The organism is Janthinobacterium sp. BJB401 (assembly GCF_013372745.1).
GTDB lineage: Bacteria > Pseudomonadota > Gammaproteobacteria > Burkholderiales > Burkholderiaceae_D > Janthinobacterium > Janthinobacterium rivuli.
On sequence record NZ_JABXFH010000048.1, the window covers coordinates 1 to 45,694 of the forward strand.

At 63.1% G+C, this 45,694-nt stretch carries 41 protein-coding genes and 1 tRNA gene; 27 read left to right on the forward strand and 15 right to left on the reverse strand.

What is annotated here, in order from left to right; all coding sequences use genetic code 11:
- Positions 1–33 precede the first annotated feature (33 nt).
- The 6 genes from HWE17_RS23440 to HWE17_RS23465 all read left to right on the forward strand — a co-directional run bounded on the left by HWE17_RS23440 (position 34) and on the right by HWE17_RS23465 (position 8,492).
- Complete coding sequence (locus HWE17_RS23440) at positions 34–1,536, forward strand: CoA-acylating methylmalonate-semialdehyde dehydrogenase (protein WP_099400725.1); 1,503 nt, start codon at positions 34–36, stop codon at positions 1,534–1,536.
- A 46-nt stretch (positions 1,537–1,582) separates the two neighbouring features.
- Positions 1,583–2,950, forward strand: a complete 1,368-nt coding sequence (locus HWE17_RS23445) for an NAD(P)-dependent oxidoreductase (RefSeq protein WP_176390431.1) — start codon at positions 1,583–1,585, stop codon at positions 2,948–2,950.
- On the forward strand, positions 2,950–4,230 hold the full coding sequence (gene preA / locus HWE17_RS23450) for an NAD-dependent dihydropyrimidine dehydrogenase subunit PreA (protein ID WP_217916867.1): 1,281 nt from the start codon (positions 2,950–2,952) through the stop codon (positions 4,228–4,230). Before HWE17_RS23445 ends, preA begins: the two co-directional genes overlap by 1 nt.
- A 122-nt stretch (positions 4,231–4,352) precedes the next feature.
- Entirely contained in the window at positions 4,353–5,837 is a 1,485-nt protein-coding gene (locus tag HWE17_RS23455; RefSeq protein ID WP_176390432.1) for an NCS1 family nucleobase:cation symporter-1, read from the forward strand.
- 17 nt (positions 5,838–5,854) lie between these two features.
- Positions 5,855–7,246, forward strand: coding sequence for a dihydropyrimidinase (gene hydA, locus HWE17_RS23460; RefSeq protein ID WP_176390433.1), 1,392 nt, complete (start codon positions 5,855–5,857; stop codon positions 7,244–7,246).
- A 10-nt stretch (positions 7,247–7,256) separates the two neighbouring features.
- The gene (locus HWE17_RS23465) at positions 7,257–8,492 is read left to right on the forward strand and encodes a Zn-dependent hydrolase (protein WP_176390434.1); all 1,236 of its coding nucleotides are present in this window, start codon (positions 7,257–7,259) and stop codon (positions 8,490–8,492) included.
- Between the two features lie 12 nt (positions 8,493–8,504).
- On the opposite strand, the gene HWE17_RS23470 is transcribed toward HWE17_RS23465, so the two are convergent.
- A complete protein-coding gene (locus HWE17_RS23470; protein ID WP_176390435.1) occupies positions 8,505–10,259 on the reverse strand; it encodes an allantoate amidohydrolase in 1,755 nt (584 codons plus the stop codon).
- Positions 10,260–10,332: 73 nt separating this feature from the next.
- Positions 10,333–11,271 (reverse strand): LysR family transcriptional regulator, encoded by a 939-nt coding sequence (locus HWE17_RS23475; protein ID WP_035825036.1) that lies wholly within the window; start codon positions 11,269–11,271, stop codon positions 10,333–10,335.
- 131 nt (positions 11,272–11,402) lie between these two features.
- Here HWE17_RS23475 and HWE17_RS23480 point away from each other — a divergent pair, with 131 nt between their 5' ends.
- The 10 genes from HWE17_RS23480 to HWE17_RS23525 all read left to right on the forward strand — a co-directional run bounded on the left by HWE17_RS23480 (position 11,403) and on the right by HWE17_RS23525 (position 23,375).
- Positions 11,403–12,635, forward strand: coding sequence for a urate hydroxylase PuuD (locus HWE17_RS23480; RefSeq protein WP_176390436.1), 1,233 nt, complete (start codon positions 11,403–11,405; stop codon positions 12,633–12,635).
- On the forward strand, positions 12,632–13,864 hold the full coding sequence (locus HWE17_RS23485; RefSeq protein WP_176390437.1) for a M20/M25/M40 family metallo-hydrolase: 1,233 nt from the start codon (positions 12,632–12,634) through the stop codon (positions 13,862–13,864). Before HWE17_RS23480 ends, HWE17_RS23485 begins: the two co-directional genes overlap by 4 nt.
- Before the next feature lie 63 nt (positions 13,865–13,927).
- Complete coding sequence (locus HWE17_RS23490; RefSeq protein WP_176390438.1) at positions 13,928–15,289, forward strand: amidase; 1,362 nt, start codon at positions 13,928–13,930, stop codon at positions 15,287–15,289.
- Positions 15,290–15,378: 89 nt separating this feature from the next.
- The gene (locus tag HWE17_RS23495; protein ID WP_176390439.1) at positions 15,379–16,710 is read left to right on the forward strand and encodes a paraquat-inducible protein A; all 1,332 of its coding nucleotides are present in this window, start codon (positions 15,379–15,381) and stop codon (positions 16,708–16,710) included.
- Complete coding sequence (locus tag HWE17_RS23500) at positions 16,703–18,334, forward strand: intermembrane transport protein PqiB (protein ID WP_099379341.1); 1,632 nt, start codon at positions 16,703–16,705, stop codon at positions 18,332–18,334. Before HWE17_RS23495 ends, HWE17_RS23500 begins: the two co-directional genes overlap by 8 nt.
- Positions 18,331–18,927, forward strand: coding sequence for a membrane integrity-associated transporter subunit PqiC (locus tag HWE17_RS23505; protein ID WP_255206368.1), 597 nt, complete (start codon positions 18,331–18,333; stop codon positions 18,925–18,927). Before HWE17_RS23500 ends, HWE17_RS23505 begins: the two co-directional genes overlap by 4 nt.
- Before the next feature lie 53 nt (positions 18,928–18,980).
- Positions 18,981–19,385, forward strand: a complete 405-nt coding sequence (locus HWE17_RS23510; RefSeq protein WP_099379342.1) for a DUF2946 domain-containing protein — start codon at positions 18,981–18,983, stop codon at positions 19,383–19,385.
- 77 nt (positions 19,386–19,462) lie between these two features.
- A complete protein-coding gene (locus HWE17_RS23515) occupies positions 19,463–21,586 on the forward strand; it encodes a TonB-dependent receptor (protein WP_255206369.1) in 2,124 nt (707 codons plus the stop codon).
- Positions 21,587–21,594: 8 nt separating this feature from the next.
- Complete coding sequence (locus HWE17_RS23520) at positions 21,595–22,935, forward strand: PepSY domain-containing protein (RefSeq protein ID WP_176390440.1); 1,341 nt, start codon at positions 21,595–21,597, stop codon at positions 22,933–22,935.
- A gap of 56 nt (positions 22,936–22,991) precedes the next feature.
- Positions 22,992–23,375, forward strand: coding sequence for a hypothetical protein (locus HWE17_RS23525; protein ID WP_176390441.1), 384 nt, complete (start codon positions 22,992–22,994; stop codon positions 23,373–23,375).
- Between the two features lie 6 nt (positions 23,376–23,381).
- On the opposite strand, the gene HWE17_RS23530 is transcribed toward HWE17_RS23525, so the two are convergent.
- Positions 23,382–24,296 carry a LysR family transcriptional regulator gene (locus HWE17_RS23530; protein ID WP_099401064.1) on the reverse strand — a complete coding sequence of 305 codons (915 nt, stop codon included), beginning with the start codon at positions 24,294–24,296 and terminating at the stop codon, positions 23,382–23,384.
- Between the two features lie 102 nt (positions 24,297–24,398).
- On the opposite strand from HWE17_RS23530, the gene HWE17_RS23535 reads away from it, so the two are divergent.
- From HWE17_RS23535 to HWE17_RS23550, 4 genes are all read left to right on the forward strand, one after another.
- The gene (locus tag HWE17_RS23535) at positions 24,399–25,508 is read left to right on the forward strand and encodes a muconate/chloromuconate family cycloisomerase (RefSeq protein WP_176390442.1); all 1,110 of its coding nucleotides are present in this window, start codon (positions 24,399–24,401) and stop codon (positions 25,506–25,508) included.
- A gap of 19 nt (positions 25,509–25,527) precedes the next feature.
- Positions 25,528–25,818 carry a muconolactone Delta-isomerase gene (catC, locus tag HWE17_RS23540; protein ID WP_035825063.1) on the forward strand — a complete coding sequence of 97 codons (291 nt, stop codon included), beginning with the start codon at positions 25,528–25,530 and terminating at the stop codon, positions 25,816–25,818.
- A gap of 11 nt (positions 25,819–25,829) precedes the next feature.
- Positions 25,830–26,627: a 3-oxoadipate enol-lactonase gene (gene pcaD, locus HWE17_RS23545; RefSeq protein WP_176390443.1), complete on the forward strand. Its 798-nt coding sequence runs from the start codon at positions 25,830–25,832 to the stop codon at positions 26,625–26,627.
- A 131-nt stretch (positions 26,628–26,758) separates the two neighbouring features.
- On the forward strand, positions 26,759–28,156 hold the full coding sequence (locus HWE17_RS23550; protein WP_176390444.1) for a sodium:solute symporter family protein: 1,398 nt from the start codon (positions 26,759–26,761) through the stop codon (positions 28,154–28,156).
- 2 nt (positions 28,157–28,158) lie between these two features.
- On the opposite strand, the gene HWE17_RS23555 is transcribed toward HWE17_RS23550, so the two are convergent.
- The 10 genes from HWE17_RS23555 to HWE17_RS23600 all read right to left on the reverse strand — a co-directional run bounded on the left by HWE17_RS23555 (position 28,159) and on the right by HWE17_RS23600 (position 39,204).
- On the reverse strand, positions 28,159–29,082 hold the full coding sequence (locus HWE17_RS23555) for a Na/Pi cotransporter family protein (RefSeq protein WP_176390445.1): 924 nt from the start codon (positions 29,080–29,082) through the stop codon (positions 28,159–28,161).
- Between the two features lie 34 nt (positions 29,083–29,116).
- Positions 29,117–30,511, reverse strand: a complete 1,395-nt coding sequence (locus HWE17_RS23560) for a GntP family permease (RefSeq protein WP_176390446.1) — start codon at positions 30,509–30,511, stop codon at positions 29,117–29,119.
- Positions 30,512–30,723: 212 nt separating this feature from the next.
- Positions 30,724–31,083, reverse strand: coding sequence for a hypothetical protein (locus HWE17_RS23565; protein WP_176390447.1), 360 nt, complete (start codon positions 31,081–31,083; stop codon positions 30,724–30,726).
- Between the two features lie 271 nt (positions 31,084–31,354).
- Complete coding sequence (locus HWE17_RS23570; RefSeq protein WP_176390448.1) at positions 31,355–32,275, reverse strand: fatty acid desaturase family protein; 921 nt, start codon at positions 32,273–32,275, stop codon at positions 31,355–31,357.
- Between the two features lie 10 nt (positions 32,276–32,285).
- Positions 32,286–33,404: a hypothetical protein gene (locus HWE17_RS23575; RefSeq protein ID WP_176390449.1), complete on the reverse strand. Its 1,119-nt coding sequence runs from the start codon at positions 33,402–33,404 to the stop codon at positions 32,286–32,288.
- On the reverse strand, positions 33,401–34,060 hold the full coding sequence (locus HWE17_RS23580) for a hypothetical protein (RefSeq protein WP_341353818.1): 660 nt from the start codon (positions 34,058–34,060) through the stop codon (positions 33,401–33,403). The genes HWE17_RS23575 and HWE17_RS23580 overlap by 4 nt, the downstream gene beginning before the upstream one ends.
- Positions 34,061–34,115: 55 nt before the next feature.
- Positions 34,116–35,108 (reverse strand): hypothetical protein, encoded by a 993-nt coding sequence (locus HWE17_RS23585; RefSeq protein WP_176390451.1) that lies wholly within the window; start codon positions 35,106–35,108, stop codon positions 34,116–34,118.
- A gap of 17 nt (positions 35,109–35,125) precedes the next feature.
- Positions 35,126–36,148 (reverse strand): glycosyltransferase family 2 protein, encoded by a 1,023-nt coding sequence (locus HWE17_RS23590; RefSeq protein ID WP_255206370.1) that lies wholly within the window; start codon positions 36,146–36,148, stop codon positions 35,126–35,128.
- Between the two features lie 831 nt (positions 36,149–36,979).
- A tRNA-Pro gene (locus HWE17_RS23595) sits at positions 36,980–37,056 on the reverse strand.
- Positions 37,057–37,110: 54 nt separating this feature from the next.
- Positions 37,111–39,204: an AsmA family protein gene (locus HWE17_RS23600; protein ID WP_176390453.1), complete on the reverse strand. Its 2,094-nt coding sequence runs from the start codon at positions 39,202–39,204 to the stop codon at positions 37,111–37,113.
- 121 nt (positions 39,205–39,325) lie between these two features.
- On the opposite strand from HWE17_RS23600, the gene HWE17_RS23605 reads away from it, so the two are divergent.
- Positions 39,326–39,679 carry a helix-turn-helix transcriptional regulator gene (locus HWE17_RS23605; protein WP_176390454.1) on the forward strand — a complete coding sequence of 118 codons (354 nt, stop codon included), beginning with the start codon at positions 39,326–39,328 and terminating at the stop codon, positions 39,677–39,679.
- Between the two features lie 13 nt (positions 39,680–39,692).
- Positions 39,693–40,115 carry an arsenate reductase (glutaredoxin) gene (gene arsC / locus HWE17_RS23610; RefSeq protein WP_176390455.1) on the forward strand — a complete coding sequence of 141 codons (423 nt, stop codon included), beginning with the start codon at positions 39,693–39,695 and terminating at the stop codon, positions 40,113–40,115.
- A gap of 49 nt (positions 40,116–40,164) precedes the next feature.
- Here the strand turns inward: arsC and ispB are convergent, their stop codons facing one another.
- Positions 40,165–41,154, reverse strand: coding sequence for an octaprenyl diphosphate synthase (ispB, locus tag HWE17_RS23615; protein WP_035825085.1), 990 nt, complete (start codon positions 41,152–41,154; stop codon positions 40,165–40,167).
- Between the two features lie 304 nt (positions 41,155–41,458).
- Here ispB and rplU point away from each other — a divergent pair, with 304 nt between their 5' ends.
- The 5 genes from rplU (at position 41,459) to proB (ending at position 44,888) form a co-directional block, all read left to right on the forward strand.
- Positions 41,459–41,770, forward strand: coding sequence for a 50S ribosomal protein L21 (gene rplU, locus HWE17_RS23620; protein WP_034754730.1), 312 nt, complete (start codon positions 41,459–41,461; stop codon positions 41,768–41,770).
- Positions 41,771–41,823: 53 nt separating this feature from the next.
- Positions 41,824–42,096, forward strand: coding sequence for a 50S ribosomal protein L27 (rpmA, locus tag HWE17_RS23625; RefSeq protein ID WP_010395157.1), 273 nt, complete (start codon positions 41,824–41,826; stop codon positions 42,094–42,096).
- 113 nt (positions 42,097–42,209) lie between these two features.
- Positions 42,210–43,319 carry a GTPase ObgE gene (obgE, locus tag HWE17_RS23630; RefSeq protein ID WP_034754647.1) on the forward strand — a complete coding sequence of 370 codons (1,110 nt, stop codon included), beginning with the start codon at positions 42,210–42,212 and terminating at the stop codon, positions 43,317–43,319.
- Positions 43,320–43,331: 12 nt separating this feature from the next.
- A complete protein-coding gene (locus tag HWE17_RS23635) occupies positions 43,332–43,742 on the forward strand; it encodes a hypothetical protein (protein ID WP_035825091.1) in 411 nt (136 codons plus the stop codon).
- 27 nt (positions 43,743–43,769) lie between these two features.
- Positions 43,770–44,888, forward strand: coding sequence for a glutamate 5-kinase (gene proB / locus HWE17_RS23640; RefSeq protein ID WP_035825093.1), 1,119 nt, complete (start codon positions 43,770–43,772; stop codon positions 44,886–44,888).
- A gap of 125 nt (positions 44,889–45,013) precedes the next feature.
- Here proB and nth read toward each other — a convergent pair whose 3' ends face one another.
- Positions 45,014–45,661 (reverse strand): endonuclease III, encoded by a 648-nt coding sequence (nth, locus tag HWE17_RS23645; RefSeq protein ID WP_035825095.1) that lies wholly within the window; start codon positions 45,659–45,661, stop codon positions 45,014–45,016.
- Between the last annotated feature and the right edge of the window lie 33 nt (positions 45,662–45,694).

Consider the following 45,694-nt stretch of genomic DNA (forward strand, 5'->3'; position numbering starts at 1 on the left):
GGTTAATTCGGGTTTAACAATAGAAAGTGCATCATGAACGATCTCGATACGATTACCCACTTCATCAACGGCGCCAAAGTCGACACCCACAGTGGCCGCTACGGCGACGTCTACAACCCCGCCCTGGGCGAGCCCGTGGCCCGCGTGGCGCTGGGCACCGTGGAAGACGTGGATGCGGCCGTGCAGGCCGCCGCCGCCGCCTTTCCTTCCTGGTCGGCCACGCCGCCGCTGACGCGTGCCCGTGTCCTGTTCCGTTACCTGCAGCTGTGCCAGCAGCACACGGACGAATTTGCCGCCATGCTCACGCGCGAACATGGCAAGACCTTTGCCGATGCCCAGGGCGAAGTGGCGCGCGGCATCGAGATGGTGGAGTTTGCCGTCGGCATTCCGCAGTTGTTAAAGGGCGAGTTCACGGACCAGATTTCGCGCGGCATCGACGCCTGGTCCATGCGCCAGGCGCTCGGTGTGGTGGCCGGCATCACGCCTTTCAACTTCCCCGTGATGGTGCCGATGTGGATGTTCCCCGTCGCTATCGCCTGCGGCAATACCTTTGTATTAAAGCCGTCCGAGCGCGATCCGTCGGCGTCCCTGCTGCACGCCAAACTGCTCAAAGATGCGGGCTTGCCCGACGGCGTCTTCAACGTGGTGCAGGGAGATAAAGTGACGGTCGACGCCTTGCTCGACCACCCCGTTGTGCAGGCGATCAGCTTTGTCGGCTCCACGCCGATCGCCGAATACATCTATGCGCGCGGCAGCGCCAGCGGCAAGCGCGTGCAAGCGCTGGGCGGCGCGAAGAATCACATGGTGGTGATGCCCGATGCGGACATGGACATGACGGTCGACGCGCTGATTGGCGCTGCCTACGGTTCGGCGGGCGAGCGCTGCATGGCCATCTCGGTGGTGGTGGCCGTGGGCGACGCGGGTGACAAGTTGATCGATGCACTGGCAACGCGCACGGCCGCACTGAAAGTGCGCGACGGCATGGAAGATGGTGCGGAAATGGGACCGGTCGTGTCCTTGGCCGCCAAACAGCGCATTGAAAAACTCATCGCCTCCGGCGTGGAGCAGGGCGCGACCTTGGTCGTCGATGGCCGCAACCATGTGGTGCCGGGCCGCGAGAACGGCTTCTTTGTCGGCGGCACCTTGTTCGACCACGTCACGCGCGACATGAGCATCTACAAGGAAGAGATTTTCGGCCCCGTGCTGTGCGTGCTCCGGTGTCCTGACGTGGTGCATGCGGTGGAGCTGATCAACGCCAACGAGTATGGCAACGGCGTGGCCATCTACACGCGTGACGGCGGTGTGGCGCGCGAATTCGTGCGCCAGATTCAGGTCGGCATGGTGGGCGTCAACATCCCCTTGCCCGTGCCGATGGCCTTCAACAGTTTCGGAGGCTGGAAGCGCAGCATGTTCGGCGACCACCACGCGTATGGTCCCGAAGGCGTGCGGTTCTACACGCGCCACAAGGCCGTGATGCAGCGCTGGCCGAACACGGCAAGCGCTGGTGTGGAATTTGCTTTTCCCCAGATGAAGTAAGGGTTTCAAATCACAAGCCGGCCGCACATAACAAGAGGAATACGCGATGATCGAGTCTTTGAACTATTTGCCGCATCCCGCCCTGCCCAACGAGGAACTGGCGGGCCATTTCACGGACCTGGCGCCGCCGCTCACGGCGCGCCAGGCGGCCATCGAAAGCGCCCGCTGCCTGTACTGCTACGACGCGCCGTGCAGCCGCATCTGTCCGTCGGAAATCGACGTGGCCAGCTTCATCCGCAACATCCACGACAAGAACATCAACGGCGCCGCCGCCGGTATCCTGAAACAGAATATCCTGGGCGGCAGTTGCGCCAGAGTCTGCCCGACGGAAATCCTCTGCGAAGACGTCTGCGTGCGCAACCACGACGCGGAAGGCCAGCCCGTCAAGATTGGCCTCTTGCAGCGCTATGCCGTCGACCACATGCACTTCACCCGCCATCCGTTCCAGCGGGCTGCAAGCACAGGCAAGACGATTGCCATCGTCGGCGCGGGTCCCGCCGGCCTGTCGTGCGCGCATCGCCTGGCCATGCTGGGCCACGATGTGGTGATCTTTGAAAAGGAAGGCAAGGCAGGTGGCCTGAATGAATACGGCATCGCCAAGTACAAGCTGACGGACGATTTCGCGCAAAAGGAAATCGACTTCCTGCTGGACATCGGCGGCATCGAGATCCGATGTCGCCAGGTGCTGGGCGAGAACCTGCAGCTGCGCGACTTGCACGCGCAGTACGACGCCGTGTTCCTCGGCCTGGGCCTGGGTGCCAGCCGCAAGCTGGGCTTGACGGGCGAGGATGCGCCGGGACTCCTGGCTGCCGTCGATTACATCAGCGCGCTGCGCCAGGCGGACGACCTGGCCGCGCTGCCCGTGCCGAAACGTGCCATCGTAATCGGCGCCGGCAATACGGCCATCGACATGGCCGTGCAAATCCAAAGGCTCGGCGCCGAGGAAGTCACCCTCGTCTACCGGCGCGGCTTCGACGCCATGACGGCCACCCACCATGAACAGGAGATCGCCAAGGCCAACCAGGTACGCATGCTGACGTGGGCCCAGCCGCAGCAGGTGCTGCTCGACGCGGCTGGCAAGGTGGCGGGCATGCGCTTCGAGAAAACTAGCATGCAGGGAACGCGCCTGGCTGGCACGGGCGAAACGTTCGACGTGGCGGCCGGCGCCATCTTCAAGGCCATCGGCCAGAGCCTCGACACGGAGGTGCTGCATGACCCGATGGCGTCATTGCTGAAACGCGAAGGCGACAAGATCGCCGTCGATGGAGGTTTTCGCACGGTGCTGCCGGGGATCTACGCGGGCGGCGATTGCGTGGCGCCGGGGCAGGACTTGACGGTGCAAGCCGTCCAGCATGGCAAGCTGGCCGCACTGGCCATCCATTCCGATTTGTTCAATAAAGTGGAGGCTGCATAATGGCTGATCTCAGCATCGAATTTTGCGGCATCAAGGCGCCGAATCCCTTCTGGCTGGCGTCCGCACCGCCGACGGACAAGGCCTACAACGTGGTGCGCGCGTTCGAGGCGGGGTGGGGCGGCGTCGTGTGGAAAACCCTGGGTGAAGACCCGGCCGCCGTCAACGTCTCGTCGCGCTATTCCGCCCTGTATGGCAAGAACCGCGAAGTGGTGGGCTTCAACAACATTGAACTGATTACCGACCGCTCGCTTGAGATCAATCTGCGCGAAATCACGCAGGTGAAAAAGGACTGGCCCGACCGCGCCATGATCGTCTCCCTGATGCTGCCGTGCGAAGAGCACTACTGGGCCGACATTCTGCCCAAGGTCGAGGCGACGGGAGCGGATGGCATCGAGCTCAATTTCGGTTGCCCGCACGGCATGCCGGAGCGGGGCATGGGCGCGGCCGTGGGCCAGGTGCCCGAGTACGTGCAGATGGTCACCGCCTGGTGCAAGAAGCACAGTAGATTACCCGTCATCGTCAAGCTCACGCCCAACATCACGGACGTGCGCATGCCGGCGCGCGCGGCCAAGGCGGGCGGCGCGGACGCCGTCTCGCTGATCAACACCATCAACTCGATCACCTCGCTGGACCTGGACCGCATGGTGGCCTTGCCCATCGTCGGCGGCGCCAGCACGCACGGCGGCTATTGCGGGTCTGCCGTCAAACCGATCGCCCTGAACATGGTGGCGGAAATCGCCCGCGATCCGCAGACGCGCGGTTTGCCCATTTCCGGCATCGGCGGCATCGGCAACTGGCGCGACGCGGCCGAATTCCTCGCCCTGGGCGCCGGCTGCGTGCAGGTGTGCACGGCCGCCATGCTGCATGGCTTTCGCATCGTCGACGAGATGAAGGATGGCCTGTCGCGCTGGATGGACGAGAAGGGCTATGCACGCATCAGCGATTTTTCCGGCAAGGCTGTGGCCAACACGACGGACTGGAAATACCTGGACATGAATTACCAGGTCATCGCGCAGATCAACCAGGACGACTGCATCAAATGCGGCAAGTGCTATGTAGCTTGCGAAGACACCTCGCACCAGTCGATTGCGCAACTGATCGACGCGGCCGGCACGCGCACCTATGAAGTGATCAAGGAGGAATGCGTGGGCTGCAACCTGTGCGAAATCACCTGTCCGGTGCAGGGCTGCATCACGATGGTGCCGCAGACGACAGGCAAGCCGTACATGAACTGGACGCAGGATCCGCGCAACCCTCGGGCATTGGCGGAGTCGGCATAGGGCACGGTTATTGCGTGCGTTTTATTTGTAAACAGCGGCCGGCCTTTGCGGTAAGCTAGATTGACTTAAAGGTCGCGCCGTTTCTATAAAACCGATCCCCTCCCAACCGATGGAGCATACCTGTGAACCACGACTATTCAGGCAACACGCAACTCTGGAATGAAGACCTGGCGCCCACCACGGCGGCGCAGCGCACCTGGCGCTGGTATCACTTTGCCGCGCTGTGGGTCGGCATGGTGATGTGCATTCCCGCCTACACCCTGTCGGCCAGCCTGATCGACAGCGGCATGTCCGGTTACCAGGCCGTGCTCACGGTATTTCTCGCCAACGCCATCGTGCTCCTGCCCATGCTGCTGATCGGCCATGCGGGCACCAAGTACGGCATCCCGTATGCCGTGCTGGCGCGCGCCTCGTTCGGCACCATGGGCGCGCGCTTGCCGGCCCTGATGCGCGCCATCGTCGCCTGCGGCTGGTACGGCATCCAGACCTGGTTTGGCGGGCAGATGATCTACACCCTGATGGGCGTGCTGGTGGGCCATGAACTGGGCGGCGAGAAGATCGCGGGCCTGGGCATCAATGGCAGCCAGCTGCTGTGCTTTTTGGCATTCTGGGCCATCCAGTTCTATTACATCCTGCATGGCATGGAATCGATCCGCAAGCTCGAAACCTATACGGCGCCGCTGAAAATCCTCATCTGCTTCGTGCTGCTGTACTGGGTGCACAGCAAGGCGGGCGGCGTGGCCAGCCTGCTGGATCAGCCATCGCAATTCATCCCCGGCGGTAAAAAGGCGGGCCAGTTCTGGAGCGTCTTCTGGCCATCGCTGACGGCCATGGTGGGTTTCTGGGCCACGCTGGCATTGAACATCCCCGACTTCACGCGCTTCGCCAAGACGCAGCGCGACCAGGTGATCGGCCAGTCGATCGGCTTGCCGGTGCCGATGGGCCTCCTGGCCATGCTGGCCGTGATCGTCACGGCAGGCTCCGTCGTCATGTACGGCAAGGCCATCTGGGATCCCGTCGACCTGGCCAGCCGCATGACGGGCGCCGCCGTGCTGATCGCCCTGATCATCCTGCTGATCGATACGGTCAGCGTCAACCTGGCCGCCAACCTGGTGGGCCCGGCGTACGACTTTTCCTCGCTGGCGCCGAAGCAGATTTCATACAAGATGGGCGGCTACATCACGGCTTTCATCGCCATCGTCATGATGCCGTGGAAGGTGCTCGAGTCGACGCAGGGCTATATCTTCACGTGGCTGATCGGCTACTCGGCCCTGCTGGGACCCATCGCGGGCATCCTCATCGTCGACTATTATTTTGTGCGCAAGACGCAGCTGGACGTCAAACAGCTGTACCGCGACGACGGCGTCTACTCGTATGGCAATGGCTGGAACATGGCGGCGCTGATCGCCTTTGTCATCGCCGTGCTGCCGAACATCCCGGGCTTTTTGAATGCGGCCTTTCCCGCGGCGTTTCCCGATGTGGCCGAAGGCTTCAAAACCATCTACACCTACGCCTGGTTCGTGGGCGTGGCCATCGCCGCCGTCGTGTACGGCGTCATGATGAAGGGCAAGGCCGTGGCGCACGTGCAGCAGGCGCCGCAGTCGTAATCAATCAAGGAGACAAGATGACTACACTGATACGTGGCGGTACCGTCGTCAACGCCGACCGCGCGTTTCGCGCCGATGTGCTGATCGAGGGCGACATCATCGCCGCCGTCGGCGAGAACCTGCCGGTTCCGGCTGGCGCCACGGTGATCGACGCGGGCGGCCTGTACGTGATGCCGGGCGGGATAGACACGCACACGCACATGAATCTGCCCTTCATGGGCACCGTGACGTCCGACGATTTTTTCACGGGCACGGCGGCGGGACTGGCGGGCGGCACCACCACCATCATGGACTTCGTCATTCCGGCACCGAAGCAGTCGCTGATCGAGGCGTATCACCAGTGGCGTGCGTGGTCGGCCAAGGCGGCCGGCGACTACACCTTTCACGTGGCGATCACCTGGTGGAGCGAGCAGGTGCATGAAGAAATGGGCATCCTCGTGCGCGAGCATGGCGTGAACAGCTTCAAGCACTTCATGGCCTACAAAAACGCCATCATGGCCGACGATGAAACACTGGTAAAAAGCTTTACCCGTTCCCTGGAGCTGGGCGCGCTGCCCACCGTGCACGCGGAAAACGGCGAGCTGGTTTTTCAATTGCAGCAAGCCTTGCTGAAGAAGGGGATTACCGGACCGCAGGCGCACCCGCTGTCGCGCCCACCGGCCGTGGAAGCGGAGGCGGCCAACCGCGCCATCGCCATTGCCAACGTCCTCAATACTCCCGTGTACATTGTGCACGTCTCGTGCGCGGAATCGCTCGACGCCATCACGCGGGCGCGCGCCAACGGCCAGCGCGTGTATGGCGAAGCGCTGGCGGGCCACCTGGTAATCGACGACAGCGTCTACCAGAGCGATGATTTTGATTTCGTCGCCGGCCACGTCATGAGCCCGCCGTTTCGCGGCAAGCACCATCAATCGGCCTTGTGGCACGGCCTGCAAAGCGGCAACCTGCACACGACGGCCACCGACCACTGCACCTTCTGTGCCGAGCAGAAGGCGGCCGGCAAGGACGACTTCACGCGCATCCCGAACGGCTGCGGCGGCGTCGAGGAACGCATGGCCGTCGTATGGGACGCGGGTGTCAATTCCGGCATGCTGACACCGTCCGAATTCGTCAAGGTGTCGTCCACGAATGCGGCGCAGATCTTCAATATGTATCCGCGCAAGGGCGTCATCGCCGTCGGCAGCGATGCCGACATCGTGCTGTGGGACCCACAGGGAACACGCACCATTTCCGCCGCCACGCAGTTCGCCAAGGGAGGCTTCAACGTCTTCGAAGGGCGCACCGTGCGCGGTATCCCCAGCACCACGATTGCCGCCGGCAAGGTGGTGTTCCACAAGGGCGAACTGATGGCCGTCGAAGGGGCCGGGCGCTATATCGAACGGCCCGCTTTTTCCGCCACGACAGCTTAAGGAGTTGACGATGGATGCATTGCGTATCAATGGCGAGCGCCTGTGGGCGGCCCTGATGGAACTGGCGCAGATCGGCGCGACAGCGAAGGGCGGCGTGAAACGCCTGGCTCTGACGGACCTGGACAAGCAGGGACGCGACCTCGTAGTGGGCTGGGGGCGCGAAGCGGGCATGAGCATCACGATTGACCAGATCGGTAATGTCTTCATGCGCCGTGACGGCGTAGATAACACCTTGCCGCCCGTGATGACGGGCAGCCATATCGACACGCAGCCCACGGGCGGCAAGTTCGATGGCAATTACGGTGTGCTGGCGGGACTCGAAGTGGTGCGCACCCTGAACGATTTGCACATCAAGACGCAGGCGCCCATCGAGGTGGCTTTCTGGACCAACGAGGAAGGCTCGCGCTTCGTGCCCGTGATGATGGGGTCCGGCGTGTTCTGCGGCGCCTTCTCGCTGGAGACCGCGTATGCGGCCAAGGACACGGAAGGCAAAACGGTGGGCGAGGAGCTGGCGCGCATCGGATACAAGGGCGAGCAGGTGCCGGGCGACCATCCGATAGGCGCCTACTTTGAAACGCATATCGAGCAGGGCCCCGTGCTGGAAGACGCGGACAAGGTGATTGGCGTGGTGCCTGCCGTGATGGGCCTGTCGTGGTATGACTGCGTGGTGACGGGCATGGAAGCGCATGCGGGACCCACGCCCATGGGCTTGCGCAAGGATGCGCTGCAAGTGGCCACGACCATCATGCAGGAAGTCGTCGCCATTGCCAACCGCTACCCGCCGTATGGGCGCGGCACGGTGGGCATGGTGCAAGTCTTCCCGAACAGCCGCAACGTGATTCCCGGCGAAGTCACATTCAGCATCGACCTGCGCAATGTGAACGATGAACTGCTCAACACCATGCATGGGGAGATCACGGCCTTCATCGACGCCACGCGCGACAGGACGGGCCTGGGCATTTCACTGGAACGGGTGTCCTACTACCCGCCATGCCCGTTCCACCCCGACTGTGTGGGTGCCGTGCGCAACGCCACGGAAAAACTGGGCTATTCCGTGATGGACGTGGTCTCCGGCGCCGGCCACGACGCCATCTACGCGGCCCGGCTGGCGCCGGCCGGCATGATCTTCGTGCCGTGCAAGGACGGCATCAGCCACAATGAAATCGAAGACGCCAAGCCCGAGCACCTGGAAGCGGGCTGCAACGTGCTGCTGCACGCGATGCTGGAGCGGGCCGTGGCGGTATAAGCTTTGGGCAGCTTACGGCTTCGGCTGGAAGCTGCGCAAGAACGCCAGCAGCGCGCGCGCCGCGATGTCGGCGTCGTCCGCCGTCATGGTTTCCAGCGGGTTGTGGCTGATGCCGCCGTTGCCGCAGCGGGTAAACAGCATGGCCACATCGGTGATGGCGGCCATGGCCATGGCGTCGTGGCCGGCTCCCGACAGCAGCGCATACGGTGCGATGCCGACGGATTCCACGGCCTGCGCCAGCTGCGCCATCAGCCACGGCGCGCAAGGCGCCGCGCTGATCGACAGCAGCAGTTCAAGCTGATAATCGATCTGGCGCCGCGCGCAGATGGCGGCGATGCCATCGAGAATATCGTCGACGGCCGCCTGGCGTACCGCGTCGCTGGCCGCGCGGATATCCAGCGACAGGGTGCAGGCGCCGGCGATCACGTTGACGGAGCCATTCGGTACCTGCAGCTGCCCCACGGTGCCCACCAGCGCCTCGCCCTGGTTGCAGCGCTGTTCCACCAGCAGGATGATTTCGGCGGCCGCGCTGGCGGCGTCCTTGCGCATGGTCATGGGCGTGGTGCCCGCGTGGCTGGCCACGCCGCCAAGATTGACCAGGTAGCGCGAGCTGCCGGCAATCGCCGTGACGATCCCCAGCGGCAGGTCGCGTTCCAGCAGCACGGGACCCTGCTCGATGTGCACTTCCACATAGCCGAGCAAATCCGCCGGATCGCGCGCGATGGCGCCGATGGCGCTCGCCTCGTGGCCGGCGGCGGCCAGCGCGTCGCGCATGCTCACGCCATCCGCGTCTAACTGCTCCAGCAGCGACACGTCGAACTTGCCCGTGATGGCCGTGCTGCCCAGGAACGTGCTCTTGAAGCGCACGCCTTCTTCCTCGGCGAAGCCGACGACCTCGAAGTGGAAAGGCAGCTTTTCGCCCCGTTCGTGCAGGTGGCGCACGACGGCGATCGGCAGCACGATGCCCAGCCGGCCGTCGTACTTGCCGCCGTTGCGCACCGTGTCGTAATGGGATCCCGTCATCAGGGTCTTCGCGCCGGGGATATCGGACAGATAGCGGCCGACCACATTGCCGACGGCGTCGATGTGCACCTGCATGCCGGCGTCCCGCATCCAGTCGGCCAGCTGCGCGGCCGTTCTCTGGTGCGCCGGCGTCAGGTAGGCGCAGGTCAGGTTGTAATCGCTGTCGCTCCAGCCGGCCAAGGTTTCCGCGTGCTGCATGATGGCCGGACCGAAGTCCAGGCGCACGTCGAACAGGTCGTTCAGGCGCAGCTCGGCGATGCGCTTGATCTGCCGCAGCGATTCGGCCAGTTCATCGGCGCGCCGGTTCTTCAGGCGCCGGGCAAATGTGGCGATGATGTCCTGGCGCGTCAAGCCTTCGCCCGTCGGGCCCTTGACGGCCAGGATGAAGGGAAAGCCGAATTTGGCGTTGTATTCACTGTTGAGGCGCTGCAGGGTGGCAAATTCGTCGGCGCTGCACAGGTTCAGGCCGGACTTGGCCTGTTCGCGCGTCGATTCCGCCGTCAGCTGGCCCGCGATGGCTGCCTTGCCGGCCAGTTCCGGGTGGGCGCGTATCAGCCCCAGTTGCTCTTCGGGCGAGGCGTGCGCCAGCACGCGCTGCAGCTCCGTCTTGAGCGCCGTCAGGCTGGCAAACGGCCGGGCGGCGGCCGCGCGCTGGGCGATCCAGGGCGAATGTTCATAGATGCCATGCAGCCGTGCGATAAAGTCTGCCGGGCTGCCGGCGTTCAGGTCTGAAAGGGTGGTCATGGTTTTCCGATCATGCAAGCGGTGATGATAGCGCCCCGTTCCTGCGTCCATTATATGCGCGTGCTGATAGCGGCTATCGCTGCACCAGCGCCTTGGCGGCCGCGCTGACCTGGTCGCGCAGCCATTTGTGCTCGGGCGCCTGGTGCACGCGCTGGTGCCACAGCTGGTAAAAGCGCATGGGCGGAAATTTCAAGGGCACGGTATACGTTTTCAGCGGCAGGGTCTTTTCATAGAAACGCATGAATTGCCGGCCCGTGGTCAGCACCAGGTCCGTCTGCGTCAGCATGTAGGGGATCAGGCCGAAATACGCGGATTCCACCACCACGTTGCGCTGCAGGTTTTGCCGTTCGAGGAAGGAATCGATCACGCCGTGGTAGCCGGGCATCATCTGCGACGGCGCCACGTGGGGCAGGCTCAGATAATCGTCCAGGGTCATGGCGTCGCTGGCCGTGCGGCGCGCATAGGCGTTTTCCGCATGCATGGCGCAGATGATGGGGTCTTCGAACAGCTTCGAGATGTGCAGGTGCGCGGGCGGCTCGTCCCAGTTGGCGATCACCAGGTCCAGGCCACCATCGGAGAGCTGGCGGATATGGTCGATGCCCGGCCCCAGGCTGTGCAGCACGACGCGGCTTTTCGGCGAGCCGCGGCGCAGCAGCGCCACCACGTTGGGCAGGAACTGGCTGTCCAGGTAGTCGGGCGCGGCGATATGAAAGGTGCGCGCCTCGTCCTGCGCCACGAACGGCGTCTTCTTGACGAACAGGCTTTCCGTCTGGTCGAGGATGCGCTTGGCCGGATTGAGCAGGCTTTCGCCATGCTGGGTGGGCACCATGCCGCGCGCGCCGCGCACGAGCAGCGGGTCGCCCGTCAATTCTCTAAGCTTGCGCAAGGAGGCGGAAATCGAGGGCTGCGGCTGATTGAGCTTCAATGCCACGCGCGAGACGTTCTTTTCCACCAGCAGCAGGTAAAGGATGCGGATCAGGTGCAGGTCAAGGTGTTGCGGCAGGCTGGACATGTGGCGGCGCCTCTGTTGTATATCGATTTGAATATGTCAAATATACGATATATTTCATGTGATGGGCGGTAAATCCGTTTATCTTGTGTAGATTGGCACGAATATTGGTTCGGTCTGACTAGAGGAAATTTATGGAAGTATTCGCCTATCTGATCCCGTACGGCCTTGAGTGGCTGAACCTGATCGTCCGCTGGCTGCACGTCATCACGGGCATCGCCTGGATCGGTGCTTCCTTTTATTTCGTCTGGCTCGATAACTCGATCCGCCCGCCCGCGCCCGGCTCCGAGCTGGCGAAGAAGGGCGTGTCGGGAGAGCTGTGGGCCGTGCATGGCGGCGGTTTCTACAACCCGCAAAAATACCTGGTGGCGCCCGCCGAATTGCCGCAGGAGCTGCACTGGTTCAAGTGGGAAGCGTATTCCACGTGGCTGTCCGGCTTTGCGCTGCTGACGATTGCCTACTATTTCAATGCCCAGGCCATGATGATCGACAAGGTCGTGGCGGACATCTCCAGCGGCCAGGCCGTCGGCATCGGCATCGCCACCCTCGTCATCGGCTGGACCGTCTATGACTTGCTGTGCCGCTCGAAGCTGGCGCAATATGAACTGTGGTTTGGCGTGACCGTGTTCGCGCTGATCGTCGGCGCCGCCTACGTGCTCACGCATTTGCTCAGCGGGCGCGCCGCCTACATCCACGTGGGCGCCATGATCGGCACCATCATGGTGGCCAATGTGCTGATGCTGATCATTCCCGGCCAGCGCAAGATGGTCGAGGCCATGGCGGCCGGCAAGCTGCCCGACCCCAAGCATGGCCTGAAGGCCAAGCAGCGCAGCGTGCATAACAATTATTTCACGTTGCCGGTGCTGTTCATCATGATCAGCAACCACTACGCGATGACTTACCGTAACGACCACGCATGGCTGGTGCTGGCGCTGATCATGGCGGCCGGCGTCTTCATTCGCCACTTCTTCAACCTGCGCCACAAGGGACGTGTCGAGTGGCGCTATCCGGCCATCGGCGTGGCCTTGCTGCTGGCCGTGGCTATCGCCATCGCGCCGAAAGCACCGGTGGCCGTGGCGGCCGCGCCGGCGGCGGATCCTGTCGCGCAGTTCAAGAGCGTGCATGCCATCATCGCCCAGCGCTGCGCCACCTGCCATTCGGCCCAGCCCACGCAAGCTGGTTTTGCCACGGCGCCGGCCGGCATGATGCTCGATAATGAAACTCAAATCCGCCAGCACGCGGCGCAAATCTACCAGCAGGCCATCGAATTGAAGGCCATGCCGATCGGGAACCTGACGAATATGACGGAGGCCGAGCGCAGCGAATTGGGCGCCTGGCTGCAACAGACCATGCAAGGAGCAAAATGACGACGCACGCAGAAAAAATCACGGCCTGGATCGACGACCACTTCGACGAGGAAGTCGCCTTTTTACAGCAGGTGGTGCAGCAGCCGACGGATACGCCGCCCGGCAACAACGCGCCCCATGCGGAGCTGGTGGCCCAATTGCTGCAGGCATATGGCTGGCACGCCGAAAAACACGCGGTCCCTGCCGACCAGGTGGAAGCCTACGGCATGCAGAGCATCACCAACCTGATCGTGCGCCGCCCCTACGGCGCAGGCGGGCCGACCGTGGCACTGAATGCGCATGGCGACGTGGTGCCGCCCGGCGACAACTGGACGTATCCGCCATATGGCGGCCAGATCGACGGCGGCTATATGTATGGCCGCGCGACGGCCGTGTCGAAAGGCGATTTCGCCACCTATGTGTTTGCCGCGCGCGCCCTGGAGGCGCTGGGTATTGCCTTGAAGGGGCAGCTGGAACTGCATTTTACCTACGACGAGGAATTCGGCGGCTTGCTGGGGCCGGGCTGGCTGCTGGAACAGCAACTGACGAAGCCCGATTTCGTCATCGCCGCCGGTTTCAGCTACGGCATCGTCACGGCGCACAACGCCTGCCTGCAGCTGGAAATCACCGTGCACGGCAAGTCGGGCCACGGCTCCATGCCGGAAACGGGGCACGATGCGCTGCAGTCGGCCAACAAGATCCTCAACGCCATCTACGGCCAGCTGCCGGAGCTGAAAAAGATCAAATCCAAAGTGGCCGGCATCGACTCGCCCACCATGCTGGTGGGCCGCATTGATGGCGGCACGAATACCAATGTGGTGCCGGGCAGGGTCGTCATGAAGATGGACCGCCGCATGATTCCGGAAGAAGACCCGGTGGCGGTGGAGGCGCAGGTGCGTGCGCTGATCGAGAATGCCGTGCGCGGCGAGCCGGGCATCCGCATCGAGATCCGCCGCCTGCTGCTGTCGCATGCGCTGCGCCCCTTGCCCGGTTCCGAGCAGCTCGTCGGCAGCCTGCAGAAAAATGCGCAGGCCATCCTCGGCGAGACGATTCCCGCAGTCGGTACGCCGCTGTATGCGGATGCGCGCCTGTATGGCGAACGGGGCATCCCCGCCGTGCTGTATGGCGCCGGCCCGCGCACGGTGCCCGAATCGAACGCGAAGAAAGCAGACGAGCGCCTGGCGCTGGACGATTTGCGTAAGGCCAGCAAGATCGTGGCCCTGACCCTGCTCGACTTCCTGGGCGCTTGACAGGGCGGCGACTATGCCGCATGCATCCGGTAAGATGCATGCCTGGACAATCGCGGAGGCAGCATGGAGTTGACTGGCAAGAGGACGATAAGGGAGCTGGCGGCCGACCTGGCCGCCGGTCGCATCACCAGCGTGGCGCTGACACAGCAGATGCTGGCGCGCGCCGAGGCGCACCGGGCGCAGGGCGGCCATGCCTATGTCAGCCTCGATGGCGAACAGGCGCTGATGGAAGCGCGGGCCAGCGATGCGGCGCGCGCCGCCGGCATCGTTGCCTCGCCGCTGGCAGGCGTGCCCATTTCCATCAAGGACCTGTTCGACGTCAGGGGGCAGGTCAGCAGCGCCGCTTCGCTGGCGCTGGCCGACGCGCCGCCCGCCGTGGCCGATGCGCTTGCCGTGGCGCGCCTGCGCGCAGCCGGCGCCGTCCTGCTGGGCCGCACCAACATGAGCGAATTCGCGTTTTCCGGCCTGGGCCTCAATCCCCATTACGGCACGCCGCGCAATCCGCTGGACGGCGCGCGCGTGGCGGGCGGCTCCACCTCGGGCGGCGCCGTGACGGTGGCTTTGGCGATGGCGGCCGGCGCGCTGGGCACGGACACGGGCGGCTCGATCCGCATCCCGTCCGCCTTTTGCGGCCTGACCGGTTTCAAGCCGACGGCCGCTTCCGTGCCGCTGGCCGGCACGGTGCCCCTGTCGCGCTCCCTCGATTCGGCCGGCCCCATCGCCCACAGCGTCGACTGCTGCGCGGTGCTTTACGCGGCGCTGTCGGGCCGCAAGCTTGCCGATGGCGCGCCAGCGTTGAAAGGACTGCGTTTCGGCTTTACCCTGGACTACGTGGGCACCCATGTCGAGCCGCAGGTGCAGCAGGCATTCGACCGTGCGCTGGACAAGCTGCGCGCGGCCGGCGCGCAGGTGGAGCAGTTCGATTTCCCGGAATTGCTGGAGCTGCCGACGATTAATGGCGGCGGCGGCCTGGTGGCGGCGGAAGCCTGGCACTGGCACAGGGCGCGGCTGGAAGAGAAGGGCGCGCAATACGACCAGCGCGTGGCGGCGCGCATCCGCCGCGGCCAGCAGCAGGGTGCAGCGGACTACATCGATTTGCTCGATGCGCGTGCGCGCCTGATCGCCATCGCGAAGCAGCGCCTGGCGCCATTCGACGCCTGGCTGATGCCCAGCGTAGCCGTACTCGCGCCGCAGGTCGCGCCGCTGGAAGCGGATGATGCCACCTTCTTTGCCACGAACGGTCTGGTGCTGCGCAACGCCAGCGTGATCAACTTCCTCGATGGCTGCGCGCTGTCCTTGCCATGCCATGCAGAGGGTGAGCTGCCCGTGGGGCTGGGCATTTGCGGCCTGGCCGGCGCCGACGATCAGGTGCTGCAAATCGGCCGCGCCGTGGAGGCGCTGTTGCGGGGGAGTGGAAAAGAGTAATACCGTAGTGCAGGAAAATGCCAACTCTGTCATGATGGCTGGCATTAACATGGGAAAGTCGCGCTTCAGGCGCCGGCAAACTTCACACTGTGCACCGATACGACCTGATTAGCTGTCATGACTGCGGCGTGTTGTACCGCAAACGTCCGCTGCGTCCACGCGAAAAGGCGCGCTGCATCCGTTGCCGCTCGGTGTTGTATCGCGGCGCCCACGCGCGCGGCGCATCGGCCGAATTGAGCAAGGTGGTGGCGCTCACCCTGGGCGCCGCCTTCGTCTTCCTGATCGCCCAGTTTTTCCCCATCGTCGAACTCGACGTCAATGGCCTGACCTCCAGCGCCACCCTGCTCGGTTCCATCCGCGTGCTGTGGTCCGAGCAAATGCACATCGTGGCGACGATGGTCTTCCTGTTTACCATACTCTTTCCCGCCATCGAACTCGGTTCGCTGCTGTATGTGGCGCTGGGCTTGCGCGGCGGCGTCAAGGTGCCGGGCTTTAACCGCGTGCTGCGCGCCGTGCAGACGGCGCGCGAATGGGGCATGACGGAGGTGCTGATGATCGGCATCCTGATCACCGTCGTCAAGATGACCAGCCTGGCCACGGTGCTGCCGCAACCGGGGCTGTTCGCGTTTGGCGCGCTGACCCTGATGCTGGCCATCGTCGTCTCGTTCGACCCCAAGGCCCTGTGGAACCTGGGCGACGACCTGACCCGCCAAGCGCTGCCCGGCATCCGCTACAAGGCCTTCGCACCGGGCGAGAAGGTGCTGCCTTGCCATGCTTGCGGCCTGGTGGCGCCGCCGCTGGGCAAGGGCAAACACCTGGCGTGCGTGCGCTGCGGCACGGCCCTGCACGTGCGCAAACCGGACAGCATCAACCGCACCTGGGCCTTGCTGATCGCCGCCATGATCCTCTACATTCCCGCCAACCTGCTGCCCGTGATGGTGACGCAATCGCTGTTCGGCGCGCAGGACGACACCATCATGAGCGGTGTGGTGCTGTTCTGGACCAGCGGCTCGAAAGGCCTGGCCATCATCATTTTCATCGCCAGCGTGGTCGTGCCGATGCTGAAACTGGGCGTGCTGGCGCTGCTGGCGTTTACGGCGCAGCGGCGCTCGCGGTGGCGGCCGCGCCAGCGCACCATCTTGTACCGCATGGTTGAATTCATCGGCCGCTGGTCCATGCTCGACATCTTTGTCGTCACCCTGACGGTGGCGCTGGTGCGCTTCAAGTCGCTGGCCGTGATCACGGCCGGACCCGGCGCGCTGGCCTTTGGCGCCGTGGTGGTGCTGACCATGCTGGCGGCGATGCAGTTCGACCCGCGCCTGATCTGGGACCCCGTCGACGACAAGGCGGCCGAGGATGAAAAACGCAGCAGTGCAGCAAATACCGGAAACAATACAGTGATTGGAGAACAGCATGGCTGACAAAGAAACGGGCGACCTTGCCGAAACCGGCGCGCGGCCTCTGCCCGAACCCGATGTGGACCCGGCCAGCCGCTGGCTGCCGTCGCTGGTATGGCTCATTCCGCTGCTGGCCGCGCTGATCGGCGCCGGCCTGGCCGCCAAGTCCATCCTCGACCAGGGACCCACGGTGACGGTCAGCTTCAAGAGCGCCGAAGGACTGGAGCCGGGCAAGACCAAGGTCAAATACAAGGATGTCGATATCGGCCAGGTGCGCGCCATCACTCTGGGCGAGGACTTGAGCAAGGTGCTGGTCACGATCGACATGAGCAAGGAAGCGCGCCGGTTCGCCACCGCCGATTCGCGCTTCTGGGTGGTGCGCCCGCAGATCGGCGCCAGCGGCGTGACGGGCCTGGGCACCTTGCTGTCGGGTGCCTACATCGGCGTCGATACGGGCAAGTCGGAAGCCAAAAAGGAGAATTTCCTCGGCATGGAGAGTCCGCCCGCCGTGGCCGGTGACCAGAAGGGCAAGCTGTACACCCTGCATGCGGACAGTCTCGGCTCCGTCGATGTGGGCTCGCCCCTGTTCTTCCACCGCCTGCGCGTGGGCAAGGTGGTCAGCTTCGCGCTGGACAAGGATGGCAACGGCATCACCATGTCCGTCTTCGTGAATGCGCCGTACGACCAGTTCGTCGGCAAGAATGCGCGCTGGTGGCATGCCAGCGGCGTCGACGTGCGCTTGGATTCCAACGGCTTCAAATTGAATACGCAGTCGCTGGCGGCGATGCTGGTGGGCGGCATCGCCTTCGAGGCGGAAAATGGCCGCAAGCCGGAGGAGCCGGCGCCGGCCAATACCAATTTCCGCCTGGCGGCCGACGAGGCCAGCGCCATGCGCGAACCCGATGGCGAGGCGATCACCACCGTGTTCTATTTCGACCAGTCGCTGCGCGGCTTGCAGCCTGGCGCCACGGTGGACTTCCGCGGGATCGTGCTGGGCGAGGTGCGTTCGGTGGGCATCGAGTTCGATCCTGTGAAGAAGAACTTCCGCATGCCCGTCACCGTCAATCTGTATCCGGCTCGCCTGGGCATGCGCTTCAAGGCCGCTGTCGACGATGAGGAAGGCTCGGCCGGTCACCAGCTGCTCGAACGCATGGTCAGCCGTGGCTTGCGCGCGCAGCTACGCACGGGCAACCTGCTGACCAGCCAGTTGTATATCGCGCTGGACTTCTTCCCGAAAGCGCCGAAGGTGACGCTGGAGTTGAACAAGTATCCGCTGGAAGTGCCGACCGTGCCGAATACCCTCGATGAATTGCAGACGCAGATCGCCAGCATCGCCCGCAAGCTGGACCAGGTGCCGTACGCGGAGATCGGCAGCAACCTGAACGCCACCATCAAGCAAGCCAATACCCTGTTCAAGCAGCTCGATGGCCAGGTGGTGCCGGAGATGCGCGATACCCTGACGGCGGCGAAACAGACCTTCGGTACGGCCGAACAGGTGCTGCAAAAGGATTCGCCGCTGCAGTCGGACGTGCGCCAGGCCTTGCAGCAGCTGACGCAAACCCTGCAATCGCTGAACGCGCTGTCGGACTACCTGGAACGTCATCCCGAGTCCCTGATCCGCGGTAAAAAAGGAGATGAAAAAAAATGATGAAGCCAATTTTTTCCGCGCTGCTGGCGGCCAGCCTGCTGGGCGCCTGCTCTACGCCACAGCCAGAGCATTTCTATACGCTCAGTGGCGGCGCCGACGCGCAGCCGGCCAAACCCGTCAAATACTATGTCGAGGTGCTGACCGTCAGCGTGCCGCAGCAGGTGAGCCGCAACCAGTTTGTCGTGACGGCGCCATCGGGCCGCATCGAATTGCTGGAGCAGCAGCGCTGGGCGGGGCCGCTGGCCGGCGAGATCGGCCAGGCCCTGTCGACGGCCGTGACGAACGACCTGGGCGCCATCGATGTGTTCCGCACGCCGCATCCGGACAACTTGCCCGTGTACCGCATCAGCACCAATGTGCAGCGTTTTGAATCGGTGATGGGACAGTACGCGCTGATCGACGCCGTGTGGAGCGTGCGCCAGCTGGCCAGCAGCAAGGTAGTCACTTGCCGCACGATAGCCAATGAAAAAGTGGGTGCCGGCTACGATGAACTGGTGCTCGGTCATCGCCGCGCCGTGAGCCGCATCGCCGCCGATACGGCAAGCGTCGTGCGCGCTTTTGACCGCGGCAGCGCCGGCTGTCCGGCCGCCTGAGCCGCTTTCCGCTATCCAGTCCCGGCGGCCGCTGGTAAAATGCGGCCATGGGAATGACCTTGTTCACGCGCCGCTTCGCCGCCTGGATCGCCTGCTTTGCGATCCTGCTGGCGGCGCTCGCGCCATCGATTTCCCAGGCCGTCGCCAACGCCAAGCAGGAGTCCGGCTCCGGCTGGGCCGAAATCTGCTCGGTGGCCGGCATCCGCTTCGTTCAGCTTGTGCAGGCCGATGATGACGGCGCCGCCGACGAAAAATCCGGCGGCAAGGCCATGCAGATGGAGCATTGCGCCTTCTGTTCCACGCATGCGGGTTCCGTCGGCCTGCCGCCGACGAACCCCGTGCTGCCGCTGCCTGTGGCCAGCGGCACGGCCATTTTCCCGGCACTGTACTACCAGTCCCCATCGCCCCTGTTCATCTGGTCCACCGCGCAATCGCGCGCGCCGCCCGCCCTCGTTTAAGTTTTTGCCTTTCCAATGCTGGCGCTGTCCACCTTGCGGTGTGAGGCGCCGCATCCGCACACTTAAACGAGAATCACATGAACAAGACATTATTGGTGCTGGCTGCTGCCATCACCGTGGCTTACCCCTGCGCGCGGGCGCAGCAAACTGATCAAGCCGACCACGGCATCGACACCGTCGTCGTTTCCGGCTCGCGCGCCCAATCGTGGCTGTCCGAGACGCCGCAGGCCATCGGTGTCGTCAACACCAAAACCCTGGAACGCGACAAGCCCAAGACCATGGGCGATATCCTCAACCGCATCGCCGGCGTGTACTGGAATGACCTGGGCAACGAGCAGCACAGCATGAGCATCCGCCAGCCCATCGGCACGAATGCCGTCTACCAGTACCTGGAAGACGGCATTCCCATCCGCCCGCTGGGTGTCTTCAACCATAACTCGCTCAACGAGATGAACATGGCGGGCGCCAGCGGCGTGGAAGTGGTGAAGGGCGCCGCATCCTCGCTGTATGGCAGCAATGCCGTCGGTGGCGCCGTCAATTTTCTCACGGCCGGCGCCAGCGCGACGCCGACGGCCAAGGTGGGTGTGCGACGCGATAACGTGGCCGGCTACACCCGCTACGATACGTCCGCCAGCGATACCTGGGGCCCGCTGGGACTGCGCTTTTCCCACTACAGTTCGCGCCGCTCGCGCGACAACTGGCAAGAGTACAGCTATGGCGACAAGGATTCGTTCTCGCTGCGCGCCGACTATGCGCTCAGCCCCACCTCGCAGCTGCGCGCCACCATCGTCCACACGGATCTCGATGCGGCCATGACGGGCAGCCTGTTCGAGAATGATTACCGCAGCAATCCTGGCAAGAGCCTGAACACGTTCACCTACCGCAAGGACAAGACCACGCGCATGAATCTGGCGTGGGAAGGCGCGACGACGGCCAATGGCACGAGCACCGTCACCGTGTTTACGCGCAAGAACGACCATGGGCAGATTCCCGCGTACTCCATCGGCAGCTGCGCGGGCATGCTGTGCAAGGGCGTCATCAACAACAACCACGTCGATTCGCTGGGGCTGGACGTGAAACACCAGCAGGAATTCGCGTGGCTGCGTTCGCGCCTGATTGCCGGCGTGTATGTCGACAAGAGCGACAATCCCTTTGTCAGCGATAACCTGTCCATCGTGCGCGATGCGGCCACGGGCCGCTACCTGCGCTATTCGCTGGCCAATGCGAGCAACCCGCAGGGCGTGCGCGACTACCAGACGGATATCCTCAATACGGCCGTCTTCGCGCAATGGGAATTTACGCCGCTGGCCGGTACGCGCGTGGTGCTGGGCGGGCGCTCGGACGCCATCCGCTACGACTACCATAACAAGCTGGCGCCTGGCGGCAGCGTCAATTACGGTGCGCCCGACGAGTCGCGCAGCTTTTCGCATGTGAGCCCGAAGCTGGGCGCTACCTACGCCATTGGCCATGCCGGCAGCGCGTATGCGAACGTCAGCCAGGGCTTCACGCCGCCCGAGGTGAGCCAACTGTATGGCAAGACGGGCATCGCCGACTTGCAGCCGTCCGTCTACAACAACTATGAACTGGGCTTGCGCTGGGCCTTTTTGCAGGGCCGCTTGAAACTCGACACGGCCCTGTACCGGCTCGACGGGCGCGACACCATCGTCAGCTACACGCTCTCGCCAGGCAACAGCGAAAACCGCAATGCGGGGCGCACGCGCAGCGAAGGCCTGGAGCTGGGCCTGAACTACGACAGCGGCCCGTTCGACGCGCGCTTCGCCACGGCCATCGCGCGCCACCGCTACCTGCGCTACCAGGTGTCGTCCACCCTCGATTACAGCGGCCGCACCATGCCGCAGGCACCGCGCGACATCACGTCGATCGAGATCGGCTACAAACCCGTGGCCGGCGCCCGTATCGCGCTCGAAGCCGTGCACCAGGGTCGCTACTGGATGAACAATGCCAACACGGTGGAGTACCAGGGCCACGCCTTGCTGAACCTGCGCGCCAGCTATCAGCTCGCGCGCGGGCTGGAAGCGTGGGCGCAGGTGCGCAACCTGGCAGATAAACGCTATGCCGATTCGGCCAGCAGCAGTTACGCGGGCACGGGCAGCTACGCGGCCAATACGCAGAACCAGTACACGCCCGGCGCGCCGCGCAGCGTGATGCTGGGCCTGGGCTATACCTTCAACGCACTGTGAGGATAGCCATGGACGATCACACCTTTCTTATCGCGCGGCGCAAAAGCCTGTACTGGCGCATCCACTTCTGGGCCGCGCTGATCGCCTCGCCGTTTGCCCTGGTGGCCACCCTGACGGGCATGTTGTATGTGTTCACGCCGCAGATCGAGGCAAGGCTGTACCAGCACCTCGATCATGTGGCGCCGCAGGACTCGATGCTGCCGCTGGACGCCGCCGTGGCGGCAGCGGAGCGGGCCGCGCCGCGCGGCTGGACGGTGCAGCACGTGGTGCCGCCGTTTCAACCGGATGACGCGGTGCAGGTGGCTTTTGCGCCGCCCGGCGGCGCGCAGGATGAACATGCGGGCCATGGCGGACATGCCGCGCCGGCCAAGCCGAAGTTTGGCCTGCCCGCGCAAGCCATCATCGTGTATGTGAATCCGTATGACGCGCGCGTGCTGGGCAGCCTGGCCAGCAGCGAGCGCTTTGGCAACTGGGCGAAAAAGCTGCATTCGCGCCTGCTGCAGAATGATGGCTGGCGCTGGATGATCGAGCTGGCGGCCAGCTGGCTGATGGTGATGCTGGTGACGGGTGTGGTCCTGTGGTGGCCGCGCGGCGCGCAATCGGGCTTGCCGAAGCGGGGCGCGCGGGGCCGCAATGGCTGGCGCCAGTGGCATGCTTTTCTTGGCGTGGCGCTCGGCATCGTCAGCGTCGTGATCCTGACGACGGGGCTGACGTGGAGCCAGCAGGCGGGCGGGCGCATCCGCGCGCTGCGCGATGTCAGCGGCCAGGCGCCGCCGCCCGTGCCGCGCGGTCTGCATTCGACCGAGGCGGGCGCTCCGCTCGACTGGCAGGATGCGTGGCAGGTAGCGCGCAGCCACGCGCCCGCCATCGCCGTGCAGCTGACGGCGCCGGCCAGCCAGGATGATGTGTGGCGCGCCACCATGGCCGACCGCAGCCAGCCCACCTTGCGCTTCGATCTGCAATTCGATGCCTACAGCGGCAAGCCTTTGTACTATGCGGGCTGGGAAGCGCAGACGGCGTTCGGCAAGGCGACGGCCATCGGCATTCCATTCCACCGCGGCGAATTTGGCTGGTGGAACCAGGCCTTGCTGCTGCTGTTCGGCGCCAGCGTGCTGTTCTCGCTGGTGTCGGGCTGGGTGATGTTTTTCAAGCGGCGCCTGCCAGGCTCGCTGGGTTTGCCCAAGCTGCTGCCGGGCGCCTGGACCTCGCCGTCCATGCTGGCCTGGCTGGCGGCGGCCGTCATGTGCGCGCTGATGCCGCTGCTGCTCGTTTCCGGCGCCATGCTGTTGTTGCTGGAGCTGCTCCTGGCGAAATGCGGTGCGCGTATCGGCAGGGTGCGACTGCGCTAGAATAAGGGGTGCGGCCAGGCTCGTTGCCATGGGCCGCCCCCTTGTAACGGTTGAACATGGTATTCATCGACTTTCCCGCCTTGTCCTCACTGGCCGCCGCGTCGGCCCTGGTGACCAAAAAATGCAGCTGCTGCGCCGTCCCGCTGGACGCCTGGCAGCGCCTTCCCACTTCGCTGGAGCTGGACCGCTTTGAAGAAGTCGGCACCCTGCGCGAAGACCCGTACGAAGAACCGACGTTTGCCGAATACCACCCGCACGGCACGCGCTATGACAGCGTGGACGCGCCCATCGCCCCGCGCTACTATCCCGCGAACCTGAGCCAGGTGGCCCGCTGCCTGAACTGCGGCCGTTACTACCTGCGCTACAACGAGGCGGGCGGCTATTTCACGGAACTGCGCATTCGCGCGCTGCGCCCGACATTGCTGGCCGACGCGGCGTAGTCACTGCTACAGGCTTTCCTTGACGTGCGCGATGCCGTGTTCATCGTAGATCGAGTACACGGCAGCGAGGAGGTTTTCCAGTTCCGGCGAGCGGTCCATATGCCGCATGCTGAATAAAATGGGCGAGAACGCATGCTTGTCGTCCAGCTTGCGGTACACGACGTTCCGGTGATGCATGGCCTGCACGCTTTCCGGCACGATGGAGATGCCCTGGCCGGCCGCCACCAGTCCCATGGAAATCTGCAGCTCGCGCACTTCCGTAACGGGGCCGGGCGTGACATTGCCTTCGCTGAACATGGCCAGCACCTGGTCGGCAAAACTGGGACGTGGCGCTTTCGGATACACGAGCAGGGTTTCGTGGATCAAGTCAGTCAGGCGCAATCCGCCTTCCCCCTTGGCCAGCCGGTGGCCCGGTGGCAGGGCCACCACCAGCCGCTCCTCGCGCAGCAGGATGCGGCGGATGCTGGGGTCTTCGCTTTTCAGGCGTCCGAATCCCACGTCGATGCGGCCTTCCTTCAGGGCCTTCAACTGCTGCACCGTCGTCATTTCATGCAGGCTTACGTCGACTTCGGGATGACGCTCGCAAAAGCGGTGCACGATGTCGGGTAACTCCCCATACAGGGTCGAGGCGACGAAGCCGATCGACAGCGTGCGTTCCAGCTTGCCCACGCGCTGCGTCATCGCCTGCAGGTCGCGCACCTGGTCGAGCAGGGGCCGCGCATGGGCGAGGAAAAACTCGCCCGCTTCCGTCAGCCGCAAGGGCCGTGACCCCTTTTCGATCAGCGCCACGCCCAGGATTTCTTCCAGCTGCTGCATCTGCCGGCTCAGCGGCGGCTGCGCGATGTGCAGCCGCGCGGCGGCCCGCGTGAAGTTCCTTTCCTCTGCGACCGCAACGAAGTAGCGCAAGTGGCGTAATTCCATCTTCATACCTTTCAAGTATAGGTTTGATACCAACTCGGTGTTGGACGTGGGGAGATTCGGGGCATATCGTGTCACCACTCCACAGAATTATACGGAATAAATATGATTCAAAATATCGAGACCTACCTGGTCGATGTGCCTACCATACGTCCGCACCGCATGTCGGTCGCCACCATGAATACGCAAACCCTGGTGCTGGTGCGGCTGCGCTGCGCCGACGGCATCACGGGCTGGGGCGAAGCGACCACCATCGGCGGCTTGGGCTACGGCGGCGAAAGCCCGGAAAGCATCAAGACGAATATCGACACCTATATCGCGCCGCTGCTGGTCGGCATGGAAGCGAGCGAAGTGGCCAAGGCCATGGCCAGGGTGCGCAAGGTCATCCAGGGCAACCGCTTCGCCAAGTGCGCGATCGAGACGGCCCTGCTGGACGCCCAGGCGCGCCGCCTGAACGTGCCGCTGTCGGAATTGCTGGGCGGGCGCGTGCGCGATGCGCTGCCCGTGGCCTGGGTGCTGGCCAGCGGCGACACGGCGCGCGATATCGCCGAAGGCGAAAAGATGCTGGAACTGCGCCGCCACCGCATCTTCAAGTTGAAGATCGGTCTGCGCGACGTGATGGATGACGTGGCCCACGTGCTGGAGATCAAGCGTGCACTGGGCGAACGGGCCAGCGTGCGCGTCGACGTCAACCAGGCCTGGAGCGAAACGGACGCCGTGCGCGGCATCGCCGCGCTGGAAGCGGGCGGCGTCGACCTGATCGAGCAACCGGTCAAGGCGGGCAACCGCGCCGCGCTGGCGCGCCTGAAGCAGCGCTTCGACGTGGCCATCATGGCCGACGAAGCCCTGCATGGCCCCGCCGATGCGCTGGCGCTGGCGCAAGCCGACGCGGCCGACGTGTTTGCCGTGAAAATCACCCAGTCGGGCGGCTTGCTGCCGGCGCTGGAAGTGGCCACCGTGGCGCGTCTGGCTGGCGTGGGCCTGTACGGCGGCACCATGCTCGAAGGCGGCGTCGGCACGGCCGCCACGGCCCATGTGTGCTCCACGTTCGCGGAACTGGCCTGGGGCACGGAGCTGTTCGGGCCACTGCTGCTGACGCAGGAAGTCTTGCGCGAGCCGCTCGTGTACCGCGACTTCATGCTGCAGGTGCCGACAGGGCCGGGCCTGGGCGTCGAGATCGATATGGACAAGCTGCGCGTCATGCAGCGTCAATAAGTCAGTCAAAGGAGAAACCATGTTATTCCATGTACGCATGAACGTGAACCTGCCATTGAGCATGCCCGCTGAGCAGGCGGCGCAACTCAAGCAAACGGAAAAGGCACTGGCGCAGCGCCTGCAGCACGAGGGCAAGTGGCGCCACCTGTGGCGCATCGCCGGTCAGTACGCCAATGTCAGCGTCTTCGACGTGGACAGCGTGGACGAGCTGCACAACTTGCTCACTTCCTTGCCCTTGTTCCCCTACATGCAGATCGACGTGATGCCGCTGTGCCGCCATCCCTCGTCCGTGCGCGACGACGATTCCTGAGGAGACATGCAATGATAGGCAACGATATTGTGGGGAAAACGTGCGCGGTGGATGGTATCGGCCTGCATTACCGCACGGATGGCGAGCGCCGCAAGCCTTGCCTGGTCCTGTCGAATTCCCTCGGCACGGATCTGTCCATGTGGGAGGCGCAGGCGGCCGCGCTGGCCGGCGACTTTTTTGTCGTGCGCTACGATACGCGCGGCCATGGCCAGTCGGCCAGCGGCGGCGCGCCGTTCGGCATCGAGCGGCTGGGGCAGGATGTGGTGGCGCTGCTCGACCATCTTGATATCGAACGCGCCGCCTTCTGCGGCATTTCCATGGGCGGTTTGACGGGCCAGTGGCTGGGCATACACCAGCCGCGGCGCTTGACGCACCTTGTGCTGGCGAATACGGCGGCGCGCATCGGCGGCGCCGCGCCGTGGCAGTTGCGGGCGGAGCAGGTGCGCCGCGACGGCATGGCCGCGGTGGCCGAGAGCGCCGCCGCGCGCTGGTTCACGCCGCAGTTCATCGAACGCGAAGCGGACACGGTGGCGCGCCTGGCCGGCATTTTGCGGGGCCAGGATGCGAGCGGCTATGCGGCCTGTTGCGACGTGCTGGCCCAGACGGACTTGCACGACGCCGTGGGCACGATCGCCGTGCCGACCCTGATCATCGCGGGCGAGCATGATCCCGTGACCACCATCGACGACGGGCGCTGGCTGCAGCAGCAGATCGCTGGCGCCCGCCTGGCCAGCCTGCCCGCTTCGCATATCTCGAACATTGAGGCGGCGGACTTGTTTACAGAACAGTTGCGGACTTTTTTAGTGTGAGGCTTGCTGTACCGTATCGGTACGGCGGGAATGTGGTTTTCCCCTGAGCAGCGTCGCCGGCAAGACTGGCATGCGGCAGGGGAGGCTTTCTTGAAAAATAATAATAAGAAAAGCAGACTTGGAGTAGACGGATGGAAAACAGATTGATCATCATCGCCGCGGTCACGGTGGGCTATTTCGCCCTCATGTCGTACATTACCTATAGCGTGCGCAAGCATGCCAACAGCGCCGAGGGCATGACGGCGGGCGGGCGCAATTATCCCGCCTTCCTGATCGGCGCCTTGCTATTGTCGGAATTCATCGGCAGTTCCGTCAGCATCGGCACGGCCCAGAAGGGCTATGAACTGGGCATTTCCGCCGCGTGGAATCTGGTGGCGCTGTCGCTGGGCTTTTTCCTGCTGGCCATCGTGCTGGTGAAAAAATACAAGGAAAGCGGGCAGTCGACGATTTCCGGCATTCTCGCGCAGACGTATGGCGAGCCTGTGCGCTATGCGGCGTCCATCCTCACCATCGTCGCGCTGAGCATCGTTGCCGTGGCCCTGTATGCGAGCGGCGGCGCCGTGCTGGCGGCCGTGCTGCACATCAACAAGACGGTCGCCATCTTGCTGGTCGGCGCCATCACCGTGATCTATGTCAGCCTGGGCGGCATGCGCTCGGTCGTGTACACCAATTTCGCCCACTCCATCGTCAAATACCTGGGCGTGATCCTGGCGCTGGCGTATGCGCTGGAGGCAACGGGCGGCATCGGCGCGCTGCAGGCGCAGCTGCCGGCCAAGATGTTCAACTGGGTCGAGATCGGCTGGGGCCAGATCATCGCCTGGATGATCGGCGGCATCGGTTCCATCTTCGCCACGCAATATGTGATCCAGGCGCTGGTCAGCACGGACAATCCGGCCGTGGCCAAGCGCGCCTGCTATTACGTGTCGTCGCTGATGATCCCGTTCGGCCTGATGGCGGCCCTGATCGGCATGTGCAGCGCCGTGCTGTATCCGGGCATGAAGTCGATCGACGCGTTTCCCACGATGATCGCCCACATGCCGGCGTTTTCCGCCAGCATCATGATCGTCGGCCTGGCCGGCGCCCTGTTTGGCGGCATTTCCGCCACCACGCTGGCATCGGCCACCCTGGCCATGAAGGATTTTTATGATCCCTGGTATAACAAGGCGAAGAACGACGCGAAATCGCTGATGTTCCTGCGCATCGCCATCGTCGTGGCGGGCCTGCTGCCGCTGGTGCTGGCGCTGTATGCGGAAAAACTGCTGATGATCGCCTTCCTGGGCAAGGCCCTGCGCGCCACCCTGGCCGTGCTGGTGCTGATGGCCTTCTATGCGCCGAAATTCGGCACGCCGCGCGGCGCCTTTGTCGGCGTGATCGTCTCGGTGATCGCCACGATTGGCTGGTTCCTGGCGGGCAATCCGTACGGCGTGGACAGTTCCTACCTGGCGCTGGCCGGTCCGCTGCTGACCATGGGCATCAGCCATGTGTTCAAGCCGGCGCAAGCGACAGGCGCCGCGCCGGCCGTGAAATAGCCTCAGGCGGGAGCCGCCTTCAGCCAGCGCATCAGGCGCGGCTGGAGGTAGGGCAGGAACACGAGGAAACACAGGCCCACGCACAGGTTGAAAATCAGGTGCGCGGCCGCCACGGCCGTGCCGGCCAGCGGCAGCAAGGCATCCGACAGGGCGGGGATGAAGGGGAAGAAGGCCAGCGCGCCGGCCAGGTTGAACAGGAAGTTGGCCTTGGCTGTGGCTTGCGCGTTGGCGCTCATCTGCAGGCTCGACAGCAGCGCTGTCGAGGTGGAGCCGACGTTGGCGCCCACGACGATGGCGATGGCCGCCTCGGCCGGGATCAGCTGGTGCTGCGTCAGCACGATGGCCAGGCCGGTGGAGACGCTGCTCGATTGCACCAGCGCCGTAAATAGCGCGCCCATCAGCAAGGCGATCCACGGTTCGCGCGCCTGCGCCAGGGTGTCGACGAACCACGGCTGCGCCTGCAGCGGCTTGAGTTCGCTCGAAATCAGGTCCAGCGCGAAAAAGATCAAGCCAAAGTAAAACGCCGCCTTGCCCAGCGCCTGTATCTTGCTGGGCAGGCTGGAGACGAGGGCGCCGCCGATGATGAACAGGGGGCCGATGCCCGTCAGCTTCATCGACACCAGCCAGGCCGTGGCCGTCGTGCCGACATTCGCCCCCAGGAGGATTGCCAGGCTGCCCGCAAAGCTGATCACCTGCGCATCGACGAGGGCGACGGCCAGCGCCGTCGTGGCGCTGCTTGACTGCACCAGCGCCGTGGCGATGGCGCCGACGAGAAAGCCATACCAGCGGTTGGTGGTGACTCGCGCCAGCCAGGCTTGCATGCCCGCGCCGCCCATCGCTTGCAGTTCACGGCTGAAAGCTTGCAAGCTGTACAAGAACAGCACCACGGCCGAGACGGCCGCGATCAATACCTGGAAATGATTCATGGAGCGGTGCGAAAGAGCGTCGGGGAAGACGCGATCATACCAGCCCTGTCAGGTAGTAAATACCGATTACTAAAAACACGGCTACCGTCTTGATGACGGTGATGCCGAAAATGTCGCGGTAGGACTGGCGGTGCGTGAGGCCCGTGACGGCCAGCAGGGTGATCACGGCGCCATTGTGCGGCAAGGTATCCATGCCGCCGCTGGCCATGGCCACCACGCGGTGCATGACTTCGAGCGGAATATGCGCCTGCTGCGCGGCCTGGATAAAACTGTCCGACATGGCTGCCAGCGCGATGCTCATGCCGCCCGAGGCCGATCCCGTGATGCCGGCCAGGGTCGTCACGGACACGGCCGCGTTGACGAGCGGATCGGGCACGCTGCGCAGGGTGTTGCTGACGGCAAGAAAGCCGGGCAGGGCCGCGATGACGCCGCCGAAGCCATATTCGGACGCCGTATTCATGGCCGCCAGCAAGGCGCCGCCCACGGCCGCCTTGGTGCCTTCGGCAAAGGCGGCGCGGATGCGCCCGAAGGCGGTAATGCAGACGAGCAAAATTCCCAGCAGCAAGGCGCCTTCCACGGCCCAGATGCCGGTCACGGAGGCTATCGACGTCGACACGGGCGCATGCAAGCCGGGCAGGGCGTCGGCGGTGAGCACGTAGCTGTCGCCGTACCATTGGGGAATCAGTTTGGTCAGCGCAAAGTTGGCCACACCGACCAGCACCAGAGGCGCCACCGACAGCAGCGGATGGGGCAAGTCGCCCACGCCGGCCGTGGCCTTGTCGGTCTCGGCCCCATAACCTTCGCCCGTCGCCATGACGGAACGGCGGCGCCATTCGAGGAAGGCCAGTCCCATGATCACCGTCAGCACGGCGCCTATCGTGCCCAGCCACGGCGCGGCCCAGCCGGTCGTATTGAAAAAGGTGGTGGGGATGATGTTCTGGATTTGCGGCGTGCCCGGCAAGGTATCCATGGTGAAGGAAAACGCGCCCAGGGCGATGGCGCCCGGCATCAGCCGCTTGGGAATATTGCTCTGGCGGTACAGCTCGGCTGCGAACGGGTAAACGGCAAACACCACCACGAACAGCGATACGCCGCCATACGTCAGCGCCGCGCACACGGCAACGATCACGGCATTCGCGCGCGCACTGCCGATATAACGAATGGCGGCCACGACGATGGACTGTGAAAAGCCGGACAGCTCAATTAGTTTACCGAACACGGCGCCGAGCAAAAAGACGGGGAAATACAGCTTGATAAAGCCCACCATCTTTTCCATGAAGATGCCGCTGAACACGGCAGGCACGGCCGACGGATCGGTCAGCAGCACGGCACCGAGCGCGGCGACGGGTGCAAACAGGATCACGCTATAGCCGCGGTAGGCGGCCAGCATCAGGAAGGCCAGTGCGGCCAGAACTATCAGGAAAGACATATGGCTGGGCCCTTGCGCGATGAAGGTGTTTAATTAATCAATTATTCAATTAATATCACACTTCGCGGGCACACGCTAACGCGCAGGTAAAGGTGCTTGAAGATTGCGTGGGCAAGGAAGCAAGGGGGTAATGTGACTCTGGACAAAAGTATTCGAATTGCCCTTCTGCCTGTCTAAGCGTCGCGTCGGCCGTTGGACTTCCTTCGAATTAATTACCAAGCCATGCCTTTCAATGCCTCCCCTAGTTGATGCATAAAAATCAAGAACCGTACCATGACAATCAGTGTCGCAATAAAAAGCAATCCGTACTGTTCACTGATCGTGATTCTTCCTGATTTCCCCAGCTTGACCCATGCCCAAATAAACAGGCACAGTGCGAGGCATGCAAGTGGGATTTTCAGTGGCCGGTCATTGAAACGTGGCACGCTGATACCTGTGAATATCCCAAGAAACTCAGTCGGATGATCGATCAGGAGCAGGAAAAAGGCGAGGATCGGGAGAAATCCAGTGAGCAGTCCAAGGAGATAGGCTTTCTTCTTGCTTGCCGCTTGCTTCGACGGATGGTTCATCATGGCTTGGACGCCTTCTCAGAAATTTATATCAACCAACGACGCAGACTTGTCACGCGAATTCAGATAAGGAAGGATGCCGATGGCATTTCAGGATGCTGGCCGGGGTGGGAGGATTCGAACTTGCTTATACGTTGAAAAGCAAAGAAAATCCGATACGCCGACATGGTCGGGCCGCGGCAATTCCACTTGGCGCGACTCCACCGTCAGGGTATCCAAAATTAAATCAACGCTTAGCTCAGACATTGATCGTGTTCGAATGCAAAGCATGCGGTCAGTGTTCGGCAATTTGCTTGAGTTGGCTGACGTCTCTCAGCACCTGTCCATACGATCGATACAAGTTGGCCGCCGGCAGGCGGCCTTGTTGCACCATTAGCGCATGCACCTGCTGCAGGCGATAGAAGGGTACGTGTGGATATTCATGATGCTCGATATGGTAATGGATACGATGCGGTCCGACGAAAAAAGTTTGCCAGCTGCGCCGTACGACGGTACGCGCACTGAATCGCTGATCTTCCGACGCCCGGTAGCCCGCGTGCTCGGTGATCGCGCGTATGCGCCCGAACAGCGGTAGCAAGGTCAGCGCTGGTAAGATCCAAAGCCCGAAATACAGCGCTGCATGTCCCGCCGCCGCGAGCAGGCCGATCATCACGCCCTGTACCGCAACGATGCTGGCGATTGCGTAGAACCTCTTGCTGTGGCCGGCAGCCTTGTGCGCATTGCGGCCACGCAGCCTGGCGCGCACCAGATTGCGCGCGCTGAGGAAGTATCCAATGCCGGTGGCATCTTTGAACAAACGCCACACCAATTCCCTACGCGTCACGGGGTAGTCGTCGATGCCGAATATGGTGGCGACCGGATCGTCGGCTACCATCGGTGCACGGTGATGCTGCAAGTGGCCGCTGCGATAAAAATCCATCACCAGCAGCAGTGGCGCTGCCGCGAACAGCTGGCCTGCGATGTCGTTCAGGCGCCGATGCGACAGCAGGGTACCGTGAGCGCTTTCATGCATCAGAACGGCTAGCGCGAGCTGGGTGCGGGCGACCAGGACCGCGCTTAGCAGGAACACCAGCGGATAGGGAAAGCGGATAGCCGCGGCGAAGCAGGCAGCAATCAGCGCCCAGTCAAGCGCGACGGCGAGTAGTGCGCGCGGATTGCTGATCGTTGTGAGATGCGCCGGTAATGGGGGCCTCATGATGGACGCCTCATCGGTGGACAGACCGCGCGGCCAGCTCGTACAGCACCGCTACCCAGCTCTGCAGGCGTGCGCCGGCTACCGCGCGGCCGTCCGGCGCAGGCAAGGTGGGGGCGCTTTGTAGCAGATCGGCGCACGCGCTGCACAGGTCTTGGGCGAACGTTGGCGCGTCGCCGCGCCAGACGACGATGCGATGCGCCAGCCCCAGCGCCGCCGCGCGCGCTGCGTTGATTTTCTGCTCCGGCTGCTCGGTTAGCACCAGAACGATGGGCCGACCGTAGACCAGCGCCACCGACAACGCCGCCATGCCGGGCGCCGAGACGATCAGGTTGCTGGCGGCAGCTTGCCGCACCCAGTCGGCGTCCTGCGCCTTCCATCGCGCGCGTCCGGCATAGCCCTCGCCGACCAGCGTTGCGTGCATGCCGGCGAGGAGCAAGCCGGTTTCGATCCCATCGGCCAGGCAGGGGTCGCGGAAATGGGGATTGAGGTAGACGGCTGCGCATGCCTGCGCGCGCGGCACTGCGGCGTCAAACAGCGCGGCCACAACGACCGGAGTCGGCAGGCGGAATGTGGCGCCGTCGCAAGTCGCCTCGTAGCTGAAGTCGTGCTCAATGCGCGCTAAGCTGGCGTTGATCTGCCATCCGACGATGCGATGGAACAGGCGTGAGAGGATAGCTGGTAGTCGCCCGGAAAAATTGTTTTGAACCGCCTGCCGCAAGCTGGTGCCGTAGATGTGTACCACCTTGCCCCGCCATGCCGGCATGCAGCCCATGAACAGCAATGCCGGGTGAAATGAGTCGTTGATGATTAAGTCTGCGCTGCGCAGAGCGATGCGTAGTTGCATCATGTCGCGGCACATCCGCGACGGTCGAAACAGATAGTTGGCGATATTTGCGTCGGTTTCTGCGGACAGCATGTTTTGCCGGGTGTCAAACTGGACTGCGTAGTGGCGCGACAGCACTTGCGCAGTGATGCCGAATCCGGCCAGGAAAGCGACGCCTTCGTCCGATGTGGTCAGTACATCGACATCGGCGCCGTATTCGCGTAACGCATGCGTGAGTAGTTGCGCGCGCATCAGGTGACCGCGGGCGTCGGCCGTTGCCAGATAGGTCACCTTGATGGTGTTCATGGACGTGCGGGCCACAGCCGCAACGCGGCGCCGGCCAGATACATGATGAGCGCGCTGGAGACGCCCCAGGCACGATCGATGGCGCGAATCTCATCGAGCAGCGATGCCAGGCTCCCGTGTTCGGACGGCAGCACCAGACGTGCCAGCGTATGCTGGCACAAGCGCACGTGGCGGTCTTCATCGCTCAGCACACCAACCAACAGGGGATATAGCGGATGAACTGTGCCAATCAGCGCGCAATGGCGCCGCAGAACGCGGGTGAACGTCTGTTCGGCGCACAAGCCGATAGCGAACGCCGGGATGAGGTGGCCTGCGGAAAAGCTGCTACTGTAGCGATGCGCGAGTGTGCGCCATTGCGCGATCTTGCGTAGGGTGAGCGCATCGGGGCGCGCGGACAAAGGCACCGGCGCTATCCCGCCCCGCGCCGTTAGCGCAGCCGCAAACAGCGAAGCATGACGCCGTTCGTCCGCCAGGTGCTTTTCCATTTGTCGCGCCAGCCAGGCCGGCGGCTGGCCCAGCAGGTCAGACTGCAGCGCGATTTCGCTGGCCTCCTCGCCTATCAGGTAGATACGCAACAGCAGCCGTTCACCGGCCACGCTGGCATGCAGTTGGCGCAGGGCGGCACGCTTGATGTGGTCGACCCAGCGCGCCTGCATGGCCGGCAAGCCGCATAGTGGCGGCGCTGCCAAGCGGGCCGGCAGCGGCCATCCATCAGCGTGCAAGCGCATCGCCCGCCGCCAGCTGATTGCCCAGCACGAGCCCGATAAAGCTTTGCTGCAGGAAAGCCGCCGCCGCATTGCCGGCCCCGGCAAAGGCCTGTTGCTGGTCGCCGTAACGCAGGTAGCCCTGGCCGTGCACGGCGCCGATGGTCAGCTTGTCGCGCGCGGCGAAGCCACGCTTCATCAGCGGCTTGAGCAGCGGGTGGTCGCTCAGGCCGTACAGGAACAGTTCGCGCTGGACCACTTGGTTGGGGATTTTGCCGGTCAGCGCTTCGAGCTCGAATGACCAAGTGCCGTGCGCCAGCAGGGCGCCGGCGTTGCCGGCGCTTGGCGGATCGCTGTGCAGCCGTGCGCGCATCACAGGCTTGGCTACCTTACCTGCACCGAGCGTGATGGTGATGTCGGGATCGCCCGGCTTCGCGCCGCGGTTGTCACGTACCTGTACCAGGTGGCTGGACAGGCGCGCGGCCAGGGCGGGATCGGACACCAGCTTTGTGGCTTGCTCGAACGATACCAGCACACGTCGGCCACTTGCTGCCGGCACGTCCACCAGATAGGGGTCGATACGTACCGCGCTGAATGCCCCCTTGACCGGTGTATGCGCATGGCTGCTGACTGACCAACTGTCTCCGGATTTGCTCAGTATCAGGTGGACGCTGACCGGTACGCGGCGGCCCGCTTCGTCCAGTGCCGAGCCTTGCAACAGCACGTCGCCGACGATGGTCTTTTTGCCATAACTGCGGGCGTTGTTGAAGTGAATCTGGTACGAGCTGGTGTCGACAGCTGCCGTGGTGGCCTGGTCGTCGAGGCCGATGCGGTTACACATCTCGGCATGCGTGTTCACCTCGGGAAGCGGGCAGCCGCTGGCTGATGCAAAATAATGAACGCCACGCCCCTCCAAGTCGGTGGCGCGGGCACTACCGGTCAGCGCCAGCAAACTCAGGGCTGCCCATTGCAAAGTGGTGTAGGAACGGTGCAAGGTCATGGTAGGGTTTCCCGTGGTTAGCGTTCATGGTAGGACAGCGATTGTGCGTCGGCGCCCTCGGCGGCAGCGCTGCGGATGCCGAGGCCCCGGCACAGTGCGCCAAGCATGTCCAGCCCGGAAAAAAACCCGATCAGAACGACGGCCGACACCCAGCGCAGGCCGCGCACCGGCGTTGCATCCTGATGGTTGAGTGCGTGCAGGCTGTACCACAGCCGCGCCGTCAGCACACAGAGCGGTCCGACAGGGCCGCTATTTGCCAGCCATTGCATGGACCGTGGCAGATAGGTGCGCACCAGGTGGGGCGTCAAGCCGAGCGTGTCCTGTCCGCGCATCCAGCGTAATTTGAACAGCTCGAAGCGGGTATCGGGCAGCTTGTGCACGGTGTGCGCCCGCACGGCGTAGTGCAGAGCCACGCCTGCGGCTTGGAGACGCAGGCCCAGCACCTGACAGTGCGCGCGATACACGCCGTCGAGTGGCTGATAGCGGTGCTGCGCGAACAGCTCGCGCAAGAACACCACGTTGTTGGCGTAGAAGTTGCGCGTCGCGCGAGCTAGCAGCTGGCTGGGGAAGTACATGAAGTCAATCGTGGTTAGGGCGGTGCCTGCCACAGTGGCAGCGTAGCTGGTGCGGCCGGCCACCACTGCCGGTGGCGCTGCGTCCGTCAGCGGCGCGATCAGCTGTTCAAGCCAGTCTTGTTCGGGCTTGCAGTCGGCGTCGGCGAAGCAGACGTAGTCGCAGCGGTCGGCATGGACGGCGTCGAAACCGTCGTTCTTGGCCTGGTAGTAGCCGGTGCTGGCATGGATCCGCACGAAGTCGATGTCGCGGCCCGCCAGGCGCTCCGCGCTTGTGCGAATGCGCTCGCACAAGCCGTCGTGCGTGACGATCACTTGCGCGAGTGCGCTTAGTGCGACGCTCTGTTGCGCCAGCAGGCCGATCACATGCAGCAGGCTGGCGCCGGCCGCATCCAGGCCGGCGCCGCCGCGCAGGTTATTCGTCTCCAATACCAGGGCGGTACGCGCGGCAACATGTTCATGCGGCATATTGTTTTCCATTGCCCAAACAAGACGAGGGCCGTTAATTGGTCAAATCGGCGCACCGTTACGCGGCCAGCCTCTCAACTCTGCCCGGATGAGGCTGCTAACCAAGCCAAGCTGCAGACGTACGGATTGTCTATTCCGAGATACCATTTTGCTTTGATAGTTCCGAACCCATCTTGTTTTTGGACAATATCATCATTAGTTTCTTCGGGGTATTTAGGGGATCAGCTTACTTCCGTCATGCTGGCGAACGGCGGGCGAGGTGAATCATGGAACACCTGTCCTCACGGCTGTATTCTGGTTCGAGCAGGCTGATGCAGTGCTGTTGACCTGGCAATGTTTGCCTCTACGACTATCAGTCGAAGCCGGCCGATTGGCGCTGGGTGCGATTCCGGCCAGACCGAGCCTGGGGATTCCAGTTGAGATTGTTTATGCGTTGTGTCGCGCTGCTGACGAACCTGTTGGGCTCGTTCGAGTGGACGGTCAGAGCTCTGTGTCAAACTACTATGAAACAACTTCATCATGCCAATTCAGGAAATTGTACGTAAGTGCGCTACTTACTCCCATTTTTCATTGCTGATCATTTGGCATCCAGAATCGGCCTCCATCAATTCAAGGAGTCAGAACCATGCAAGAGGGCGAAACGAGCCTCGTGCTCGACGCGACGAACATGCCGCCTCGGGCCAGCCAATCTGCCGTTTGTCGGCGGCCACGGCGAACCGATACTAGAAGTGGAACACCGAACAGCTACGCTAATTTGCCACTAACGGACTAAAAATGACAAAGCCCAGTAGCTGTGGCTTTTCTAAGTTCTTGATTTGCAAAAAAGAAATTTGGTCGGGGTGAGAGGATTCGAACCTCCGGCCTCTGCGTCCCGAACGCAGCGCTCTACCAGGCTGAGCCACACCCCGCTTTTCTTTATTACAGCAGATGGCGGGGCGGGTTTCAAGCGGCTGCATCAACCTCTATTTCTTTTCCTGCTGCGCCTTCTTGATCTCCGCTTCGCTGACTTTTTTTGCTGGCGCATTCGTCGCCGGCGAAGTCGGGGCCTTGCGGGTGGCGTTGGCTTGCGCCATGACGGCGGCGCAGTCCGTGTCGGGGGCCTTGTCGACGTTGACCAGCGGCAGCAGGGCGGCCAGTGGCGTGACGACGGTGGCCAGGGCTACGGCGGCGCCCGCTTTCAGGGCCAGCGGACCTTTTTGCGGGCCGACGGCCGGGTTCTTGAACGTGCCTTTCGCGTACAGCGGCGTGCGCAGGGTGATGATGCGGGCGCCCTTGGTGCGGGGGCGCACGTCGAGGTCCAGGGTTTCGGTGGCCAGGTTGACGTTGCCCGTGACATTCACGACGGCCGTGTCCGTATCGAGCACGAAGCGGCGCACGTCGGCCTGGCCATTCGTGACGGCGAAATCGCTGGCCAGGCAGTTCAGGTGGACTTGTTTGTCGCCAAAGATTTTCACGAAGACGGCGTTGGCCAGGTTCAGGCCGGCCAGTTCCAGCATGAACTGGCTGACGGAGCCTTCGCTGACGGTGGCCGCCAGTTCGCCATTCGCGCTGGCCAGCATGGCCGAGACGGAATTGCCGTGGCCCGTCAGCGCCGCGTCGCCATATACTTCGCCGAAGCTCGCTTGCATCGATTGCAGCTTGGGAAACAGTTCGCGAATTTTGAGGTGGCGCGCCGCCACCTTGGCTTGCGCGGCGATGGTCTTTTGACGGCCATCGAGCGTGATGTTCGAGGTGATGTCGCCGCCGGCCATGCCGAAGTTGAGCGGCGTCAAACTCAGTACCTTGTCTTTCATGTGGATGTTGGCGACGACATTGTTGAGCGGTATGTCGTGCGTGCGCACCAGTTTCTTGCCCGTAAATTTCACGTCGGCGTCGAGCGCATTCCATTTGGCCGTGTTGAACTGTTCCACGGGCAAGGCTTTGTTGTCGGGTTGCACGGGCGCCTTGCCGCGCGCCTGTTTCCGCGCATTGCTGTCGGCGCCGATGGTGGGGCCCAGGTCTTCCAGGCGCAATTGCTGCGACGTTACTTCGCCGCGCAGCAGGGGGCGCGGCTGGCGCGGCAAATATTGCAGGGTGCCGCCCAGGTCGCTCTGGCCCACCGTGCCCTTGAAATTCTGATAGGTCCAGTTCCAGCTGGCGCCGTCCTTCTTGCCCAGCAGGCGGCCCTTGGTCGCGTAGTCCGGCGTTTCCGGCAGCAGCACGCCCGTCAGCGGATACAGGTCGGCCATGCTGGCGCCGGCCAGGCTCAGCTGCAAATCGATGCCCGACAATGAGCGTGGATCCGTCAAGGTGCCGTCGATGCTGGCCTTGTTCTTGCCCAGCACGGCATGCGCCTGCACGGGATACACGGTGTTGTTGTCGGTCAAGGACAGCACCGCGCCGGCCTTGCCGCCGCCCGTCACGGGTGCCTTGCGGTAGCTGCCGCCCAAGGTGAAGGCGATGCCGTATTTCTGCACGGGAGCGTTGCCTGGCGCATCGCCCGGCGTGGCGTCGGGCGCCGTCGAGCTGACCTTGGCGTGCACGTCGAGGGCGATGCCTTCGTCGAGGTAGCGGATGACGCCGTCGCCGAAGGCCATGCGCTGGATTTCCACGTCCCATGCCGAAGGGCCGTTGTCTTTCAAGGTCCAGCTGTTGCTGCCATCGGCGCGCCGCTGCAGGGCAATGTTGGGAGAGGCTAGCGCCAAGTCCGTCAGCACCACGCGATGCTGCAACAGGGGCAAGGGATGGATGGCCACGTCGATGCGTTTCGCGCTGGCCAGTTGCGGGCCGGCCGTCGCCCAGTCCGGGTTGCTCATGCGCACGTCCTGCGCGCTGATGACGGGGCGCGGCACGTAGCGGCGCCAGCCCGGTTCCGTTTTCAGGCCTTGCTGCCATTTCACCTGCAGATCGCCGCCGATGACGAAGGTACGGCCCGTGCTTTCCGACACCTTCTCGTTGATGTAGGGGCGGGCGCGGTTCCAGTCGAAGGTCAGCACGAAGATGACCACGATGGCGATCAGGGCCAGCAGGGCGGCCAGGCTCCAGCCGAGGATTTTGAGCGGGGTTGAGCGTGTCATGGGGATGCCAATCGCAGTGATTTTTTCTTCAAGATAGACCGATAGACCATGACAGTCGGTGCGCTGGGTTACGTAAGAGGTGTCGCTTGAAACGATTCAATAATTCGACTATTATTGAAATATGGAAAATGAAAAGACAATCGCAACGCAAACTGCGCCATTGACGAGTGCGGCCGCCATCGCAGCCCTGGCTGCGCTGGCACAGGAATCGCGGCTGGCCGTGTTCCGCCTGCTGGTACAAGCGGGGCCGGAAGGCATGGCGGCGACGAAAATCGCCGAAGCGCTGGCGATCGCGCCCTCGTCGCTGTCGTTTCACCTGAAAGAACTGGCGCATGCCAATCTGGTGACGGCAAGCAAGGCAGGGCGCTCCATCATCTATGCCGCCAATTATGCGGGCATGAACGGCTTGCTGGCCTTTTTGACCGAGAACTGCTGCGCTGGCGCGACTTGTTGCGTCAGCGAACCTACTAACTGAAGGACATCACGACATGACGATCACGATCTATCACAACACGGCCTGCGGCACCTCGCGTAATACCCTGGCCCTGATCCGCAACACGGGCGTCGAGCCCGTCATCATCGATTACGTCAAGCATCCGCCTTCGCGTGAAGAGCTGGTCGACCTGATCAAGCGCGCGGGTCTTTCCGTGCGCGCGGCGATGCGTGACAAGGGCGCCCTGTATGACGAGCTGGGCCTGGCCAATCCTGAGTTGAGCGATGCGGTCCTGCTGGACGCCATGCAAGCCCATCCTATTTTGATCAACCGTCCCATCGTCGTCACGGAACTGGGCGTGCGCCTGTGCCGGCCGTCGGAAAAGGTGCTGGAGATATTGCCGCTGCCGCAGCAAGGGGCATTTGCCAAGGAAGACGGCCAGGCCGTGGTGGGCGCCGATGGCAAGCCGGTGAAATAAAAAAACGGCGCCAGTGGCGCCGTTTTGTATTGCATGTAATAAAACGGGATCAGTGATTGCGGTCCACGGCAAACGAGCACAGTTGCAGCATCGATTGCTTGTAGACGCTGTCCGGCCAGCCGGCGATGGCATCGGCGGCGCGCTGGCCGGCGATTTCCGCCTGCTTGCGCGTGTAGTCGAGGGCGCCACTATTGGTGATGGCGGCCAGGACGGTATCGAAATGCTGTTCGTCGCCTTGCTCGATGCAGCTGCGCACCAGCTCGCGCTGTTCCGGCGTGCCGTTTTCCATCAGCCAGATCAGCGGCATGGTCGGTTTGCCTTCGCGCAAATCGTCGCCCACGTTCTTGCCGATCTCGGCGGCGTCGCCTGCATAGTCGAGCACGTCGTCGATCAGCTGGAAGGCCGTGCCCAGCGAGCGGCCGTATTCGGCAGCCGCTTCGATGTCGTCTTCGCTGGCACCGGCGATCAGGGCGCCCAGTTGCGCCGACGCTTCGAACAGCTTGGCCGTCTTCGAGCGGATGACGTTCAAATAGCTTTCTTGCGTCACGTCCGGATCGTGCATGTTCAGCAACTGCAGCACTTCGCCTTCGGCGATCACGTTGGTGGCGTCGGAGAGGATTTGCATGACGCGCATGTTGTTCAGCGACACCATCAGCTGGAACGAGCGCGAGTGCAGGAAGTCGCCCACCAGCACCGAAGCGGCATTGCCGAACAGCGCATTGGCCGTCTGGCGTCCGCGGCGCATCGACGATTCGTCGACGACATCGTCGTGCAGCAGGGTGGCGGTGTGGATGAATTCGACCACGGCGGCCAGTTCATGGTGCGCCGTGCCGCGATAGGCGTGGGCATTGGCCACCAGCAAAATCAGCACGGGACGGATGCGTTTGCCGCCTGCGCTGATGATGTATTCAGCGATCTGGTTGATCAGAATCACATCGGAGTGCAACTTTTGGCGGATCACCGTATTGACTGCGTCCATATCGGCGGCAATCGTTTGCACGATGGTGTTTTGGTTAACGTGTTTGTTAGCGTCAGACAAGGCGAACCTGCATTAGATTGTGGGTGCCGCGATTATACGACAAGGCTTGCGCGTGCGTGACGTTTGCCTATGACTGTAGAGCAATTGATTGACCTTGTTGGCACTGGCGCGCGTTTTGCTGTCCGCCTGGCGCAAGCCTGACATGATGGTCAGGTTGTCGACATACCACGATCGTCAAGCTTTGTGAATAGTTTTTGACGCAATTTCTCAGTCCGTGTATAATCGCTGGTTCCCCCTGTTGTGCACGGCTTGCTTTTCATGGCAGTGGGACAAATTCTTTCAACATTTGATGAGGTTTCAAATCATGTACGCGGTCATAAAAACCGGTGGCAAACAATACAAAGTTGTCGCTGGCGAAAAACTTAAAGTAGAACAGATACCGGCAGACATTGGTTCCGAAATCACCATCGATCAAGTTCTCGCAGTAGGCGCGGGCGACAGCATCAAGTTTGGTGCTCCATTGGTCGAAGGTGCAACGGTACTGGTTACGGTTGTGGCGCATGGTCGCCATGATAAGGTCAAAATTTTCAAGATGCGTCGTCGTAAGCACTACCAAAAGCATCAAGGCCATCGCCAGAATTTTACCGAAATCCAAATCGTTTCGATCAACGGCTAATCGCCGCTGTTTGACGCAGTTTGTCTACATAATCAGCTATCAAGGAGTCTTAAATGGCACATAAAAAAGGCGGCGGCACAACGCGAAACGGCCGTGATTCAGAATCAAAACGTCTGGGCGTTAAAGTCTACGGCGGCCAAGCTATCAATGCTGGCGGCATCATCATTCGTCAACGCGGCACCCCAGTGCGCGCCGGCGAAGGCGTAGGCATGGGCAAGGACCACACGTTGTTCGCGCTGATCGCGGGCAAAGTGAAGTTCGTTGTCAAAGGTGCTGGCTCGAAGCAATTCGTGACCGTTGTACCTAACGCAGCAGTACCAGCGTAATTCACTGCGGAGCGCTAGTTCGCTCCGCAATGATCGCATGATGTAAGGCGCAAGCCTTCAATCGAAAGGCTCTGCCCAAGGTAGAGCCTTTTTAGTTTTATGGCGGCAAAATTATGAAGTTTATCGACGAAGCAAAAATCGAAGTCATCGCGGGCGATGGCGGCAACGGCTGCGCCTCTTTCTGCCGTGAAAAATTCCGGCCTTTCGGCGGTCCCGATGGCGGCGATGGCGGCAAGGGCGGCACCATTTGGGCAGTCGCCGACCGCAATATCAACACGCTCGTCGATTTCCGCTTCTCCAAAATGCACAAGGCTCGCAATGGCGAGCCTGGCCGTGGCGCAGATTGCTATGGCAAGGGCGCCGATGACATCCACCTGCGCATGCCGGTCGGCACCTTGATCATCGACAACGCGAGCGGCGAAATCCTGGCCGACCTGACCGAACACGGCCAGACTGAAATGCTGGCCAAGGGCGGCGAAGGCGGCTGGGGCAATATCCACTTCAAGTCCTCGACCAACCGCGCACCACGCCAAAAAGGCGAGGGCAAGGAAGGCGAACGCCGCGAACTGCGTCTGGAATTGAAAGTGCTGGCCGACGTTGGCCTGCTGGGCATGCCGAACGCCGGCAAGTCGACCTTCATTTCGGCCGTCTCGAACGCGCGTCCGAAAATTGCCGATTACCCATTTACCACCCTGCACCCGAACCTGGGCGTGGTGCGCGTGTCGCACGAGAAGAGCTTTGTGATCGCCGATATTCCCGGCTTGATCGAAGGCGCTTCCGAAGGCGCGGGCCTGGGCCATCAATTCCTGCGTCACTTGCAGCGCACGGGTCTGCTGTTGCACATCGTCGACCTGGCACCGTTTGAAACCAACGTCGATCCTGTCAAGGAAGCCAAGGCGCTGGTCAAGGAATTGAAGAAGTACGACGAGTCGCTGGTCGACAAGCCGCGCTGGCTGGTGTTGAATAAGCTCGACATGGTGCCGGAAGAAGAGCGCAAGAAGATCGTCAAGGACTTCCTCAAGCGTTTCGCCTGGAAAGGTCCCGTCTTCGAGATCTCCGCGCTGAACCATCAGGGTTGCCCGGAACTGGTGAATGCGATTTACCAGCATCTGGAAGAGAAGAAACACAGCGAAAGCCGTGCCGAAGAAACGCAGATGACCGAAGAAGCACGCGGTATCTCGTCGATCGACCCCGATGATCCGCGTTTCAAGATCCTCGACTAAGGCTTTACCCTGATGTCGGTACAGACGGCCGCTGCCGCGCCAGCGCGCAAGCAAGCGTGGCAGCGCCGTGTATTGCATCTGATCGCGTATGCTTACGGGCTGAGCGCGGTCGCCTGCCTGCTGTTCGCCGATGAAATGGCGGCCGGCATGGGCATCTTCCTCAATGGCGTCAACGGCTACAGCCAGTTCTACGCTACTCATGTCGGTGTCTGGGGCGCTACCGCGCTCCTGGCGCTGTTCGCGGCACGGCAGGGCGAACCGCCTGTCCTCGGCGATATCACTGCAATGTTGGTCCTGGCGCAGCCCGCCGGCCGTCTGTTCGCGGCCATCAGCTTCGGCTTGCCCCAGGGTTTTGTGTTGTTCATGTGCGCAATGGAGCTGACGGCGGGGCTGGCCTTGCTGCTGCTGCGTCCTGCGCGCTGACGTCTATTAAGTGAAGAGCGCCGCCCCATGGATTCCGTGATTCAAAAAGCTACCCGCATCATCATCAAAGTCGGCTCTTCGCTGGTCACCAACGATGGCCGCGGACTCGACCATGCCGCCATCGCGCGCTGGGCCGCGCAGATTTCCGGCTTGCGCGCCCTGGGCAAGGAAGTCGTGCTGGTGAGCTCCGGCGCCATCGCCGAAGGCATGCTGCGCCTCGGTTTCGAGCAGCGCCCCACCGATATCCACGAATTGCAGGCTTGCGCCGCCGTCGGCCAGATGGGCCTGGCGCAAATCTATGAAAGCAGCTTCCGCGCCCACAGCCTCGGCACGGCGCAAGTGCTGCTCACGCACGCCGACCTGGCCGACCGCGAACGCTACCTGAATGCCCGCTCCACCCTGACGACCCTGCTGCGTCTGGGTGTGGTGCCGATCATCAACGAAAACGACACCGTCGTCACCGATGAAATCAAGTTCGGCGACAACGATACCCTGGGCGCCCTGGTCGCCAACCTGATCGAAGCCGATGCGCTCGTCATCCTGACCGACCAGCACGGTTTGTTCTCGGCCGACCCGCGCAAGGACCCGAACGCTTATCTGATCACGCAGGGCATCGCTGGCGATCCGGCCCTGGAAGCGATGGCCGGCGGCGCCGGCAGCAGCCTGGGGCGTGGCGGCATGCTGACGAAAATCCTCGCCGCCAAGCGCGCCGCCAAGTCCGGTGCCCATACCATCATCGCCTGGGGCCGCGACAGCGACGTGCTCAGCCGCCTGGCCCAGGGCGAAGCGATCGGCACGGAGTTGCGGGCGCAAACGGGGCAGTTGACTGCGCGCAAGCAGTGGATGGCTGATCATCTGCATACGGCCGGCGCCGTCGTGCTGGATGCAGGTGCCGCGCAAAAGCTGCGCCAGGAAGGCAAGTCGCTGTTGCCGATCGGCGTGACGGGCGTGAATGGCGAATTTGGCCGCGGCGCCGTGATCACCTGCGTCGACGCGGATGGCGTGCCCGTGGCGCGCGGCTTGTCCAACTACACGAGTGGCGAAGCGCGCCGCATCATGCGCAAGCCGTCCACCGAGATCGAGTCCATCCTCGGCTACATGGAAGGCCATGAGCTGATCCATCGCGACAATATGGTCTTGCTGTAGGTCGGATTAGCGGAGCGTAATCCGACAACATTGTTGGCACGGACCGTGGTGTTGTCGGGTTACGCCCTGTGGGCTAACCCGACCTACGACGCAACGACATCGGCCCATTCGGGCCGTTTTTTTACCTATACCACGGCCGGCATCGGCGACTTGTCCTTGTAGTCGCACAGGTCGGCAATCATGCAGTTCCAGCATTGCGGCTTGCGCGCCGTGCATGTGTAGCGGCCGTGCAGGATGAGCCAGTGGTGGGCGTCGTGCAGGAATTCCTTCGGTACGAACTTCAATAACTTTTGCTCGACGATATCGACATTCTTGCCTGGCGCGATGCCGGTGCGGTTCGAAACCCGGAAGATATGCGTGTCGACGGCCATCGTCGGTTCGCCAAACGCCGTGTTCATGACCACATTCGCCGTCTTGCGGCCCACGCCGGGCAAGGCTTCCAGCGAGGCGCGGTCGCGCGGCACTTCGCCGCCGTGCTGCTCCAGCAGGATCTGGCAGGTGGCGATGACGTTCTTCGCCTTGGTGCGGAACAGGCCGATGGTGCGGATGTAGCTGGCCAGCTCGTCGACGCCCAGCGCCAGTATCTTGGCAGGCGTATTGGCGACCGGATACAGCAAGCGGGTTGCCTTGTTGACGGACACGTCCGTTGCCTGTGCCGACAGCAGCACGGCGATCAGCAGCTCGAACGGCGTCGTGTATTCGAGTTCCGTCTTCGGGGAGGGGTTGGCGGCGCGAAAGCGCGTAAAGATTTCCAGGCGTTTGGCGGCGTTCATGCGTCTTTTTTCGGGGTGGTGGGGGCTGGCTGG

Coding starts and splice junctions, on each gene's coding strand:
- rpmA (WP_010395157.1), top strand. CDS start 41,824: ATGGCACATAAAAAAGGCGGCGGCACAACGCGAAACGGCCGTGATTCA.
- HWE17_RS23550 (WP_176390444.1), top strand. CDS start 26,759: ATGGAAAACAGATTGATCATCATCGCCGCGGTCACGGTGGGCTATTTC.
- HWE17_RS23570 (WP_176390448.1), bottom strand. CDS start 32,275: ATGAGGCCCCCATTACCGGCGCATCTCACAACGATCAGCAATCCGCGC.
- HWE17_RS23635 (WP_035825091.1), top strand. CDS start 43,332: ATGTCGGTACAGACGGCCGCTGCCGCGCCAGCGCGCAAGCAAGCGTGG.
- HWE17_RS23580 (WP_341353818.1), bottom strand. CDS start 34,060: ATGCAGGCGCGCTGGGTCGACCACATCAAGCGTGCCGCCCTGCGCCAA.
- HWE17_RS23490 (WP_176390438.1), top strand. CDS start 13,928: ATGGAGTTGACTGGCAAGAGGACGATAAGGGAGCTGGCGGCCGACCTG.
- HWE17_RS23475 (WP_035825036.1), bottom strand. CDS start 11,271: ATGTCCAGCCTGCCGCAACACCTTGACCTGCACCTGATCCGCATCCTT.
- hydA (WP_176390433.1), top strand. CDS start 5,855: ATGACTACACTGATACGTGGCGGTACCGTCGTCAACGCCGACCGCGCG.
- HWE17_RS23510 (WP_099379342.1), top strand. CDS start 18,981: ATGACCTTGTTCACGCGCCGCTTCGCCGCCTGGATCGCCTGCTTTGCG.
- HWE17_RS23520 (WP_176390440.1), top strand. CDS start 21,595: ATGGACGATCACACCTTTCTTATCGCGCGGCGCAAAAGCCTGTACTGG.
- HWE17_RS23600 (WP_176390453.1), bottom strand. CDS start 39,204: ATGACACGCTCAACCCCGCTCAAAATCCTCGGCTGGAGCCTGGCCGCC.
- HWE17_RS23590 (WP_255206370.1), bottom strand. CDS start 36,148: ATGCCGCATGAACATGTTGCCGCGCGTACCGCCCTGGTATTGGAGACG.
- HWE17_RS23485 (WP_176390437.1), top strand. CDS start 12,632: ATGACGACGCACGCAGAAAAAATCACGGCCTGGATCGACGACCACTTC.
- catC (WP_035825063.1), top strand. CDS start 25,528: ATGTTATTCCATGTACGCATGAACGTGAACCTGCCATTGAGCATGCCC.
- proB (WP_035825093.1), top strand. CDS start 43,770: ATGGATTCCGTGATTCAAAAAGCTACCCGCATCATCATCAAAGTCGGC.
- HWE17_RS23565 (WP_176390447.1), bottom strand. CDS start 31,083: ATGATGAACCATCCGTCGAAGCAAGCGGCAAGCAAGAAGAAAGCCTAT.
- preA (WP_217916867.1), top strand. CDS start 2,950: ATGGCTGATCTCAGCATCGAATTTTGCGGCATCAAGGCGCCGAATCCC.
- obgE (WP_034754647.1), top strand. CDS start 42,210: ATGAAGTTTATCGACGAAGCAAAAATCGAAGTCATCGCGGGCGATGGC.
- HWE17_RS23535 (WP_176390442.1), top strand. CDS start 24,399: ATGATTCAAAATATCGAGACCTACCTGGTCGATGTGCCTACCATACGT.
- HWE17_RS23515 (WP_255206369.1), top strand. CDS start 19,463: ATGAACAAGACATTATTGGTGCTGGCTGCTGCCATCACCGTGGCTTAC.
- HWE17_RS23525 (WP_176390441.1), top strand. CDS start 22,992: ATGGTATTCATCGACTTTCCCGCCTTGTCCTCACTGGCCGCCGCGTCG.
- HWE17_RS23470 (WP_176390435.1), bottom strand. CDS start 10,259: ATGACCACCCTTTCAGACCTGAACGCCGGCAGCCCGGCAGACTTTATC.
- nth (WP_035825095.1), bottom strand. CDS start 45,661: ATGAACGCCGCCAAACGCCTGGAAATCTTTACGCGCTTTCGCGCCGCC.
- HWE17_RS23605 (WP_176390454.1), top strand. CDS start 39,326: ATGGAAAATGAAAAGACAATCGCAACGCAAACTGCGCCATTGACGAGT.
- rplU (WP_034754730.1), top strand. CDS start 41,459: ATGTACGCGGTCATAAAAACCGGTGGCAAACAATACAAAGTTGTCGCT.
- arsC (WP_176390455.1), top strand. CDS start 39,693: ATGACGATCACGATCTATCACAACACGGCCTGCGGCACCTCGCGTAAT.
- HWE17_RS23480 (WP_176390436.1), top strand. CDS start 11,403: ATGGAAGTATTCGCCTATCTGATCCCGTACGGCCTTGAGTGGCTGAAC.
- HWE17_RS23505 (WP_255206368.1), top strand. CDS start 18,331: ATGATGAAGCCAATTTTTTCCGCGCTGCTGGCGGCCAGCCTGCTGGGC.
- pcaD (WP_176390443.1), top strand. CDS start 25,830: ATGATAGGCAACGATATTGTGGGGAAAACGTGCGCGGTGGATGGTATC.
- HWE17_RS23500 (WP_099379341.1), top strand. CDS start 16,703: ATGGCTGACAAAGAAACGGGCGACCTTGCCGAAACCGGCGCGCGGCCT.
- HWE17_RS23555 (WP_176390445.1), bottom strand. CDS start 29,082: ATGAATCATTTCCAGGTATTGATCGCGGCCGTCTCGGCCGTGGTGCTG.
- HWE17_RS23440 (WP_099400725.1), top strand. CDS start 34: ATGAACGATCTCGATACGATTACCCACTTCATCAACGGCGCCAAAGTC.
- HWE17_RS23585 (WP_176390451.1), bottom strand. CDS start 35,108: ATGACCTTGCACCGTTCCTACACCACTTTGCAATGGGCAGCCCTGAGT.
- HWE17_RS23560 (WP_176390446.1), bottom strand. CDS start 30,511: ATGTCTTTCCTGATAGTTCTGGCCGCACTGGCCTTCCTGATGCTGGCC.
- HWE17_RS23445 (WP_176390431.1), top strand. CDS start 1,583: ATGATCGAGTCTTTGAACTATTTGCCGCATCCCGCCCTGCCCAACGAG.
- HWE17_RS23575 (WP_176390449.1), bottom strand. CDS start 33,404: ATGAACACCATCAAGGTGACCTATCTGGCAACGGCCGACGCCCGCGGT.
- HWE17_RS23465 (WP_176390434.1), top strand. CDS start 7,257: ATGGATGCATTGCGTATCAATGGCGAGCGCCTGTGGGCGGCCCTGATG.
- HWE17_RS23530 (WP_099401064.1), bottom strand. CDS start 24,296: ATGGAATTACGCCACTTGCGCTACTTCGTTGCGGTCGCAGAGGAAAGG.